The organism is Caulobacter sp. LjRoot300 (assembly GCF_964253875.1).
In the GTDB taxonomy this organism is placed as follows: domain Bacteria; phylum Pseudomonadota; class Alphaproteobacteria; order Caulobacterales; family Caulobacteraceae; genus Caulobacter.
Genome location: NZ_CAXUSA020000009.1, coordinates 1 through 54,623, shown reverse-complemented (window position 1 = coordinate 54,623; position 54,623 = coordinate 1). Strand labels below are relative to the sequence as shown.

Below are 54,623 nucleotides of genomic sequence, written 5' to 3'. Positions count from 1 at the left end.
GGTGATGCGGTCGGTCATGCTTCAACTCCACTCCCTTCCCCCTTGATGGGGGAAGGGCCGGGGATGGGGGTGAACGCGAAGCGTTCAGCCATCGAAGAAACGCGTACAGGGCGGGACGGTGGAGACGCTGAGGTCACCCCCATCCCAACCCTTCCCCCATCAAGGGGGAAGGGCTTTCAGATCAACTCCACGTCCACGTGGTGCTTGGCCTTGACCAGGTCGTACCGCGCCGGAACCGCCGGCGGCGGCAGGTCGATCATCCGCTGGACGGCCAGCTTGGCGCGGACCTGGACGCCGGGGTCGACCGTCACCTCGTACTGGTCGTGGACCAGGGCGTCGTAGATGTTCCGCAGGGTGATCCGCTTCATGTGCGGGCACAGGTTGCAGGGGCCGATGAACTGGGTGCCCGGGCTTTCGGCCTGGACGTTGGAGGCCATCGAGCACTCGGTGATCAGCACCACCTGCTTGGGCTTGCGCAGCGCCACGTAGTCGTTCATCGCCGCGGTCGAGCCGGCGAAGTCGGCGGCCTCCAGGATCTCGGCCGGGCACTCGGGATGGGCCAGGATGTCGGCGCCCGGATAGGCCGCGCGCATGTCGGCGATGTCCTGGGCGGTGAAGCGCTCGTGCACCTCGCAGCGGCCGGCCCAGGCGATGATCTTGACCTCGGTCTGGCGGGCGACGTTGCGGGCCAGGAACTCGTCGGGGATCAGGATCACCTTGTCGACGCCCCATTCGCGGGCCGCCCACTCCACCACCTGCACGGCGTTGGCGCTGGTGCAGCAGATGTCGGTCTCGGCCTTCACGTCGGCGGTGGTGTTGACATAGGTGACCACCGGCAGCCCCGGGTGGCGCTGCTTGATCAGCCGCACGTCGGCGCCGGTGATCGAGGAGGCCAGGCTGCAGCCGGCCCGCAGGTCGGGGATCAGCACGCGCTTCTCCGGGGCCAGCACCTTGCTGGTCTCGGCCATGAAGTGCACGCCGGCCTGGACGATCACCGCCGCGTCGCACTTGGCCGCCTCGCGAGCCAGGGCCAGGCTGTCGCCGACGAAATCGCCCACGCCGTGGAAGATCTCGGGCGTCATGTAGTTGTGGGCCAGGATGACGGCGTTCTTCTCGCGCTTCAGCCGGTTGATCTCGGCGATCAGCGGCGCGTGGATCCGCCATTCCAGCGGGGTCACATGGTGCTTGACCTTGTCCCACATCGACGCGGTCGCGGCTTCGACGTCGGGGGTGAAGGCGAGGGGCGCGAAACCGTCCGCCACGAAACCATCAGCCATGTGAACCTCACTTATGCTCAATCTGAGCATTTCAAGGGCCTCAAAAAACGCCGGAAACGGAGCGCTTCCCCGCCTCGGCGTCGCCCTTATGCTTAAATTGAGCAAAAGGGATGGATCACATATAGACCTTCCGACGCGGCTTGCAAAGGGCGCGCGTGAAAATCCGTGTTCGGCGCGATGGGGCGGGTCCGTTCGAGCCTTGTCGGAAGCGGGCGAGGAGCCGCCGCCCGCCTACCCCTTCGCCTTGCCGCCCTTCTTCACGGCCTTGGTGGGCGCGTGCCGGTCCCAGGCGTCCGCCATGGCCTGGGCCAGGGCATCCAGGGCGTACGGCTTGCGCAGCAGGGGCCATGGCGTCTCGTGGGCGCGGACCAGTTCCTGGCCGGTGTAGCCGGAGCTGAGCAGGATCGGCAGCTCGGGCCGCTCGTGCGACAGGGTCACCGCCAGGTCGACCCCGCTCTTGCCGCCCGGCATGATCACGTCGGTGATCACCAGGGCCAGGGTCGGGTCGGTGCGGGCGATGGTCAGGGCCTCGTCGGCGCTGGCGGCGCGGCTGACCATGTGGCCCAGCTCGTCGATCATCGCGGCGATCAGGTCGCCCACCTCGGCGTCATCCTCGACCAGCAGCACGTGCGAGGTGGCGCGGGTGGCGGGCGGCTGGACGGTTCGCACTTCCACCGGCGAGAAGGCTTCGCGCACCGGCAGCATCATGGCCACCGTCGTGCCGACGCCCAGCTCGGACTCGATGCTGACCTCGCCGTCGCTCTGGCGCACGAAGCCGTAGACCTGCGACAGGCCCAGGCCCGTGCCCTTGCCGACCGGCTTGGTAGTGTAGAAGGGCTCGAAGGCCCGCTCCAGGGTCTGGGCGTCCATGCCCGCGCCGGTGTCGCGCACGGCCACGCGCAGATAGCGGCCGGCCGGCAGCTCGCCCCGGGGTTCGGCCAGATCGACGCCTTGCGAGGTGATGGTGATCCGCCCGCCGGGCGGGGTGGCGTCGCGGGCGTTGACCACCAGGTTCAGCAGGGCGGCCTCGAACTGGCCGGAGTCGGTCAGGGTGGTGCGGCCGCCGGCCTTGAGGTCCAGGGCCAGGTCGACGCCTTCCCCGACCGCCCGGCGCAGCAGGCTCTCGCTGTCGGTGATCATCGCGTCGATCCGGCAGATCTCGGGGTTCAGCGGCTGGCGGCGAGCGAAGGCCAGCAGGTGCTGGGTCAGCTTCTCGCCGCGGCGGGCCGCCGACTGGGCGGCCTCCAGCATGCGCTCGCGTCGCTTGTCGTCCACGGGGTTGCGCTGCAGTACGTCCAGGGCGCCGATGATCACGGTCAGCAGGTTGTTGAAGTCGTGGGCCACCCCGCCGGTCAGCTGGCCGATCGCCTCCAGCTTCTGGGACTGGGTCAGGGCGGCCTGGGCGGCGTCGCGCTCGGCCAGGGCCTCCTGCACGCGGTCGGCCAGCAGTTCGTTCAGGCCCGTCAGCTTGGCCTCGGCCTCCTTGGCCTCGGTGACGTCGAAGGCGATGCCGATGAAGCCGATGAACTCGCCGCCGGGCCCCAGGCGCGGCTGCGAGAACGACTTGAGCCAGCGGATCTGGCCGTCGGCCCGGCGGTAGCGGCCCTGCAGGCTGAACGGCTTGCGCGAGGCCTCGCCGGCGATCTGGGCCTTGAGGATGGCCGGCAGGTCGTCGGCGTGCAGGCGCGAGCGCCAGTCCAGCACCAGGGCCTCGGCGTAGGTCACGCCGGCGAACTGGACATAGGCGGCGTTGACGAACACGCGCAGGCCGTCGTCGCCGCTGATCCACATCAGGGCCGGGGCGCTGTCGGCCAGGGCGCGGAAACGGGCCTCGCTCTCGCGCAGGCTCTCCTCGGCGCGGCGGCGCTCGGTGACCTCGAAATTGACGCCGAGGACGCGCAGGGCGCGGCCGGCCTCGTCGCGGAGCACCTCGCCGCGGCCGTGGATCCAGCGCTCGCCGTCGGGATGGTCGGCCAGCCGGTATTCGACCTCGTAATGGCCGCCCTTCAAGGCCTCGCGCAGCTTGTCCCGGACCAGGGCGCGATCGTCTGGGTGGACGACCTCGATCAGGCCGTCCAGCTCGACCGGGCCTTCGAGCGGCAGGCCCAGGTTGCGGCGGGCGGTGGGCGACAGGTCCAGGACGTTGTTCTGGACGTCCCATTCCCACGGGCCGACCCCGGCGGAGGTCTGGGTGACCTGCAGCCGGGCCTCGGCCTCGGACTGCCGGCGGCGGGCCTCGGCCAGCTTGACCATGCTGGAGCGCAGGCCGGCGGCCACGGCGGTGGTGATCAGCGACGAGACCGCGAACAGCACCAGGGTGGCGACCTGGCTGCGGGTCATGGCCTCGCCCCGGAAGGCGCCGAGCAGCCAGCCGGCGAAGACCAGGCCCGCCGCGATCGGGGCCAGACCCCACCGCCAGCCGGCGTAGAGGGTGACCAGGATCATGGCGGGAAAGAAGGTCTGGGTCGCGCCGACGCCCGCGGTCAAGCCCAGCAGGGCGATTCTCAGCCCCATCGCCGCCAGGATCGCCGCCGCCGTCACCAGGGTCGCACGCCAGGCCGGCGGCGGGATCCCCGGGATGAGCCACGCGCTTATCGTGTCAGGCCAAGCGCGCCCACCAACTTTTGCGTGGGGATCTTCAATCTTCATGGGAGTCCAGGCGGATAACGGCTTGCCTGGAGCATGGACACGCTTACCTAGGACGCGCAACACGGGAGATCATGATGGCAGCGAACCTGAACACCGGCTTCACCGCGAAACAACGCGCCGACATCGTGGCCGGCCTGAACAAGGTTCTGGCGGACAGCTATGCGCTGTATCTGAAGACCCACGGCTATCACTGGAACGTGCGCGGCCCCAACTTCCAGGCCCTGCACGTGCTGCTGGAAGGCCAATACACCGAGCAGTGGACGGCGCTGGACGCCATCGCCGAGCGCATCCGCGCCCTGGGCGAACTGGCGCCGATGGGCTACAGCGCCTTCGGCAACCTCTCCAGCGTCAAGGACGGCGACGCCGAGAAGGAATGGGAAGGCATGTTCCAGGAGCTGCTGGCCGACAACGAGACGGTGATCGCCACCCTGCGCGGCGCCTTCACGGCCGCTGACGAAGCCGGCGACGAGGCCACCGCCGACCTCTACACCCAGCGCCTGGCCGCCCACGAGAAGCACGCCTGGATGATCCGCTCCACGCTCGGCGGAAAGTGATCGCCCTGGAGCCTTCGTGCCCGAACTAGATCGACAGTCGGTGATCAAGGCCGTCGGGGCGCTCGTCGTCCTCGGCGGCCTTTCCGCGTGCTCGACCTATTACATGCCGGCCGGGGCCGGCCGGGCGGCGGGCGTGGCCCGTCTCGCCGGCAGTCTGTCGGACGCCGGCCTGGCGCGCTACACGGCCGACATGGACCAGGCCATGCTGGCCCTGGCCCGTCGGCACGATCCCCGACCGCACAAGGACTACTGGGGCCGGGTGCGGGGCTGGGAGAAGCTGGATCTGCACGTGATCCCGCGCCTGGGCGACCGCGATGCGGACTTCGACGAGGCGCGGATCATCAACGGCTTCAAGCCCGCCTCGCCCCTGGCCGTGGAGCCTTCGCGGCCCTTCATGCTGACCGGCGCCGCCACCGAGCGCGACAAGGCCCTGCGCTGCCTGACCCAGGCGGTCTATTTCGAGGCCGGCTTCGAGCCGATCGAGGGCCAGCGGGCGGTGGCCCAGACCGTGATCAACCGGGTGCGCCACCCCGGCTATCCCAAGTCGATCTGCGGGGTCGTCTACGAGGGCGCGGCGCGGGGAACGGGCTGCCAGTTCAGCTTCACCTGCGACGGCTCGCTGCTGCGGACGATCAGCCCGGTGGTCTGGACCAACGCCGAGATCATCGCCAAGCAGGCCCTGGCCGGCTACGTGATGAAGGACGTGGGAACCGCGACCCACTACCACGCCAGCTACGTCTATCCGTACTGGGCGCCGACCCTGGTCAAGCTGCGGACCGTGGGCAGGCACGTCTTCTATCGCTGGACCGGGCCGTCGGGCACGCAGGCGGCCTTCCGCGGCCGCTATTCGGGCGACGAGACGGTCTCGGCCGACATCCTGATGGGCGCCGACCCGCGCACCCTGGAGGCCGCCCCGCCAGGCTCGCTGGCCGCCGTGGCGGCGGGCGTCGAGAGCCTGGTCCCCGTGGCCACCGGCGAGGCGGCCAAGATCGTCAGCCCCGAGGGCGTGGTCGAGATCCTGCCGCCGATGACCGGCGACCCGGCCGCGGCCATGCGCGGCGGCCGTCGCCTGCCGACACCGGAAGAGATCGACAAGATCAACAAGGCCCTGGGCGTGCTGGAAGCGCCGCCGGTCGACACCACGGTCAAGCCCGTCGAGGCCGCCCCGCCGCCTCCGCCGGAACCGCCCAAGCCCAAGCCGCGGCCGCCGAGTCTGGTCAATCGGCTGAACTGACGGGATACGGCCGGGGACAGGCGCATGCGCCTGTCCCCAGTCTCGCGACCGGGGCGGGGTTAGACCCCGAACGCCTTGGCGTAGGTCACCGTCACCGGCGTATCCAGGGCTCCGCGAACCAACGCCAACCCCATGAACGACGGTCCCGAGAACGGCGCCGTCACCGTTCGCGCGGCCTCCGCCGAATAGCCGACGCGCGGATAGTAGTCGGGATGGCCCAGCACGATCACGGCCTCGATCCCGGCCTTGCGGCACAGCTCATGGCCGACCTGCATCAGCGCCGCGCCCACCCCGTCTCCCTGATGAGGGGGCGGCACCGACAGCGGGGCCAGGGCGGCGAAGCGTCGGCCGGTGTCGGTGATCAGCGGGCTGAACAGCAGGTGGCCGACGATGAAGCCGTCCTCCTCGGCGACCAGTTCCACCAGGGCGTCGCCGTCGGCGCGCAGGGCGTCGACGAGGTCGGCTTCGTCAGACTGGCCGAAGGCCGCGGCGACCACGGCGTGGATCTCGGCGCGATCCTCGCTCGTGGCTTCCCTGATCAACATGGGCGGATCAGCATCACCAGACCCCGATCTTCTCGGCCTCGTGGTGGCTGATCGGGTGGTGGGCCTTCTTGTGGTCTTCCTCGGCCAGGAAGCGCACGGCCTCCAGGGCGGCCATGCAGCCCATGCCGGCCGCGGTGACGGCCTGGCGGTAGACGTCGTCGGTGACGTCGCCGGCCGCGTAGACGCCGGCCACGGCGGTCGAGGTCGTGCCCGGCTTGACGCTCAGATAGCCGCCGGCGTGGGTTTCCAGCTGGTCCTTGAACAGCTCGGACGACGGGGCATGGCCGATGGCGATGAACACGCCGTCGCAGTTCACGACCTGCGTCTGGCCGGTCTTGACGTTCTTCAGCCGCACGCCGGTGACCCCCCCAGGGGCGCCATTTTGGGGATTGCTGTCGCCCAGCACCTCGTCGATGGCGCTGTCCCAGATCACCTCGATCTTGGGATGGGCCTGCAGGCGCTCCTGCAGGATCATCTCGGCCCGCAGCTCGTCCTTGCGGTGCACCAGGGTCACCTTGCTGGCGAAGCTGGTCAGGAACAGGGCTTCTTCCACGGCGGTGTTGCCCCCGCCGACCACCACGACGTCCTTGTTGCGGTAGAAGAAGCCGTCGCAGGTGGCGCAGGCGCTGACGCCGAAGCCCTGGAACTTGGCTTCGCTCTCCAGGCCCAGCCACTTGGCCTGGGCGCCGGTGGCGATGATCAGGGTCTCGGCGAACCAGTCCTGGCCGCTGTCGGTCTTGAGGTGGAACGGGCGCTTGGAGAGGTCGGCCGACAGCACGATGTCGCTGACGAATTCGGTGCCCACATGCTCGGCCTGGGCCTTCATCTGGTCCATCAGCCACGGGCCCTGGATCACGTCGGCGAAGCCGGGATAGTTCTCGACGTCGGTGGTGATCGTCAGCTGGCCGCCCGGCTGGATGCCGGCGATCAGCACGGGCTTGAGCAGCGCGCGGGCGGCGTAGATGGCGGCGGTGTAGCCGGCGGGACCCGATCCGATGATCAGGCAGCGGGTGTGGCGGGGTTCGGGAGTCGACATGGGCGCAGATATAGGGCCGATTCCGGTTTGGCGCGACTCCGTGCGGGTATGATGATCCTCCCCCTGTGGGGGAGGTGGCCCGAAGGGCCGGAGGGGGGATTGGCGGGGTGTCGGCCGCCCTGAAACTCCCCCCACCGATCGCTGCGCGATCGCCTCCCCCATAGGGGGAGGACCAAGGTCCACGCGATCAACGCCTCGTCCACGATTTCAAGGTTAATGTGGCGGCAACACCCATAGAGCCCCCGCCCATGACCGCCCCCTTCATCGAGATCGCCGGCCGCAAGATCGGCGCCGACTTCGAGCCCTATCTGATCTGCGAACTGTCGGGCAACCACAACGGCAGCCTGGACCGGGCCCTGGAGATGGTCGACGCCGCCGCCGACACCGGCTGCGACGCCATCAAGCTGCAGACCTACACCGCCGACACCATCACGCTGGACGTCGATCGGCCCGAGTTCAAGATCCACGGCGGCCTGTGGGACGGGCGCAGCCTGCACGAGCTCTACCAGGAGGCCCAGACCCCCTACGAATGGCACGGGCCGATCTTCGAGCGGGCGACCAAGCGCGGCGTGACGATCTTCTCCAGCCCGTTCGACGAGACCGCCGTCGACCTGCTGGCGGGCCTGGGCGCCCCCGCCTACAAGATCGCCTCGTTCGAGGCCGTCGACCTGCCGCTGATCCGCTATGCCGCCCGCCAGGGCAGGCCGCTGATCATCTCGACCGGCATGGCCAACCTGGCCGAGATGCAGACCGCCCTCGACACCGCTCTGGAAGCCGGGGCGGCGGGGGTGCTGCTGCTGCACTGCGTATCCAGCTACCCGGCCAGCTTCGAGGACGCCAATGTCCGCACCGTGGTCGACATGGCCGCGCGGTTCGGCTGCCCGATCGGCCTGTCGGACCACACGCCGGGGACGGCGGCCTCTGTCGCGGCGGTGTCGCTGGGCGCCTGCGCGGTGGAGAAGCACTTCACCCTGGCGCGCGCCGACGGCGGCCCGGACGCCGCCTTCAGCCTGGAGCCGGCCGAGTTCCGCGCCCTGTGCGACGACATCCGCAACGCCTGGAAGGCCCTGGGCCGGGTGAACTATGACCTGCTGGGCAGCGAACGCGGCAATCGCCAGTTCCGCCGCTCGCTCTACGTCACCGCCGACGTCGCGGCCGGCGAGGTCCTGACCAAGGCCAATGTCCGCTCGGTCCGTCCTGGCAATGGCCTGCCGCCGGCCGACTACGAGGCCGTGCTGGGCCGCCCGGCCGCCCGCGCCCTGAAGCGCGGCGAACCCCTGGCCTGGGACATGGTGGGTTAGAGGGGCAAGCCGAAGACGCCGTTCGCCCCGTCTGCATCCGAAACCCCAAGGCCGACGTTGCTTCCTTGGGCTGGCGCCCAGTTTGCGTGGAGACGCGCATCTGTGGCGTAGAGGAGGCATGGACATGCCCCGCTTTCATTTCGAGGTCCGGGGCGCCGAGCGCTTTCCGGATCCCGAGGGCGTGATGCTGAGAGACCGGGCGTCGGCCCGCAAGGAAGCCGCGCGACTGTCGGCCGCCCTGGTGCGCGACTATCCTGAGGTGTTCGCCGAAGGACGCTCATGGAGCCTGTGCATCCTCGACGAGGAAGGACGGACGCTGGAGACTCTGCCGATCGACCCACCGCCGTAGGCCGGTAGGCGGCAGAATCCAAAAGGACGCGGCTATTTCCCCAGAGCCGTTCGCTTGGCCGGCGGCGAGAGCCGGGCCAGCAGCCTTTCGAGGTCGTCGACCAGCCGGTCCAGCGTGGCCGGGTCGAAGATCTCAAGCCATTGATCTTCCAGGGCGCCGAGCTGCGCCATGACATCGTCCGCCAAGCGGCGACCGGCGGGCGAGGCCTCGACCAGCACGGTACGGCGGTCCCTGGGCGGGGTGGAGCGGTCCACCAGGCCGCGCGCCACCAGGCTGTCGATCGTCCGGGTCAGCGAGGTGCGGTCCATCGCGCAGGCCAGGGCCAGTTCGGTCATGGTGGACGCGCCCGCCTTGGCCAGGGCGTTCAGGGCGATCCATTGGGTCAGGTTCAGGTCGCGCGGCAGCAGCGCGTCCGACACGAGGGCCCGTCGCTGCTGCTCCACCCGATAGAGCACCTCGGTGAGACTGGCGCGCGAGAGGCTCACGATGGGATCGATGTCCTTCGGGGCGATGGCTCGGCCAAGGTTGCGGCGTTCGTGACCGGTAACGCGGAGGGGATGGCCCCGTTCCGTAAACGTCGAGGTTGCGGTTCGGATTCAGCTTGAGCGTGTCGATTTCGCTCACCGAGCGACCTGGGGCGGAGGCTTGAGCGTGCGGGATCGGCACGCTGACGCTTTGGCCTGCCGCGTCGAGGGGACCGGCAAGCTCCACACTCAAGGCTTGGACGCCCTTGGCATGTCCATCCGGCCTCGCCCGTCCATCCGCGCCACCACCTCGGCCGCCGCCCGGCCGGTCTCGTCGACCGGCGCGTAGGTCCAGCCGTGGAAGGCCCCGCCATAGGGCCGGGCCGCGCCCATGCCCTCCAGCTCCTGGTGGAACAGGCGAAACTTCAGGCTCGTCCCGTCCATCTTCAGGATGAACACCGGCTTGCCCGTCGAGGCCGCCTCGGTGGCCATGTTGGTGGAGTCCTCGGTGACCAGGATGTAGTCGGCCGCGGCCAGGAAGGCGAAATAGGGGTTGGGGCCGGTCCCGTCCCAGATGATCCCTGGCAGGTGGCGCAGGCGGGCGGCCAGCAGGGCCTTGGCCGGCTCGGGCGTGCGCCGCGAGAAGGTCATCAGCAGGCTGCCGCCCTCCTGCTCCAGCGGCAGCTGGATCTGGTGGGCCATCTCGGCGGCGCGCACGGCCGACAGGTCGAAGGCCCGGGACTTGCCGCCCAGCAGCACCGCCACGCGCGGCCGGGGCAGGGCGTCGATCAGGTCCCTGAACGCCTCGTATTCGCTCTCGAGCCGCGCGGCCGTCACCCGGTGCGGCGATCCGGTGATCGGCAGGACGTTGTCGCCGGACAGCCGGTCGTGCTTGGGCGGGATCACCAGGTCGAACATGTGGGCCGGGACGCGCGGGTCCTGGATCTGCACGACATAGGTCTTGCCGCCAGACCAGCGCCTGGCGCGGATCGACAGGGGCAGGGTGGCGCGGCCGGCGGCGATCCACAGGTCGGGCCAGGGGGGCTGGATCTGGCTCTCGGGCGTCAGCCAGCGGCGCGGCAGCCAGTTGGCCCACCAGGGCAGGCGGCCGGTCCGGCCGCTCCAGCCCACGCGCTTGACCACGATCGTCGCCGGGACCTGGCGGGCCACGGCCTCGGCCAGGCCCACGGCCTGGGCCTCGATGCCGGCCCGGCCGTCCGAGATCGCCCAGATGACGATGGGGTCTCGGGCGGGAAGCTCGGGGACGGGGGGAGGCGTCGGCTCGGGCGCGGGCGTATCGACGGCCCCGGGGCGCGACTTGGGACGGGCCGCGACGCGCGGCCCGGGCTTGGCGGCCTTCGGCGCGGCGGCCGCCTTGGCCGGGGCCTTGCGCGCCTTGGCGACCTTGGGCTCCGTCGCCGCCGATGTCTTCTTTTCAACCACGTCGGTGATCCCGGCCATAGCAAGACGACGCGCCGGCAAGCTGGAGCGGCCGGCGCGTCGTCTGCAATGTCCCTGGAATGGGGCTTAAGCTAGACCCATTCGACCTTGAGGATCTCGTAGGCCTTCACGCCGCCGGGCGTATAGACCTCGACCACCTCGCCGACTTCCTTGCCGATCATGGCGCGCGACAGCGGCGAGCTCAGCGAGATGCGGCCCGACTTCACGTCGGCCTCGTGGTCGCCGACGATCTGGTAGCGAGCCTCTTCCTCGGTGTCCTCGTCGACGACGCTGACCGTCGCGCCGAACTTCACCTGGGTGCCCGACAGTTTCGAGACGTCGATGACCTGGGCGCGGGCGATCTTGTCCTCGATCTCGGCGATGCGGCCTTCGATCCAGCCCTGGCGTTCCTTGGCCGCATGGTACTCGGCGTTTTCCGACAGGTCGCCATGCTGGCGCGCCTCGGAAATCGCGGCGATCACCGCCGGCCGTTCGATGGTCTTCAAACGCTTCAGTTCTTCGTCGAGGGTCTGGTAACCCCCGGCGGTCATCGGCACTTTTTCCATTGCGGATTTTAGCTCGGTTCGCCCAAAGGGAGGAAGACTCCCGGACGTTGGCGCGACGACCGGGGGCTGAGAGGATAGGCGCCGCGTTAGCGATAAGCAAGTACCCGCCCGTAAAGTGAAGCTTGACCGGGACGGCGGCCTGGATCAAGCGCGCTCGCGGGGTTCTTGTTCCTTTTGCGTTGTCTGATGCGGTTGGAGGCATCCAGATGGGCATGTCCCCCATGGCCGGCAAGGCCCGTCAGCGCGCGTAATCGTAGGGTCCTCCGCGTTCCAGCGCCTGGCGGTAGGCCGGGCGGGCGTGGATGCGGTCCAGGAACGCCTTCACGTGCGGCCGCGAGGCCGCCCCGGCCCGGGCGGCGCCGGCCTCGAGCGGGAAGCTCATCATGATGTCGGCGGCGGTGAAGTCCGGCCCGGCGAACCATTCGGTCTTGGCCAGCTCGGCCTCCCAATAGTCGATATGGCTCTTCAGCTGCAGGTCGATGAAGCCGCTCTGGGCCTTGGCGGCGATGGTCCTGACCAGGCCTTTCAGCAGGCCCGGCGCGCGGTCGGGCAGGGCGGTGAACACCAGCTTCAGCAGCAGGGGCGACATGGCCGAGCCCTCGGCATAGTGCAACCAGTAGGTCCAGCGCAGCCGCTCGGGCGTCCCGGCGGCCGGGACCAGCCGGCCCTGGCCATAGGTCTCGACCAGGTATTCGACGATCGCCCCGGTCTCGGCGAGGGTCTTGTCGCCGTCGGTGACCCCATCATCTGTAATAATTGGCGACTTGCCCAGCGGATGGACGGCCAGCAGTTCGGGCGGCGCCAGCATGGTCTTGGGATCGCGTTCGTAGCGCCTGACCTCGTAGGGGGCGCCCAGCTCCTCCAGCAGCCACAGCACCCGCTGGCTGCGCGAGTTGTTCAGGTGGTGGACGACGATCATGGCGGCTCCCCGAGGCAGGGGCGCAGGGGGCACGGCGAAGGCCGCATCCGTCAAGGGCCATATCCGTCAGGGAAAAGCCGTCACCGCAGCAGGTTGACCTTGGCCAGGTCGATCAGCTCGCCCGCCCGGCCGTCCAGCACCGCCTTCAGCGCGAAGACGCCGAAGTTGCCGGCCTCGCGGGCGGCGATCCGGGGCGGCATGACCAGTTCCTGGCGGGCGCTGACCACATCGACCAGGGCCGGCCCGGGATGGGCGAAGGCCGCGGCGACGGCGGCCTCCAGGGCCTGCGGGCGCTCCACGCGGAAGGCCTTCACGCCCATGGCCTGGGCCATGGCGGCGAAGTCGGGATTGACCAGGTCGACGGCGGTGTCCAGGAAGCCGCCGGCCTTCATCTCCATCTCCACGAAGCCCAGCGTACCGTTGTTGAGCACGATCACCTTCACCGGCAGGCCCAACTGCGACAGGCTGATGAAGTCGCCCATCATCATCGAGAAGCCGCCGTCGCCGGACATCGACACCACCTGCCGGTCCGGAAAGGCCGCCTGGGCCCCGATCGCCTGCAGCATCGCATTGGCCATCGAGCCGTGGTTGAACGAGCCCAGCAGCCGCCGGCGGCCGTTCAGTTTCAGGTAGCGCGCGGCCCAGACGGTGGGCGTGCCGACGTCGCAGGTGAAGATCGCGTCCTGGGCCGCCAGGTCGCTGACCATCCGCGACACCTGCTGGGGATGGATCTGGGTGGCGCCCGGCGTGATCGCGGCCAGGGCGTCCAGCCCCTCGCGGGCCTTGGCGTAGTGCGCGAGGGCCTTGTCCAGGAAGCGGCGGTCGGTCTTGACGGCCAGCCGGGGCAGCAGGGCGTCCAGCGTCTCGCCCACGTCGCCCAGCACGCCCAGATCGATGCGGCAACGGTTGCCCAGGGCCTCGGGACTGACGTCGACCTGCGCCACCCGGGCCTTGTCCGGATAGAACTGGCGGTAGGGAAAGCCCGAGCCCAGGATCATCAGGGTGTCGCACGCCTTCATGGCCGCATAGCCCGACGAGAAGCCGATGAAGCCGGTCATGCCCACGTCATAGGGATTGTCGTGCTCGATGGACTCCTTGCCGCGCAGGGCGTGGACGATCGGGGCCTTCAGGGCCTCGGCCAGGGCCAGCACCTGCTCGCGGGCGCCGGCGCAGCCAATGCCGCACAGCAGGGTGATGCGCTGGGACCCGTTGAGGATGTCGGCCAGGGCGGCGACGTCGCGCTCGGGCGGGACCAGCCGGGGCGGGGACGGGGCGATCCAGGTCGGCGGCGTCGCGTCCAGCGGCCGCAGCGCCACGTCGCCCGAGATCACCACCACCGCCACGCCCTTGCGGGCGATGGCCACGCGCAGGGCCCGCTCCAGCACCTGCGGCAGGTTCTCCGGCTGGGAGACCAGCTCGACATAGTGGCTGCAGTCCTTGAACAGGCTCTCGGGATGGGTGGCCTGGAAGTAGTCGATGCCGATCTCGGTGCTGGGGATATGGGCGGCGATCGCCAGCACGGGGGCGCCGCTACGCTGGGCGTCGAACAGGCCGTTGATCAGGTGCAGGTTGCCGGGACCGCAGCTGCCGGCGCAGACGGCGACCTGGCCGGTCAGCTGGGCCTCGGCCCCGGCGGCGAAGGCCGCCGCCTCCTCGTGCCGCACATGGACCCAGTCGATCTTTCCACGCGCCCTCAGGGCGTCTGTGAAGCCGTTGAGCGAGTCGCCGGCCACGCCGTAGACGCGCTTGACGCCGGCCGCTTCCAGGGTCTCGGCGATGAGGTGGGCGGCCGTTCGCGTCATCGCCGATCCTTGGTGCTCGGGGTTTGCAACCTTGAACACCTTGGACGGCGATGGGTTCGATGGTCTTGTCCTTATCGGCTGTGGCGGCGCGCCCACCAGAGCGCCAGGCCGGCGACGATCGCCACGACCTGCACGAACACGATCAGCGTCAGCCAGCCGCCGAACGGCTGCTTGCGGGTCTTGTGGCGGAACACCGGCCGGGCGACCAGGGCGCCGACGCTGCCGCCCAGGGCGGCCAGGACCAGCAGCAGGCGCTCGGGAATCCGCGACCGGCCCTGGACGGCGGCCAGCTTGTCCCAGCCGAAGACCAGGAAGGTCGCCAGGTTCAGGACGCCCAGGACCAGCGCCGCCAGGGCCGTCACGCCGAGGCGTCCACCCGGTGGAGCGGCGGCGCCTCCAGCGGCTTCAGGTCCGGCTCGACCCAGCCGCGCCGGGCCGCGACGCTGAACAGCCGCTCGCGCGACCAGAAGCTCAGCGGCCAGGCCTTGTCGCCCGTCGGCGTGGCCAGCAGCCGCGCGGCGGCCTCGCTGTCGGAGGTTCCCCCAGGCAGGGCGGCGACGAAGGCGCGGATGGCGGCCAGATAGGCCTGGGTGATGGTCTCGTGATAGCCGTTATGGTCATCGTTCACCCCGCCGACCGCCACGTTGTAGGTCTGGATGATACGCGGCATGTCGCGCTCCAGGCCTTCGTTCCGCGTACGGACCAGGCGCAGGGTGGCGACCATGTGCGCGGCGTGCGTCCACTGGGCCTTGGGCAGGCTGTGGTCGAGCAGGCGGGCGGCGAGGTCGGCGATTTCGGCGTCGGTATAGAGAGGGGCGGTCATGGGGCAAGGCTTAGTCCTTGCCGGGACGGGGCTCAATCGGGGCTGAGGTGGTGGTTCCGTTTTCGACCCCGTTGCGGAGCGCCATGCGTCCTTCGAGGCGCGCTCAGGAGCGCGCACCTCAGGATGAGGAATTCAGCACAAAGGTCCTCATCCTGAGGCGCCCGCGCAGCGGGCCTCGAAGGACGCACGGCGTGTCCGACAACCACTTCCCAGACTCTCGAACGTCCGCCTTCTGAAAGCTCCCATCCGCTGGCGAAGGACGCCAGCGGCGACGCCGAAAGGTGGGAGGATGGTCCTCACAACCGTCCGCGTCGGCCGCCCTTCAGTTTGTCCAGCGCGCGGCGGGTATGTTCGGCCTGAGCGGACACTGGGGCCGCCGGGTCGGCCGCCGGCCGCGAGGCCATGATCATCGCGCTGACGTTCGCCACGCCTTGGGCTGCGTGCAGGCCCGCGGCGGCCGTTTCGGCCAGCGGTGGCTTGCCGCGCGGCGTCGGCACGATCAGGGCGACCTTGCGGGCCATGGCGACCAGTTCGCCGACGGCTTTCACCTTGTCGCGGGCCTGGCGGATGACGGCGGGATCGGTGGCGGCCTCGATGGTCTTCCAGGCCGCGTCGAGGGCGGCCATCAGCTTGAGCTGGAAGGCGGCGCACCAGGTGGGGATGTCTTGAGCTTGGGTCATGCCGCTAGTGTGCGGCCGTCCTGGAGGGTGGGGATCGGAAACGTACGTTTTTGTGTAGGGCGTTGGATTCGTTGAGGTCGTGATTGGCGGGAGCGGGGATAGACGCCGGCTGACCCAGCCGGGGACATGCACTTGTGCGTGTCCCCATCGGGGCGCGGCGGGCTTCGCCTTGCGACTTGCGGGGTGAATTTGGCGGATGAGTTTGGGGACACGCACAAGTGCATGTCCCCGCACGCGGTTCGGCGGGAGCGGGGATAGACGACCTTCAGCCCACCTCGCCACCGTCATCCCGGGCCTCGTGCCCGGGACCCCTCAGTCCGCCGCAGGTGCGGATGAGTGGCGCGCCGGCGCGCCAAGGCGCTTCACGTGCGAGCTGAACCAGGGGTCCCGGGCACGAGGCCCGGGATGACGAGCTACAAGAGAGCAGCCCTGTGGATAACTTCTACTGGTAGCTCTGCAGCGGCCGCACTTCCAGCGCCTCGGCGGGGGCCGAGGAGATGGCCTGGGCGGCGGCCAGGGCGCCGGCGCTGGTGGTGTAGTAGGGCACCTTCATCATCAGCGCCGTGCGGCGGATCTCGAAGCTGTCCTCCAGCGCCTGCTTGCCCTCGGTGGTGTTGAACACCAACTGCACGCCGCCGTTCTTCATCACGTCGACGATGTGCGGCCGGCCTTCCAGCACCTTCTTGACCAGCTCGACCTCGACGCCCTGCTCGGCCAGGTAGCCGCGCGTGCCGACGGTCGACAGCACCTTGAAGCCCGCCGCCTGCAGCAGCTTCACCGGCTCGACGATCCACGGGCGGTCGCTTTCCTTGACCGAGACGAACGCGGTCCCCGAGGTCGGCAGGTTGACCCCGCCGCCCAGCTGGCTCTTGGCGAAGGCGCGGGCGAAGGCCGGGCCAAGGCCCTGTTCGCCCTCGCGGATCCAGTCCAGGCCCATGACCTCGCCGGTCGAGCGCATCTCCGGACCCAGCACCGTGTCGACGCCGGCGAAGCGGGCGAACGGGAAGACCGCTTCCTTGACCGCGATGTGGTCGTAGGGGACGTCCTTCAGGCCGAAGCTGGCCAGGGTCTCGCCGGCCATGATCTTGGCGGCGATCGCCGCGACGGGCTGCCCAATCGTCTTGGCCACGAACGGCACGGTGCGCGAGGCGCGGGGATTGACCTCCAGCACGTAGATGCGCGGGTTTTCCGAGTGCGGCTCCTCGATGGCGAACTGCACGTTCATCAGGCCGCGGACGTTCAGGGCCAGGGCCATCTTCACGGTCTGGCGCTTCAGCTCCTCCACCGTGGCGGCGCTGAGCGAGAAGGGCGGCATCGAGCAGGCGCTGTCGCCCGAGTGCACGCCGGCTTCCTCGATGTGCTCCAGCACCCCGGCCACGAACACGTCGGTGCCGTCGCACAGGGCGTCGACGTCCACCTCGGTGGCGCGGCTCAGATAGTGGTCCAGCAGGATCGGGTGCTCGAACGAGATCTCGCCGGTGTTGGCGATGTAACGCTCCAGGTGCTCGTGGTCGCGGATGATCTCCATGCCGCGGCCGCCCAGCACGTAGGACGGACGCATCACGAACGGGAAGCCGATCTTGTCGCCTTCGGCCCGGGCCTCGTCCCAGGTGCGGGCGATGGCGTTCTCGGGCTGGGCGATGTCCAGGCCGTTCAGCAGCTGCTGGAAGCGCTCGCGGTCCTCGGCCAGGTCGATGGCGTCGGGGCTGGTGCCCAGGATCGGGATGCCCGCGTCCTGCAGCGCCTGGGCCAGCTTCAGCGGCGTCTGGCCGCCGAACTGGACGATGACCCCGGCCAGTTCGCCCCTGGACTGTTCGACCGCCAGCAGCTCCAGCACGTCCTCGGCCGTCAGCGGCTCGAAGTACAGGCGGTCGGAGGTGTCGTAGTCGGTGGAGACGGTCTCGGGGTTGCAGTTGACCATGATCGACTCGACGCCGATCTGGTCCAGGGCGAAGGCGGCGTGGCAGCAGCAGTAGTCGAACTCGATGCCCTGGCCGATCCGGTTGGGGCCGCCGCCCAGGATCACCGCCTTCTTGCGGTCGGACGGCAGGCTTTCGCACTCCGGAACCTGGCCCAGGGCGCCGGTCTCGTAGGTGGAGTACATGTAGGGCGTGGTGGCCGCGAACTCGCCGGCGCAGCTGTCGATGCGCTTGAACACCGGGCGGACGCCCAGGGCCTGGCGGGCCTTGCGGACATCGCCCTCGGCGCCGCCGGTCAGCTTGGCCAGGCGGGCGTCGGAGAAGCCCTGGGCCTTCAGGGCGCGGAACCCTTGCGCGTCGGTCGGCAGGCCGCCGGCCCGGACCCAGCCCTCCTGGCGCACCAGCTCGGCGATCTGGCGCAGGAACCACGGCTCGTAGCTGCAGGCGGCGTTGACCTCCTCGACCGTCAGGCCGTGGCGGAAGGCCTGGGCGATGACGCGCAGGCGGTCCGGGGTCGGGGTGCCCAGGGCGCGGATCACCGCCGCGCGGCCGGTGTCCGGGTCATCGGCGCCGTGGATCTCGACCTCGTCGAAGCCGTTGAGGCCGGTCTCCAGGCCGCGCAGGGCCTTCTGGACGCTTTCCTTGAACGTGCGGCCGATGGCCATCACCTCGCCGACCGACTTCATGGCCGTGGTCAGCAGCGGCTCGCTGCCCGGATACTTCTCGAAGGCGAAGCGCGGGATCTTGGTGACCACATAGTCGATGCTGGGCTCGAACGAGGCCGGGGTCGCGCCGCCGGTGATGTCGTTCTTCAGCTCATCGAGCGTGTAGCCGACGGCCAGGCGGGCGGCGACCTTGGCGATCGGAAAGCCGGTGGCCTTCGACGCCAGGGCCGACGAGCGCGACACCCGCGGGTTCATCTCGATCACCACCATCCGGCCGTCCGCCGGGTTGACCGCGAACTGGACGTTCGACCCGCCGGTCTCGACGCCGATCTCGCGCAGCACGGCGATCGAGGCCGCGCGCATCCACTGGTATTCCTTGTCGGTCAGGGTCAGGGCCGGGGCGACGGTGATCGAGTCGCCGGTGTGGACCCCCATCGGGTCGATGTTCTCGATCGAGCAGACGATGATGCAGTTGTCCGCCGTGTCGCGGACCACCTCCATCTCGTATTCCTTCCAGCCCAGGACGCTTTCCTCGATCAGGACTTCGGTCGTGGGGGAGAGATCCAGGCCCCGGGCGACGATCTCCTCGAATTCCTCGACATTGTAGGCGATGCCGCCGCCGGTGCCGGCCAGGGTGAAGGACGGGCGGATGATGGCCGGCAGGCCGACGAACTCCAGGCCGTCGCGGGCCTCTTCCAGCGTGTGGGCGGCCTTGGACTTGGGGCTTTCCAGGCCCAGCTTGTCCATGGCGTCGCGGAACTTCTGGCGGTCCTCGGCCTTGTCGATGACCTCGGCCTTGGCGCCGATCATCTCGACGCCGTACTTGGCCAGGGTGCCGTTGGCCTCGAGCGCCAGGGCGGTGTTCAGCGCCGTCTGGCCGCCCATGGTCGGCAGCAGGGCGTCGGGCCGCTCCTTGGCGATGATCTTGGCGACCATGTCCGGGGTGATCGGCTCGATATAGGTCGCGTCGGCCACGTCCGGGTCGGTCATGATCGTGGCGGGGTTCGAGTTGACCAGGATGATCCGGTAGCCCTCGGCCCGCAGCGCCTTGCAGGCCTGGACGCCCGAATAGTCGAACTCGCACGCCTGGCCGATGACGATCGGACCCGCGCCGATGATCAGGATCGAGGAGATGTCTGTTCTTTTGGGCATCAGAAAACTCGCGCGCAGAGACACGGTCGCGCACATCCGCGCGCCCGCTGCCGACCATCTTGCAGGTTAAGCCGCCCGTTTAGAGAGGGAGTCGGGTTGGCGCAACCCTGGAGTCGGGCCGCGTCCGGGGACAGGCGCATGCGCCTGTCCCCGGCCAGGTTCAGCGACCGCTGATCGACGGCGGGGCGGGGATGACCGGCGGCACGTCGCGCGGGGGTTCGAGAGGTCCGTTCGGATCGTCCGGCAAGGCCCAGGCCCAGCCGGCCTCGGCCCGCTCGCGGCCCAGCCGGAACAGGGCCTCGCGGTTCTTGGCGTCGAAATCCAGGCCCGAGGTGTCGGCGTCGGCGCTGTCGGGGATGGCGCTGTAGAACAGCTGGCCGCCGTTGCGCCGGGCGAAGCCGTAGCTGGCCGCCAGGTGGGTGCGCATCAGGGCCTTGCTCATGGCGTCCCACGAGCGGCCGACGATCGACAGGGCCCCGCCCTTGGTGAAGCCGAAACTGCCGTCGACCTTGCCGTTGACGATCACGTACATCCGTCCCGGCCGCACCGAGTTCCTGGCGGCGGTCCACAGCAGCAGCGACTCGGGGGCCACGAAGAACGGGATGGTGACCCCGCCGTCGACATGCATCTCCGACAGCGCGCGGCCCTTGCCCTCGATCTCGATCAGAGCGGGGGGGAAGACGCCGGGGATGCTGGCCGAGGCGACCAGCACCCGCTTGAACAGCTCCCTGGAGGCTTCGTCGCCGCGGCTGGCGATCGCCCCCATGTCCCAGATCACCGTCTCCTCGGTGTCCAGGTTGGTGGTGGCGATCAGCAGGCGCCGTCCGCGCCGGTGTTCGGCGACGATGGCCTGCAGCATGTCGTCGGTGACATAGCCGTCGACCAGCTGGCGCAGGGCCGCGCTGCTGTAGAAGCTGGGGTGGAACAGCACGCCCAGGCCGCGCGGCTTGAGGATCCGGCCGGCCGCCTTGCCGGTATAGGCCTCCGTCAGGCGATCGTCCCAACTGGAGCCGAGGAAGGCGAACGGGGCCGTCAGGGCGCCGGTCGAGACGCCGGTGACGATGTCGAACTCGGGCCGCTCGCCGCGCTTGGTCCAGCCGACCAGCACCCCGGCCCCATAGGCCCCGTTCGAGCCGCCGCCCGACAGGGCCAGCACGTCGAAGGTGTGCTGGGCCAGGGCGCGCTTGCGGGCCGGATCGCCGAACCGGACGGCGGCGTCCTTGTCGCTGGCGTTGAAGCGGATGTCGGCCAGGCCCTTGGGCGGCGGTCCGGCCAGATCGCTGGCCTGGAAGGCCGGGCGCGACAGCGACCCGCAGGCGCACAGGCTCAGGGCGGCCAGGACGAGGGCGAAGAGGCGGGCTGGACGCATGGCGCTGACGGGGCTCGCTGCCGAAACCTGCGGACCCTGTTACGCGCCCCAGGGGAGCGCGCAAGAAAAATGGGCCGGCGCCAGGCGCCGACCCATTCCAAATCTCGTGAGCGTGAGGCGATTAAGCCTGCAGTTGGCCCGCCGACATCTTGCCCGAGCGGTTGTCGCGCTCGAGTTCGTAGGTGATCTTCTGACCTTCGTCCAGGCCGCGCAGACCGGCGCGTTCAACGGCCGAGATGTGCACGAACACGTCAGCGCCGCCGTCGTCAGGTTGGATGAAGCCGAAGCCCTTGGTGCCGTTGAACCATTTCACGGTGCCGGTAGCCATAGTGGTAGTCCTTGTAGTCAATATTCGTCGGCGGAGTCGTTCCGCGCGACGATCAAATTTCGTTGGGGGTCGGTGGGCGCGTCCGGCGCTCTCGTTAAGGAGAGCATGGAAAAGCAGGCCGAACGTCAGCGAATTTCGATAATCCACCATGACCCGCATGGAGGCTCTCGGCAAGTGAATTCGTGAATCGACTTAAAACGCAAATAGTTTTGGACCCTAGGCGGCGCCTTGAACGTTAAGCTAATTCTCGCGCTACCGCGGGAGTTTTTGTTTTCCGAGGAGTGCACCATGACCCTGATCGAGCGGATTCCTCTGCTGAACGACCAGGAGCTGGTCACGCTTCTGGCCAACGCCCGTCGCCTGGACATCGTGGGCACGCCCGCCCAGCGCCTGGCCGCGACGGAGGTCCTGCCCGTTCTGGAACTGGAAGCCTCCAAGCGTCGACAGGTCACCCTGGAGGCGGCGACCAAGAAGCGCGGCGCCACCGCCGCCAAGCGCAAGGCCGCCGCGGTCGAAGCGGCCTGAAGCCACGAACGCCGCAAAGACGCCTTGCGTCCGTCGTTGTTGATAGTCATTCTCAACAACGACGGAGCGCTTCGGAGGCGATCATGGTGTTTCTGACGGCGGGCAGCGGCTGGCTGGCCCTGATGATGCGGGCGGAACGCACCCGGGCGGGGCGCGAGGCGCCCGACGCCGAATGGCTTCTGCGCGACCCCGAAACGATCGAGGACGACGAGCCGCAGGCGTCCCTGCTGGCGGCGGAATGACGGCTCCCTAGATCCTCCCCCTGTGGGGGAGGTGTCGGCGAAGCCGACGGAGGGGGGAGTGATCGGCAGGTGGCCGCACCCCGGGCTCTCCATCCTGAAACTCCCCCCACCGGCCTTCGGCCGCCTCCCCCACGGGGGGAGGGGGTTTTCCGAAACCCCTAAACCAGCGCCTTCCGCGCCGCTTCCCAATACTGCGCGCCGGTGATCAGCGTCACGGCGGCGGCCGCCCACAGCAGGGCGTGGATGGCGACGGTGGCGGGACCGACCACCGTCGGGTCGGTCGGCAGATGGAAGGCCGACCACGAGGCCAGGACCATTTCGGCCCCGATCGCCACCAGCTGCAGGGCGGTCTTCCACTTGGCCAGCAGGGTGACGGGCAGCTTGACGCCCTTGCCGGCGCCGACCTCGCGCAGGGCGCTGACGGCGAACTCGCGGAACAGGATCAGGCCGGCCGGCAGGATCACCATCGGGTTGGGGCCCAGGGCCATCAGGCCCAGCAGGGCGCCGCAGACCAGGATCTTGTCGCCGATCGGGTCGAGGATCGCGCCCCAGATGCTGACCGCGTCCAGCTTGCGGGCCAGCCAGCCGTCGAAGAAGTCGGTCACCGCCGCCACCACGAACGCCCAGAACGCCCAGCGCTGCAGCGACATCTGCTGGTCCACGCCCAGCTGGTCGCTCAGCCACGGCACCCCGCCGGCCGCCGCGGCCAGGGCCACGAACATGAACAGGGCGATGACCAGGCGGGCGGAGGTCAGGATGTTGGGCAGGGCTTTCATGGCGGAGGTTCTAACGCATGAAAGCGACGAAGGGCTATGGGGCGATTGCTGGGCGAGCTATCAAGTGATATCATCGCTGCATGGCCCAGCTCCTCGTCCGTGACGTTCCGCGTGACGTCGTCGAAGCGCTCAAGCGCCGGGCGGCCGCCCATGGCCGCAGCGCCGAGGCGGAGCACCGCCTGATCCTGGAAGCCGCCCTCAAGGCGGGACGCGCCGCCTTTCGCGAGCGCGCCGCGTCTCTGCGGGAACAGACCCAAGGCCGGATCGTCGGGGAGTCGGCCGATCTGATCCGACTGGATCGCGACGCCCGGTGACGCTGGTCATCGACGCCTCGGTGGCGTTGAAATGGGTGTTGGCCGAGCCCGGCCAGGACGCCGCCGACGCCTTGCTCGACGAGGACCTGATCGCGCCGTCCCTGTGGCTGCTGGAGGCGGCCAACGCCCTGTGGCGGCGCAATCTGCGCGGCGAACTCAGCGCCGGCGAGGCCGAGGAGCGGCTCTCCGAACTGTTCAACGCGCCGGTGACCTCGATCCCGATCGAGGACGACCTGTCCATGGCCGCGGCCCTGGCCCAGCGGCTGGGTCATCCGGTCTATGATTGCCTCTATCTCGCCCTGGCGGTGCGCGAGCAAACCCAGGTGGTGACCGCCGATCGGCGCTTCTGGACGATCGCGCAGACGGCGCCGGACCTGGCGGGCCGGGTGCGTTTGCTGGAAGGGTGAGATGTCTGTCCGGCGCAATATCCTGTCCGCAGACATCGATCCGCAGAACGAAATCGCTCGCCGGCGGCGGGCGACCTCGCTGAGCGGGGTCGTTTTTCTCTCTACCGGTTGACGAGACGCTTTCCGCCCGCCAAGCCATGGCCAAGTTCTTCGAGGGCGTCATGGCCAATACCGACCAACCGACCGCGACCAATTCCAACCGCCGCGTGCTGGCCGCCAGCCTGGTGGGCACGGCGGTGGAGTTCTACGACTTCTACATCTACGCCACCGCCGCCTCGCTGGTGTTCGGCCAGCTGTTCTTCCCGTCCAAGTCGGCCAGCCTGCAGCAGATGGCCGCCTTCGCCAGCCTGGGCGTGGCGTTCCTGGCCCGTCCTCTTGGCGCCGTGGCCTTCGGCCACTTCGGGGACCGGATCGGACGCAAGTCGACCCTGGTGGCCTCGCTGCTGCTGATGGGCGGCTCGACCCTGGCGATCGCCTTCCTGCCCACCTACGCCACGGCCGGCTGGCTGGCGCCGGCCCTGCTGTGCCTGCTGCGGTTCGGCCAGGGCTTCGGCCTGGGCGGCGAGTGGGGCGGGGCGGCCTTGCTGGCCGTCGAGAACGCGCCCCCCGGCTGGCGCGCGCGGTTCGGCATGTTCCCGCAGCTGGGCGCGCCGGTCGGCTTCATCGCGGCCAACGGCCTGTTCCTGATCCTGGGCCTGGTCCTGACGCCGGACCAGTTCCAGGCCTGGGGCTGGCGCCTGCCGTTCCTGGGCAGCGCGGCCCTGGTCGGGGTGGGGCTGTGGGTTCGGCTGAAGCTGACCGAGACCCCCGACTTCGCCGCCGCCATCGCCCACGAGGCCCCGCCGGCCGTGCCGCTGGGCGAGCTGCTGCGCGACCACTGGAAGGCCACCCTCTGCGGGACGCTGGCGGCCGTCTGCTGCTTCGCCGTCTATTACCTGATGACCGCTTTCGCGCTGGGCTACGGCGCCAAGGACCTGGGCTATGGCCGCACGGCCATGCTGAGCGCCCAGCTGATCGGCATCCTGTTCATGGCCGGCGGCATCGTCGTGGCCGGCTACTGGGCCGACGCCGCCAGCCCGCGCCGGGTGCTGATGGCCGGCTGCGCCATGACCGTCGGGGTCGGAATCCTGCTGCCGCTGATGATGGTGGCCGGCTCGCTGCCGACCATCGGCGCCTTCCTGGCGATCGGCCTGCTGGTCATGGGCTTTGTCTACGGGCCGCTGGGCGCCTTCCTGCCCGACCTGTTCCCGGCCCGGGTGCGCTACACCGGCGCCTCGGCGGCCTTCAACCTCGGCGGCATCCTGGGCGGCGGCCTGGCCCCAACCATCGCCCAGGCCCTGGCCAACCGGGGCGGCCTGGTCCCGGTGGGGCTCTATCTGGCGGTGGCGGCGGGGCTGAGCTTCGTGGGGCTGCTGGCGCTGAAGCCGAAGGCGGGGGCTAACCTATAAGGTTGTCATCCCGGAAAGCGCGCAGCGCTTGTCCGGGACCCAGGGCAACTGCTCCGCTTTGGCCCAGTCCCCTGGGTCCCGGACAGCCTCTGCGAGGCTTCCGGGATGACAACGGTTTTGAGAGTGGTCTCCGTGCGCTGACGTCAAACAGCCGTTTGCCTCGACCGCCCATCCGCGCCACTCTGCCTCCAACGATAAGATCTCGGGAGGCTCATCCATGAACCCCACAACCAAGTCCGGGGCGGAATTCGACGTCATCGTCCACGGCGCGACCGGCTTCACCGGTCGGCTGGTGGCCGAGCATTTCGCCAGGCATCATCCTGAAGCCAAGTGGGCGATGTCCGGCCGCGGCGCCGACAAGCTGGCCGCCGTGCGTGACGAGATCGGCGCGGCCTCCGACACGCCGCTGATCGTCGCCGACGCCGACGACCCGGCCTCGCTGCGGGCCATGGTGGCGCGGACCAAGGCGGTGCTGACCACCGTCGGCCCCTACCAGCTCTACGGCTCCGACCTGGTGGCCGCTTGCGCCGAGGCCGGGACCGACTATCTGGACCTGTGCGGCGAGCCGGCCTGGATGCGCCAGATGATCGACGCCCACGAGGCGGCGGCCAAGGCCAGCGGGGCGCGGATCGTGTTCTCCTGCGGCTTCGACTCCATCCCGTTCGAACTGGGCGTCTGGTTCGCGCAGCAGGAGGCGGCCCGGCGGTTCGGCGCGCCCGTCGCCCGGGTCAAGGGCCGGGTGCGGGCCATGCGCGGCGGCTTCTCGGGCGGCACCGCCGCCAGCCTGAAGGCCACGATGGCCGCGGCGGCCCGAGATCCGCGGGTGTTGGAGCGCCTGAAGGACCCCTTCGCCTTGACCCCCGACTTCGCCGGCCCCAAGCAGCCGCACGGCGCGGCCGTGGCCCATGACGACGACCTGGACGCCTGGACCGCCCCGTTCGTGATGGCGGCCATCAACACCCGCAATGTTCACCGCTCCAACTGGCTGATGGGCCAGCCCTATGGCGCGGACTTCGTCTATGACGAGATGGTGCTGACGGGCTCCGGCGAGGCGGGCGAGTCCGCGGCCAGGATCGTCGCCGCCGCCAACGCCGCGATGGGCGCCGAGGGCGGTCCCAAGCCCGGCGAGGGCCCCAGCAAGGCCGAGCGCGAGGCCGGCTTCTACGACCTGCTGTTCGTCGCCATCGCCGAAGACGGCCGCCAGGTCCGCGCCAGCGTCAAGGGCGACAAGGACCCGGGCTACGGCTCGACCAGCAAGATGATCGCCGAGACGGCGCGGTGCCTGGTTGACACGCCGGAGGTGGCGGGCGGGATCTGGACGCCCGGCGCGGCGCTGCGGGGCAAGCTGGTGGAGCGGCTGCAGGCGGCGGCGGGGCTGAAGTTCGCGGTGGAGTAGGGGCGCCAGGCGACCTTCTCGGCGTCGATTCATGGGCCGCCCCGCGGCCGCTTCCGACCCCGTTCCAGAACTTCGCCAGGTCTGCTCTAGGCGTCGGCCGCCCCCTACCAGCGCTGCCCGTTGCACACGATCGTCCCCGTGGCCTGGATGCGGTTCTTTTTCAGGCGGGCCATGCGGTCGGGGGTCATCTGGGTCTTCAGCCAAGCGTCGTAGGCATCGACGTCGAGCCACGGCAGGCAACTGCGCAGCAGCGGCGCCTCGGCCAGGTAGTACAGAGGGTCCGGATCGGGCCAGCGGAAGGCGCCGTCCAAACCGTCGATGCGGCGCGGCGCCTCGGCGGTACGGTAGAGCAGCCAACCGGGCGGGATCTGGCGTGCCCGGGCGAAGGCTGTCTGCCGCTCGGCCAGCGCTTGGACCGCCGCGCGTTCGTCGGGCGTCGCCTTGGCGACGAAGGCGCCGTCAAAGCCGCCGTGCAGCATGATGATCGCCTGCCGGCCCACCGCCAGCCGCCGTCCCAGCGGCAGGACATAGTTGGCGCAGGAAGAAGAGCACTGGCCGTCGATCCGGATCGTGAGATCGCGCAAGGTCGAGAGCTTCTCGGCGATGTCGAGGGCGGCGTCGACCGGTCCTCCCTGACTGTCGACCACGAGTTCGGTGGTGGTTGGCCTCAGCCTGGCGGCCACGCAGTCGGCCATGGCCCGGTCGGTCGCGCCCCGGATGAGGAACACCGTTGGCGAGCGCTGCTCGCACGCGGCGGCGCGCGCGGTGGAGCCCAGCGACAGCAAGGCCAGCGCCGCCAGCGCTGACAGGATGATCCGCGACCCACGCATCGACGCCCCCAGGGAAGGCCAACGTTACCGAAGCGGGCGAAAATCGTCCAGAGGTTGATCAAGGACTGCCTGGTGGAGAAGGGCTATGCGCCGTTCGCGCTCAGCCGCGACCAGACGAAACAATTGTACAAGTACGACAAGGGTTCGCCGGCCCGCTTGCATTACCTTCATCAGATCTCCAGCGATCCTAAGATATTGAACGAGTAGAAGCTGGATATTGCCGAGGAATAAGGGCCGCCCCCGCCCCGGCTTCGCCCGTCAAGCGCGGAAAGACTCCGGCGGGGAACGGCGCGCTTAGCGTTTGCCAAGTCGCGCGCCAGCGGCGACCCTACCCCCATGCTGATCTTCGAGTGGATCCTGGCCCTGCTGCTGGGCGCGGTGCTGCTGTCAGGTCTGGCCCGGCGGATCGGGGTTCCGTATCCGGCCCTGCTGGCCCTGGGCGGGGCGGCGGTGGCCCTGGTTCCCGGCGCGCCCCGGTTGGACCTGGAGCCGGAACTGATCCTGGCCCTGTTCATCGCCCCGGTCCTGCTCGACGCGGCCTACGACTCCTCGCTGCGCGACCTGAAGGACAACTGGCGGCCAGTCTCGTCGCTGGTGCTGGTTGCCGTGGGCTTGACCACCCTGGGCGTGGCCTGGGTGGCGCGGCTGCTGTTTCCGGACATGCCCTGGCCGGCGGCCATCGCCCTGGGGGCCATCGTCGCGCCGCCGGACGCCGTGGCGGCCCTGGCCGTGCTGCGCCAGGTCCAGCCGCCGCACCGGATCCTCAAGATCCTGGAAGGCGAGAGCCTGCTGAACGACGCCTCGGCCCTGCTGATCTACCGCCTGGCGGTGGGGGCGGTCGGCGGCGGTTTCAGCCTGGCCCACGCGGCCCCGACCCTGGCCCTGGTGGCGGTGGGCAGCGTGGTGGCCGGCTATGGCCTGGCGCGGCTGACCGGCCTGTTCTTCCACCGCATCACCGACGTGCCCAGTTCGGTGATCGTCCAGTTCGTCACGACCTTCGGGGTGTGGATCCTGGCCGAGCGGCTGGGGCTGTCGGGGGTGGTGACCATCGTCGTCTACGGCGTGACCATCGCCTGGCGCCCGGGCGCGCAGCTGTCGGCGCGGTTGCGCATCCCGTCCTTCGCGGTCTGGGAGTCGGTGACGGTGGTGCTGAACGTCCTGGCCTTCACCCTGATCGGTCTACAGCTTCGCCCCATCCTGGAGGGCCTGTCGCATCAGGAGCGGGTCGACTACGCGCGCGCCGCGCTGGTGATCCTGGCCGCGGTGATCGCCGTGCGGATCGCCTGGGTGATGAGCTACAACGGCGCGGTGCGGCTGAAGAACCGGCTGTTCGGCGTCCATGTCGCCCGCTCCAGCATGGCCCCGCCCACGGCGCGCGGCGGGTTGGCGATCGCGTGGTGCGGGATGCGCGGCATGGTCACCCTGGCCGCCGCCCTGGCCCTGCCCGAGGGCTTTCCCTATCGCGACTTCATCCTGCTGGCCGCCTTCGCGGTGGTGCTGGGCACGCTGGTCGTCCAGGGCCTGACCCTGAAGCCGCTGCTGCGCGTCCTGCGCCTGCCCGACGACGATCCCGTGCGCAAGGAGCTGAAACTGGCCCGCGCCAAGGCGCTGAAGGCCGCCCTGGCCGAGCTGGACGGCGACGAGTCCGACGCCGCGGAGGCGCTGCGGCGGGAACTGGGCGATGCGCTGGACCAGACCCGCAAGGGCGCCGACGCTCGCGACTCCGCCGAGAACGCCTTGCGCCGCCGGGTGGTGGCGGTGTCGCGCACGGCCATCGCCGACCTGCGCCGGCGCGGCGAGATCGGCGACGACGCCTATCGGGCGCTGGAGGAGGAGTTCGACTGGCTGGAGCTGGCGGCGCGGGAGTAGGGGTCTTCAGCGACTGCGATTGGGGACAGGCACATGTGCCGGGCGGGCGCGGACTGAGGGGACGCAACAATCATGACGCACTCGGCAAGCCTGGGCGGAAAACAACGCCGTCCCAGGATTGCACTGTTGTCGTCACACGCCTGGGAAGTAAATGGCGTCGCCGTGTTTTCTCAACTCTTGCGGAAAAAGGCATGGATCCGCTCGGCCAGCGGCTGACTGACGCCGTCGACCTTCATCAGGTCCTCGACCCCGGCCCGCGCCACGCCCTTGGCCGAGCCGAAGGCGTGCAGCAGGGCCTTCTTGCGACCGGGGCCGACGCCCTCGATCTCGTCGAGCGGGTTCTTCTTCAGGTCCATCGAGCGGCGGGTGCGGTGGGCGCCGATCGCGAAGCGGTGGGCCTCGTCGCGCAGGCGCTGCAGATAGTAGAGCACCGGCGACTTGGGCTCGAGCATGAACGGCGTCTTGTCCGGCATGAAGAACCGCTCCAGCCCCGCGTCGCGGTCCGGGCCCTTGGCCACGCCGACCACGGCGATGTCGTCGACGCCGAGGTCGGCCATGACCTCCAGCGCCGCGTCCAACTGGCCCTTGCCGCCGTCGACCAGCACCAGGTCGGGACGGGCCGAGCTGTCGCCCTCCTCCTCTTCCTTGACCAGGCGGGCGAAGCGGCGGCGCAGGACCTCCTTCATCATCCCGTAGTCGTCGCCCGGCGTCAGCTCGGTCGAGCGGATGTTGAACTTGCGGTACTGGCCCTTCATGAAGCCCTCGGGCCCGGCCACGACCATGCCGCCGACGGCGTTGGTGCCCTGGATGTGGCTGTTGTCATAGACCTCGATCCGCTCGGGCGGGGCCTCCAGGCCGAACGCCTCGCAGACGCCGGCCAGCAGCTTGGTCTGGGCCGAGCCCTCGGCCATCTTGCGGCCCAGGGCTTCCTTGGCGTTGGTCAGGGCGTGACCGACCAAGTCTGCCTTCTCGCCCCGCTTGGGTGTGCTGATCTCGACCTTGCGGCCGCTCTTCAGGCAGAAGGCCTCGGCCAGCAGCTCGCGGTCGGCCGGTTCCAGATTGGTCAGGATCAGCCGCGGGATCGGCTTGTCGTCGTAGAATTGGCCGAGGAACGCGGTGAGGATCCGCTGCTCCTCGGTGGCGGTCTCGTCCTCCTCCTCGGCGTTGCCGGTGACGCGCGGGAAGTAGGCGCGGTTGCCCCAGTTCTGGCCGGCCCGGAAGAAGAACACCTGCACGCAGGCCTGGCCCCCTTCGACATGCAGGGCGACGACGTCGGCCTCCTCCACCGTCTCGGGATTGATCTGGCTCTCCTGGGCCACCGAGGCCAGGGCGCGGATGCGGTCGCGCAGGCGGGCGGCGCGTTCGAACTCCAGGTCCTCGGCGGCGGCTTCCATCTGCTGGGCGATCAGGGCCATCACAGCGCGGGACTTCCCCCTCAAGAAAGCCTCGGCCTGGTCGACCAGGGCCTGGTAGTCGTCCTTGCCGATCAGGCCGGTGCAGGGGGCGGCGCAGCGCTTGATCTGGTGCAACATGCAGGGCCGCGAGCGGGTCTCGTAGACGCTGTCGCTGCACGAGCGCAGCAGGAAGGCCTTCTGCAGGGTGTTGAGCGTGCGGTTGACCGCCCCGGCGCTGGCGAACGGCCCGAAATAGTCGCCCTTGATCGTGTGGGCCCCGCGATGCTTGCGCAGCTGCGGCGCGTCGTGGTCGCGGCGGATCATGATCTCGGGAAAGCTCTTGTCGTCGCGCAGCAGCACGTTGAAGCGCGGCTTCAGCGACTTGATCAGGTTGATCTCGAGCAGCAGGGCGTCGGCTTCGGTGCGGGTGGTGACGAACTCCATCGACCGCGTGGCGTCGACCATGTGGGCGATGCGGTTGGTGTGGAAGCGGCCCTGGGCGTACTGGACGACCCGTTTTTTCAGGCTCTTGGCCTTGCCGACATAGAGGACTTCGTCGTTGTCGCCGATCATCCGGTAGACGCCGGGCGCGTCGGGCAGGCGCGAAACCTCGTCCTTGATCAGGGCGGCGCCCTTGAGGGCGTTGGCGGGGGGGATGTCGGCGGTCGTATCGGTCACGTCCGACATATAGGCGAGTCTGGTCGGTTCAGCGATCTTCGAGGCTGTGGAAGATGCGACCGATGATCACGGTGTCGTCCTCGACCTGATAACGAATAACGTAAGTGTTCGAGTGGAAGGTCGCGAAGATTTCGCGGTAATCGCCATCCTCGCCCTTCACGCCCCGCTCAGGAAACGATGACAGGCCGCGTGTGGCGTCGAGTAGAGTTGGGCCAAGTCCATCGGCGAACGCGAAGTCCCGCTCCCACAACCAACGCTCCAGCCGATCCACGTCGGCCATGGCCCGACGCGAGACGATAATTCTCATCCGGCGGGCGAGCGCCGGGTGCTGAGCAGGCGAGCTTCAAACTCTTCCCAAGGGACGCCGCCGTCACGCAGAGTTTCCGCACAGATGCGGTCCATTTCCTCAGCCTGAGGACCTTTTTGCGCGACGGCGTCCAGCGCTCGGCGCGCGTATTCCTCGACGCTCTGGCCCACCGCATCGGCGCGCGCCTTCAAGCGCTGGGCCAGCGCTTCATCGATCGTCAGGGTCAGTCCGCCGTCGGCCATGACCCGATCATCCGCCCGTCGGCGTTTGTCGTCAACGCGGCGGGGCGGTATGACCCCCGCCATGACCCTGCGCCCGCTCTTCGTCACCCACCTCTATGAGGGCAGCCTCGCCGCCGACAAGGGCTTCGAGGCCTTCAACGCCCAATTGGAGGACGCCTGTCGCGCCATCGCCGCCGAGGACCGGGCGGGCAAGGCCTGGGCCAGGGAGAAGGGCTACAGCGGCTACACCTCCTACGCCTCGCTCGACGACCTGCCGCAGCGCGACAGCCTGTTCGCCGACCTCAAGAAGAAGCTCGACAAGCACGCCGCCGCCTTCGCCAAGGACCTGAACCTGGAACTGGCCGGCGGGCGGCTGGTGATGGACAGCCTGTGGATCAACATCCTCAAGCCCGGCGGCGCCCACAGCGGCCACATCCATCCCCACAGCGTGCTGTCGGGCACGGTCTATGTCGCCACCCCGCCGGGCGCCTCGGCCCTGAAGCTGGAGGACCCGCGCCTGCCGCTGATGATGGCCGCCCCGACCCGCCAGGCCGACGCGCCGGAGGACCGCCAGACCTTCGTCTATGTCCAGCCCCAGCCGGGCGCGGTGCTGATGTGGGAAAGCTGGCTGCGCCACGAGGTGCCGGCCAACGCCGCCAAGGCCGAGCGGATCAGCCTCAGCTTCAACTACGCCTGGCGATAGGCGATAGGCGATCCAGCGGTGAGGCGCTGTCCAGGTCCCGCCAGACCTGGGCCGTGAACCTTGCGGACGGCGGGCGGGTTTAGCTCCCACAGCCAGGAGTCGTCCCATGCCTCAAACCCATGCCCCCGACCATTCCGGCGCGGCGATCACCATGCAGAAGGTCCAGCCGTTCGGTGAGAGCAGCCTGATCCTGACCACCCCCGCGACCGACCCCAACGGCCGCTTGGCCGACCGCCACAGCGCCTATCACGACAACCTCTCGCCGCCCCTGATCTGGACCTCGGTCGCCGGGGCGGGGGCCTATGCGATCATCGTCGAGGATCCGGACGCGCCCCGCGAGCGGCCGTTCGTGCACTGGCTGATCTGGAACATTCCCGGCGAGGCGACCAGCCTGCCCGAAGGCCTGCCGAACGAGGCCAGCCTGGGCCTGATCGGCGGCGCGACCCAGGGCGTCAACGACAATGGCGCGGTCGGCTGGTTCGGTCCGCGCCCGCCGGTCGGGCACGGCGTGCACCACTATCATTTCCAGATCTTCGCCCTGGTCGAGCGCCTGCCGTTCGACGAGAAGACGCCGCTGGCCGACCTGGTCAACGCGCTGAAGGGCGACGCCCTGGCCTCCGACGACCTGATCGTCACCTACGAGGCGGCGGGGGCGTAGTCGGGTTCGGCGGTCGGTTCGCCGTCGATCGGAGCGGCCGGCAGGTCGCGGGCCCGCCAGTGGCGGTCCAGGCAGAAGGCGGCGATCGCCAGCCATAGCAGGCCCAGGAAGGCATGGCCGCGCTGCCAGAAGCCGACGTCGTTGCCTGTCCGCACGTTCCACACGCCCGTCAGCAGGGCCAGGACCAGCAGCAGGAAGAAGAACCAGCCCAGCGAGAAGCGCGCCAGCCGTCGGTGCGCCGGCCTGCCCCACAGGGCCCAGGCGGTGAACAGCGGGGCGAACTGGATGGCCAGGCCCACGCCGCAGGCGCGGTGCATCGGGTCGGGCCAGTGGAACAGGCCGGCGAACAGCGCCCCCAGGCCGGTCATCGCCACCCACAGTCCCGCGAAGGCCGAGACCTGGCGGCGTCCGCCGGCATGCTCCAGGGCCTGGGTGAAGCCGGCCCCGGCCGCGATCCCAGCCAGGCCGGCCAGGATCATGCCGATATTGAAGATCGCCGGATTGGGCGCGGCCGGGCCGCCGAGCTCGCTGATGAACTGGGCGCCGGGCCTGAAGCCGGGGAACAGGTGCTGGGCCAGCAGGACGTCGGCCACCATGACCGCCGGAACGACCAGGCCGATCCTCAGCAGGTTTCCCACGCTTATCACTCGTCCCGTCTCCGGCTGATTGGGCCCGTCTAGATCGCGCCGGGCGGGCGCGGGGTCAAGGCGGGACGGCGCGGCTGACGGGGACAGGCGCATGCGCCTGTCCCCAACCCCTACTACTTCCCGAACAGGGTCCCGAAGAAATCGCCCTTGTTCCAGGACGGCCGGGCCGGGGCGTCGGCCAGTTCGCGGGCGATCTCGTAGTTGACCAGGGCGAAGCGGGCCCCCGCCTGGTAGTCGATCGGCTGGTTCAGGTCGTCATTGGGCTTGTGGTAGTGGGTGGCCAGGAAGTCCTTGAAGCCCTTCTCGCCGCCGTTCTTGAAGCCGGTCATCAGGAACACCGACGGCACGCCCTGCTCGACGAAGCGATAGTGGTCCGAGCGGGTGAACAGCCCCTCCTCCGGCAGCGGATCGGGCGACAGGCCGATGCCGACGCGGCCGGCGGCGCGAGCCACCGCCGGGCCGATCGACGAGCGGTCGGCGCCGAAGGCCACCACGTCCTGGAAGTCGTACAGCAGGATCGGCATGTCCAGATTGACGTCGGCGGCGATGCCGGCCATCGGCACGGTCGGGTTGTGGGCGAAATATTCCGAGCCGATCAGGCCCTTCTCCTCGGCCGTGACCACCAGCAGCACGATCGAGCGCCTGGGCTTGGTCCGGGCTTCCTTGAAGCCGCGCGCCACCTCCAGCAGGGTGGCCACGCCCGAGGCGTTGTCCAGGGCGCCGTTGTTGATCTTGTCGGCGTCCTTGCCGTGGATCCCCAGGTGGTCCAGGTGGGCCGACAGGATGACGGTCTGGGCCTTCAGCGTCGGGTCCGAGCCCTCGATCAGCCCGACCACGTTGCTGCTCTGGCGCTTCTCGATCTCGCTCTTCAACTGGACGGTGACGTTGGCGGGCAGGGCGAAACCCTTGACCAGTCCGTCCGGAGTCTCGGCCACGGCCAGCACCTCGTCCAGGCTGGTCGGCGCGCCGGCGAACAGCTTGGCGCCGCCCTTCAGGCTCAGGCTGGCCAGGCCCGGCGCCTCGGCCCCGCGCACATAGGCTGCGCCCTGGGCGTCGTTCCAGGTCATCTTCCATTCCTGGTAGCTGCCGACGTTGCGCGCGAACGGGCGGCGCTTTTCGTAGCTGGTGGTCGGCAGGGTCAGCACCCCGACCGCGCCGCGCCGGGCGGCCTCGGCCCGCTTGACGTTGGTGTTGCTGTAGTGGGCGCGGATCTCGGTCTGCAGGCCCGAGGGGGCGCCGCTGAGGACGACGACGATCTTGCCCTTCACGTCCAGGCCCGCATAGTCGTCGCGGCCGCGTTCCGGGGCGACGATTCCGTAGCCCACGAAGACCAGCGGGGCGGTGATCCTGGTCTCGGCCTGGCGGGCCTGGGCCGACGGCAGGTAGTCCTCGCCGAACACCAGGGCGCCCGACTTGCCGCCGGCCCCGGTGTAGGACACCCCGCCCTCGTTGGCGGCCCGGTACGCCGTCAGGGGCACCTGCTGCAGGTAGGAACCGTCGTCGCCGGCCGGCTTGACGTGCATCAGCGCATATTGCGAGGCCACGTAGCGGGCGGCGATGTCGTAGCCGCGCGTGCCGGCCTCGCGGCCCTCCAGCAGATCGTCGGCCAGGAAGCCCATGTGCGCCTTGATGGCGTCGGCCGAGGGCGTGAAGCCAGGGCCCTTTGTGGAGGCCTTCGCGGCGGCGGGCTTGGCCTTGGCGGCGGGCGCGGCGAGGGCGGGCTGGACGGCCAGCAGCAGGGCGACGCCGGCGAGGGCGGCGCGACGGGAAAACGGCATCAAGGCAGGCTCCAGGGACGGGCGAGCCCGCGAAAGCGCGAACCTTGGCCAGACCAAGGCGGCTTGTCGAGATTTCGCGACCTGAACGTTTTGTAATCTTCACGGAAAAGCCGAGCCGGAAGAACGTGTTATCCGACCGCCGGCCCGCGTTTACGGTCTTTGGTCAGCCGGACTTAAGGGTTCGGGACGAGGCTGGCGGCGACCTCGAAGGAAGACCCCGTGCAGATCGCCGCCCGTCCCGCCGCCAGCCCCCCGCAGCCGACCCGCCCAGGGACGGCCCAGGCCCAGGGCGCGCCGCCGGCCGACCTCACGGCGCTGGCGGTGGCCCAGACCAACGCCCAGATGACGGCCTCGGCCGGCGCGGCCCTGGCCCAGGTCACCGGCGAACTGACGGGCATGTTGGTCAATATCAGCGTCTAGACACGGTCCAGCGCGTCCGAGGGGCGGCGGTCGGCGTTCGTCGTCCCGAAGGCCGTTAACCGCATAACTTGACCATCTTTGCTCAGGGCCGATTAACCGGCGCGCCCGACATTGACCCGGCAACCAGGGAGACGTCGTGCAGGTTCTCGACACCGCCGCCGCCGGCATGTTCGCCGCCGCCGATCGACTCAGCGCCAGCGCCCAGCGCACCGCCGCCTGGGGCCTGGAGCAGAGCCAGGCCGAGCAGAAGGTCGACCTGGCCCACGAGGCCGTCGAACAGGTCTCGGCCAAGACCGACTTCAAGGCCAACGCCGCCGTCGCCAAGACCGCCGACGAGATGATGGGCGCCCTCCTGGACATGAAGGTCTAGGGCGCGAACGCTCGTCCCGTCGGCGCGAGTCGGTCCGGGCCCACCCCGCATTCCCCCCTGCGCGGGCCCGGACCCGCCGCCCTCCGGTCCTACCGGGGGGCGGCTCCTCCCTTTACGGCGTCAACCGGCTTCCATCGCGCGGCCCGGGCCTTGGCCTCGCCGGCCGCGTCAAGCGGCGGACCGGCGATCATCGCGTCGACCGCGGCCAGGATGGCGGCCGGCGTTTCCGAGCCGGCCATGCGGTAGTCGCCGGCCGGGCCGGGGCCGGCCGGGCTGACAGCCCGCACGCGCCAGGTGTCCGGGTCGCGGCAGGCCACGCCGGCGATGGGCGCGCGGCCCGCGGCCTGGAACGTCCGGCAGTAGGTTCCCGACGCGGTCTTGAACGACAGGTTGACGCGCACCGGGCCGGCGGCCTGACCCGAGGTCTGGGTGTTGAGGGCCTGGGCCAGCGGGCCGGCGGCGATCGGGGCCGGGTCGTTCGCCCCGCTCAGGGTCGCGGGCGGCGGCGCGGCCATGCGGCCGATCACCAGGCCGGCGACCAGGCAGGCGGCCAGGCCGATCCAGGCGGGAAAGCCCCGTCCGGCCGCGCCGGGCGGCTTCGGCAGCCTGGGCTCGCGCGCCTTGGCCTTGTCCTTGCTCCTGGCCTTGCCCTTGGCCTGGACGCCGGGGAAGGCGATGACCTCGGCGGGCCGGGTCGCGGGGGCCGGCTTGGCGGCGACCGCGGCGCTCAGGGCCTGCGGGGGCGTCTCGCGCATGACCCCGGCGTGGGCGCCCGACAGCAGCCGGCGCAGCGCCCGCTGGGTCTCGACCCGCAAGGCCAGCTGCGGATCGGTCGCCATGGCCGCCTCGATCCGGGCCATGTCCTCGGCGGGAAGCTCGCCGTCGACAAAGGCGAACACCTCTTCGTCCGGAACGGTCATGGCTGGGCTCCTTGGTCGATCAACGCAGTCTGCAACGTGGCGCGGCCGCGGGCCAGACGGCTGGTCAGGGTGCCCATTGGCACCTCCAGGCTGTCGGCGGCCTCCTGGTAGGATAGTCCCTCGATCAGCACCAGGGCGACCGCGACGCGCTGGTCCTCGGGCAGGGCCTCCAGCGCGCGCTCCACCGCCGAGGCCTGCAGCCGCGCCTCCAGCGACGGCGCGCTGGGGTCGGCGGCCAGGGCGCCCGCCTCGGGCGGGGCCAGGACGCGGCCGCGGCGCTGGCGGGCGCGGGCTTCGTCGATCCAGGCGTTGCGCATGATCCGGAACATCCAGCTGTCCAATCGCGTACCGGGACGCCACTGGTCGCGGCGCAGCAAGGCGCGCTCGACGGTCAGCTGCGTCAGGTCGTCGGCGTCCGCCGGTTCCCAGGCCAGCACCCGCGCCATTCGGCGCAAGCGCGGCAGCAGGGCCAGCATCTCCGTCTGGAAGGAATCCAAGGTTCGCCTTCGTCCTGTGGAAGAAACGTTTGGCCGGGGACGTTCAATCCCTGAGCCTAAACTTATTTCACGCGCGTCGCGATGCGGCCATTGTCACGTCTCGTCCGTCTGGGAAACCCTGGATCGCCATGAGCCTTCGCGTCCCCCTGATCACGATCCTGGCCGGCCTGGCGGTTCTGGGCGCCGCGCCGGCCGGCGCCCAGCTGCTGCCCTCGCCGTCATCGGTGGTCGAGCGGACGGGGCTGCCGCTGCCGCGACTGCCCTTGGCCGACCGTCTGGCCAGCGACGTCGACGGCTTGGCCGACCGCCTGACGCCGGACGCCCTGGCCGCCGCGCGGCTGGACCGCCTGACCGCCCTGGTCCGGGCCCATCCCCGGGCGCTGGAACGGGACGACCAGGGCCAGCCGGTGGTGCGGGGCGAGGTGCTGGCCGTCTCGCCCACGCCGGAGGCCCTGGCGAAGGTTGTGGCGGCCGGCTTCGTCGTCGCCCGCCAGACGCGGTCCGACGACCTGGGCCTTTCCCTGGTGACCTTGACCCCGCCCAAGGGCCTGAGCGCCCGGGCGGCGATCAAGCGGCTGCGCGACCTGGACCCGGGCGGCGACTACGACTTCAACCACGTCTATGCCGACGCCGGGCTGGAGACGGTGGTCGCGGCCTCCGCCGTCGCGCCGGCCGCCGCCCAGGACGGTGGAGGACGGGCGGGCCTGCTGGACGGCGGCGTCGCGGCCGACCAGCCGGTGTTCACCCATGTCCGGCTGGAGCAGCGCGGCTTCGCCGACGGCGGCGCGCGGCCCAGCGCCCACGGCACGGCCACCGCCTCGCTGCTGGCCGCGGCGGGCGCCGACCAGATCCTGGTCGCCGACGTCTATGGCAAGGGGCCGGCCGGCGGTTCGGCCTCGGCGATCGTCGGGGCCCTGGCCTGGATGGCCCAGGCCCGCGCGCCGGTGGTCAATATCAGCCTGGTGGGGCCGCCGAACGGCGCGCTGGGGGCGGCGGTCAAGGCGCTGCTCGCCCGGGGCTGCCTGATCGTGGCGGCGGTGGGCAACGACGGCCCGGCCGCCCCGGCCCTCTATCCGGCCTCCTATCCGGGGGTGATCGCCGTGACGGGCGTCGACCGCCGGCGGCGGTTGCTGCCCGAGGCCGGCCGCGCGGCCCATGTCGACTTCGCGGCCTATGGGGCCGAGGTCAAGGTCGCCGCCCCCGGCGGGCGTCCGGCCAGCGTGCGGGGCACCTCCTACGCCGCGCCGGTGGTGGCCGGCCGGCTGGCGCGGCTGCTCGACGCCCCTGACCCGGCGGCGGCGCAGCGCGCGGTGGCCCGCCTCGCGGCCGAGGCCGTGGACCTGGGCGCGCCGGGCGTCGATCCGGTGTTCGGCAACGGTTTGGTCGAGGCCGCGGCGAAATAGGTCGTCTCGCGAAAAAATGTCGCGGGGGGCGGAAGAAAGCGCGCGGCCGGGTCGTTGGACGGTTCGGAAGGCGGACGAAGCGCCGCCTCGAGCCATTCTTCAGGAGAAGACCATGCGCAAGATCTCGTTCTTCATGACCGCCACGGCCGCCGCCCTGCTGATGACCGCGCCGATGGCCCAGGCCCAGATCCTCGGTGGAGGCGGCGGCGGGCTCGGCGGAGGCCTCGGCGGCGGTTTGGGCGGCGGGCTTGGTGGCGGTCTGGGCGGCGGCCTCGGCGGCTTGACCGGCCAGGGCGCCGGCGGGCTGACCGGCTCAGGCCAGTTCGGGACCCCTGACATCGGCGGCGTCGCCTCTCGCGCCACCGAGGCGACCGGCCGGGTGCGGGACCGCGCCACCGACGCCACGGGCCGGGTCCGCCACCACGCTGATCGCGCGACCCGGCGGGCCCGCGACACCGCCGGCGGCGTCCAAGGCCTGGCGCAGGGCGCCACGAGCAACGCCGCCGCCAGCGGTTCGGCCGCGGGTTCCGGCTCCGCCTCGGCGACCGGCCGGTCCCTGACCGGCGCCCTTTCGGGCAACGGCTCGGCCAATGGCTCTGGAGGCGGTTCGCTGACGGCGCCGGACACCAGCGGCCTGACCTCGCGAGCGGTGGGGACCGGCCGTGACGCGGCCGGCGCGGCGCGCGACCGGGCCACCTCGGTCGCCTCGCGCGGAACCGGCGCGGCCCGCAACGCCATCGGTTCGGCCCGTGACACGGCGGGTTCGGCCAGCGCCGGCGGTTCGGGCGGCGCTGACGCGGCCGGCGGCCTGACCGGCGACGGCGCTTCCGGCTCGCTGACCGGTTCGGGCTCGAGCAACGCCTCGACCAACCGCGGCTCGACCGGCAACAGCGGTTCGCTGGGCCTGTCCGGCTCGGCCTCGCGCAGCGGCGCCAACGCCTCGGCCAACGGCGCGGGCTCGGGCGACCTCAAGGTCGGCAACTAGCCCGGACCGTCCCCGATCGATCGGAAAGGGCGTCGCCGTCGGGCGGCGTCCCTTTTCGCATATCGATGTTTGGCGTCGTGCTAAGGTCTGGCGCCGGTTCGAGCCGGCTCACCAGGGGGACGACCAGATGCCTAGCCACGCCGCGATCCGACCGCCGAGCCTGACCCTCGTCGCCTTGACCCTCGCCGTCTGGGCGGCGTCGACGCCGGCGGCCTGGGCCCAGCGGCCCCCGATCATCCGCATGCCCGTGCAACCGGCCCCGGCCCAGCAACCGGCGACCAATCCGCAGCTGCAGATGCCGAAGGGGCCGATCTTCAGCGCCGCCGATCCGCTGGAGCTGCTCAAGCAGGTCAACATCCTACGCGGCCAGGTCGCGACGCTACAGCAGCAGACGGCGACCTTGCAGGGCCAGGTCAGCGACCAGGCTCACATGATCGACAGCCTGAAGAACGGGCTGGCGACCGTTTCGCTGAAGGGGATCGCCAACACCAACGACCTGGTGACCGTCAACGGCGGCCTGACCAGCCTGCAGGGCGAGTTGGCGAACGTGAAGGGCCAATTGGGGACCGTGAAGAGCGACGCGGCGACCCTGAAGTCGAACTTCGACTCTCATGGGCACTATCACAAGTTTGCCTACGACCTTAATGGCCAGCAGAAGATCGACGCCATGTTGACTTCGGGACCGTCGGTCTATTGCAAGAAGACAAAAGACGGCAACAGCTGGGTCTGCGATCAGCCGCAATAGAGGTCCCGGAGCCGAGGGGCGTTGCTTGACGCCCGACCCCCGATCGGGGACAGGCCCATGGGCCTGTCCCCAGCCCGTTCCGCACGAACGAAAAAGCCCGCCCCGATCGTCCGGGGCGGGCTCTTCCGTTCAGTCCTGGCGATCTGGAGCGCTTACGAGTCCAGGAAGCTGCGCAGCTTGCGCGACCGCGAGGGGTGCTTGAGCTTGCGCAGGGCCTTGGCCTCGATCTGGCGGATGCGTTCGCGGGTGACCGAGAACTGCTGGCCGACCTCTTCCAGGGTGTGGTCGGTGTTCATGCCGATGCCGAAGCGCATCCGCAGAACACGTTCCTCCCGCGGGGTCAGCGACGCGAGCACTCGCGTCGTCGTTTCGCGAAGATTGCTCTGGATGGCGGCATCGATCGGCAGGATGGCGTTCTTGTCCTCGATGAAGTCGCCCAGGTGGCTGTCTTCCTCGTCGCCGATCGGGGTCTCGAGGCTGATCGGCTCCTTGGCGATCTTCAGGACCTTGCGCACCTTCTCCAGCGGCATGGCCAGCTTTTCGGCCAGCTCTTCCGGGGTCGGCTCGCGGCCGATCTCGTGCAGCATCTGGCGGCTGGTGCGGACGATCTTGTTGATCGTCTCGATCATGTGCACCGGGATGCGGATGGTCCGCGCCTGGTCGGCGATCGAGCGGGTGATCGCCTGGCGGATCCACCAGGTGGCGTAGGTCGAGAACTTGTAGCCGCGGCGGTATTCGAACTTGTCGACCGCCTTCATCAGACCGATGTTGCCTTCCTGGATCAGATCCAGGAACTGCAGGCCGCGGTTGGTGTACTTCTTGGCGATCGAGATCACCAGGCGGAGGTTGGCTTCCACCATCTCCTTCTTGGCCTGACGGGCCTCGCGCTCGCCCTTCTGCACGGTCTGGACGATGCGACGATAGTCGTCGATCGGCACGCCGGTCTCGGTGGCCAGGGCCGCGATCTCCTGGCGGATGTCGGCGACCGAGTTGACGTCGTTCTCGACGAACTTGGTCCAGCGCACGCCCATGGCCTTGACCTGGTCGATCCAGTTCGGGTTCAGCTCCGAACCGAAATAGGCCTTGAGGAACTCGGTGCGGCTGATGCCGTAGCTGTCGGCCAGGCGCAGCAGCCGGCCTTCCAGCCCGATCAGGCGCTTGTTGATCGCATACAGCTGCTCGACCAGCGCCTCGATGCGGTTGTTGTTCAGCTTCAGCGTCTTGAGGTGCTGGATGATGGTGTTCGACAGGCCCTCATAGGCCTTGCGGTCGGCATCCGAGAGGTCGGCGCCCTTCAGGCGGCTGCCGACCAGCTTGTCCTGCAGCTTGCGGAAGGTCTCGAACTCGCCGGCGATCGCGTCGAGGATGGCCATCACGCCTTCGCGCAGCTCGCCTTCCATGGCGCTGACCGTCGGGCCCGCGCCGTCGTCGAAATCGTCGTCGTCCTCGCCTTCGCCCTCGGCCTTGGCCTCGCCGCCGGCTTCCTCGTCGACCGGCTCGGCCGGCTCCTCGTCGGCGGCCGGGGCGGCGGCCACGCCGTTGATCGCGGCGTAGGTGCCTTCCAGGTCGATCACTTCGCGCAGCAGGATGCGGCCGGTGCCCAGCTCCTCGCGCCAGACCATGATCGCCTCGAAGGTCAGGGCGCTTTCGCACAGGCCCCGGATCATGGTGTCGCGGCCGGCCTCGATGCGCTTGGCGATGGCGATTTCGCCCTCACGCGACAGCAGCTCGACGCTGCCCATCTCGCGCAGGTACATGCGCACGGGGTCGTCGGTGCGGTCATAGGCCGCAGGCTTCTCGCTGGTGATGACCTGCTGGTTGTCCTCGCGGGCGACGACCTCGCCGCCCTCCGAACCTTCGGCGTCCTCTTCGGCCTCGACCACGTTGACGCCCATCTCGCTCAGCATGGCGAGGGTGTCTTCGATGGCCTCGGAGGTCACTTCTTCCGACGGCAGCACCTTGTTCAGCTCGTCCATGGTGACGTAGCCGCGGGCCTTGGCCTGCTTGATGAACTTCTTGACGCCGGCGTCGGTCAGGTCGAGCAGGGGGCCGTCGCCGCCGGTGGCTTCGGGCGCTTCCGTCTCGGCCGAGGAATTGGTGCTCATTCAGGTCTCCGAAACGACGCGGCGCCGAAACCTGGCGCGCGTCGACAATGTGTACGTGATGGGTCGCCTGCGCATCGCGCCCTGTCGTCCGTGCAAGCTGTCCAGTGAACCGCTGAAAAAATTCTCAAGATAAACGCCTGACACGCGCCGAAGAGCCATAGGCTAACGCTCCGCGAGCAGGGCTCTTTGCGGAGGCGTTGTCTTCGCGCGCGATCAGCGTCGACCCTGAGGGGTTTTCGGCAGCCACTGGGACCTGGCGGCGGCGAGGGTGACATCCTGTTTCAAGGAGGGCGCGCGCATGAAAATGGCGGCCCGAGCGATGTCAATCAGCAGCGTGGCAAATCCTTGAGTCGCCAGATGGCGTTGCATGACGCGCGAGTCAAGATGGGAAGGGACGCAAGGCCGTCTTAATGCGCTCGGACTATGGCGGAAAGCGCGCGGTGAAGCTCTGGTCGCCGTCGAACGGGGTCGCGTACCAGCTGGCGCGGTCGCCGTCGTCGCCGGGCCGCCCAAAGCGCACATGGCAATGGCTGTAGGGGGTTTGCCGCCGCACGGGCCGGGTCGGCGCCAGCAGGGCCTCCACGCGCGGATGGGCCAGGCCCAGGCGGACGCGCGCCGCGCCCAGCGGCCGGGCCAGGCCGATCAGCGCCGTGACCAGGGCGGGCAGGGCGGCGGCCTCGACCTGGGGTAGGGCGATCAGGTCGATGATTTCCAGGGCCGGCGCCTCGATCTCGGAACCCTTGGCCAGGATGGCCAGCAGGTAGCCCGCCAGGCGACCGTCGGCCTCGTAGGCCAGCAGGATCGGCTGCCGCGTGGACATCGGGTCGGCGACCCGCCAGCGCAGGGCGGCGGCGTCGCGACACGCCAGGCTGGCGCCGGTCGCCGCGAGGTCTCGCCACAGGTCGTCGAAACGTGCGTCGATGTCGGTCGCCGGATCGAGGGCCCGGACCGCGGGGATCTTGCGCGGCGTCGCGAGGACGGCGGCGGAGGCGGGCCGCGGGGCCAGCCACTCGCGGCCGCCCTGGACGCCGGCGAACCCGCGGGCCTGCGACCAGCGCCGCAGCAGGCGCTCCACGCCCAGGGTCACGGGCGCGACCGGCCAGACCAGCTTGATGTCGGCCCCGGCCTCGGGCCAGGTCTCGAAGCCGAAATGCTTGAAGAAGCCGGCCGAGCGGCCGTTGGCGTTGAAGGTATAGGTGGCGGCGACCTCGCCCTGGTCCAGGATGCGGCGCATCAGCATCCGCGCCTTGCCCATGGCCTTGGGGTGGACCAGGAAGGTGTGGCCGCAGACGGCGGCGGCGGCGGCGGCGGCGGCGGCGGTGTCGGCGCCGCGTCGCCGCTCCTGGACGAAATTGCCCATGAAGCCGACGACCTCGTCGTCGGCGGCGCACACCCAGCCCAGTGGCCGTCCCGCCATGCCCGGCGCCTGGGCCAGCCAGCTCCAGCCGGCCAGGTCGCGCACCGGCCACCAGGCCCAGCGGCACAGGGCGGCGACGCCGTCCAGGTCGCGGGCGGGGACGAACTCACGAACGGTGGTGGTCATCAGCTCCGCCTCTGACCCTGGCGCGCGATAGGCGCAGCATCGCTCCCGCCCCGCGCGACAGGCCGCTGGCGTAGTCGCCGCAAGCCTCGATGACGGCCCAGCGCCGCCGCAGCTTGCCGCCGACCCTGTCGCCCGCCATCAGCCGCGAGGCGGCGACGTCCGAGCGGTAGGCGAAGCCGGTGAGCACCGGCCGGGCGGCGTTGCCGAAATAGGCCTTGTAGCGCTCGGGACCCGAACCGAGGTCGAACAGGACCGCGCCCTGGGCCCGCCGCGTCTGCAGGGTGTCGAGGCTGAGCAGCATGCCTGGCGAATGGGCGGCGAAGCGAAGCTCGTAGGCGGGGACCCAGAAGTGCTGCATGGCGTCGGACACCAGGGACAGCTCGTACGCCGCCGCCTCGCCGTCCAGCCGCAGGGTGGCGATGCGGGCGTGCAGGCCCGAGCGCGGCCGCGCCAGCAGGGCGGCCAGGATGTCTCGTGTCCAGCCGCAGCGGAAGATATCGTGCTGTCCCGTGCGGTGCAGCTGCCCCCGCTTGAGGCGGACCAGCTCGGCCAGGCAGGCGCCGTCGCGGTCGTCGTCGGTCACGGCGTAGCGCGCGAACGTCGCGCCGATACGGCGGCGCACGCGGCCCTTGTCGCGGAAGAACTTCGGATGGGCCAGGGACTGCCCGGCCAGATAGTGGTCCCAACCCGCCGACAGATCCACGAGGGCGGCCGAGGCCGGGCTAAGGCCGGTGACCGAACCCGCCGGACCGATCCAGCCGGTCACCCACGCGCCGCTGGCGCCGAGCCGCCGCAGCAGGACGTCCAGTCCCGGCCGGCGGTCGGGCAGGGCGACGACGCCCTGGTAGTCGTTCAGGGGCGCGGCCAGCGGCTGCAGGGTGGCGCCGCGGCGCTGAAAGGGCAGGAAGCCCTGGATCTCGCCGCGACGGTGCAGCACGGCCACCCGGGTGTTGGGCGCGATCTGGCCGGCGATCTGGGTGAATTCGGGGTCGAGGAACGGCGAACCCAGGTCAGGGGCGGCGGCCAGAAAGCCACGCCAGCGGGCCAGGTCCGACGCGGTCAGGGCCTCGGGTCGGATTTCCTCCAGCTGCAGGGCGCCGGGCCCGACCGAGGATTTCGCGACCGATGACGACATGGCTCAGGTTCGCTCCACTCGACGCGACGTGTTCGGGTCCGCTCTTCGACGATCGCAGGTCCGAAACAGCAAAAGGTAAACACCACGTCAGATTGAGGAGGCGAATTCGGGAAAGGGGCTCGGCGCCTGGGTCCGCCTCAGGAAATGGCCGGGACCGTGTTGGAGGTGTCCCAGAATTCCAGCCCGCTGATCTGGCGCTCCAGCACCGCGATCCGGGCGCGCAGGTCGCGGGTGGCGGCCAGGGCGCCGGCGGTGACCGCCTCGCGGCGCAGGGCTTCCAGCGCGCGGTGCGCGTCGGCGATCTCGACCAGGGCCTCGTAGCAGGCGGACCACAGGGCTCGGGCCTGGTGGACGTCCATCTTCGGGTCGAGGAACGGCGCGCTGATCGCCGCGGCCACGCGCTCGGCCTCGGTCAGCTGCGGGCCCAGGCCCTTGCGCTGGAGGATGTCGCGGAACGGCACGTCGTCGCTGATCTCGTCGGCCAGGGCCTCGAACAGCTCGACCGCCAGCGGGGCCAGGCGCGGGTCGCCGAAGCCGATGCGCTCGATCGCCTCGTCATGGGGGCGGGCCCAGGCGGGATGGCGCAGGGCGGCGACGGCCACGGCGGCGTGGAACGGGTTCAGTCGCGTGGTGATCTGCGCCCTGGCCACGCCGCGGATGCCGGGATCGGGCGGACCGCGATCGCGGCCGCCCTTCCATTGGCCGCGCGGAACGAAGGGCCGGCCGCCGCCGTCGCCAAACCCGCCGGATCCTCCGAACGCGGGCTTGGGAAACAGCGCGTCCAGCCGGGCGTAGAGGTCGTCGCGATAAGCGGTGGCCAGGTCCTTGTCGGCGATGGCCCCGGCGGCGGCGCGCAGGCGCTGCTTGAAGCCGGCCTTGCGCTCGGGGGTGTCCAGCGGCTCCAGGTCGCGCTCGCGGGCGAACAGCGCCTCGACGAACGCGGTGGTCTGGGTCAGCTGGCTTCTCAGCGCCGCCGCGCCCTGCTCGCGCAGCACGTCGTCGGGGTCCTTGCCGCCGACCACGATCGAGAACTTGAACGAGCGGCCGGGCTTGAGCAGCGGCAGGGCGCGGTCGATGGCCCGGCTGGCGGCGCGCTGGCCGGCCTTGTCGCCGTCAAAGCTGAGCGTCGGTTCGGGATGCAGGCGCCACAGCACCTCCATCTGCTCCTCGGTCATCGCCGTGCCCATCGGCGCCACGGCCGGCAGGCCCGCCCGCTGGCAGGCGACGACGTCCATATAGCCTTCCACGACCAGCATCGGCGTCTGTTCGGTGGGCGCGGCCGCCTGGGCGGCGTGCAGCAGCTTGCGGGCTTCGTACAGCCCATACAGCAGTCGGCCCTTGTGGAAGAGCGTGGTCTCCGGTCCGTTCAGGTACTTGGCGCGGGCCTGCGGATCCATGGCCCGGCCGCCGAACGACACCACCCGGCCCCGGGTATCGGTGATCGGGAAGATGATGCGGTCGCGGAAGCGGTCATAGGGTTGGCCGCCGTCCTCCGGCGCGATCAGCAGGCCCGCCTCGACCAGCTCGACCGGCTTGGCGCCCTTGGCGACCAGATAGTCCTTCAGCGCCGTGCGGCCGTTCGGCGAGAAGCCGATACGAAACCGGCTCCACTGGTCCTCGGGCAGGGCCCGGCGGGCCAGGTAGTCGCGAGCCGCCTGGCCGACCGGGCGGCGCAGCTCGCTCTCGAACCAGGCGGCGGCCAGCTCCATCCAGTCGGTCAGGGTAGCGCGCTTCTTGTCGTCCTGGGCGGCGCGGGCGTCCGGCTCGGGCAGGGCCATGCCCGCTTCGGCCGCCAGCCGCTCGACCGCCTCGGTGAAGGTCAGCCGCTCGGTCTCCTGCAGGAAGCTGATGATGTCGCCGTGCTTGCCGCTGGAGAAGCAGTGGTAGAAGCCCTTGTCGTCATTGACGAAGAACGACGGGCTCTTTTCCTTGGTGAACGGCGACAGCCCCGCATATTCGCGCCCCTGCCGCCGCAGCTTCACCGACTTCCCGATCACGTCGGAAGGGCGAAGACGGGTCTTCAGTTCGTCAAGGAAGTGGTCGTCGAAACGCATGGCTGGCGGCTAGGGCTCTACAGGCGGCACCATGGAGACACGTCGGGTTCGAGCCCAGACCCCTTGGCGGAGGCGTTAACGGGTTTCCGACTTTCGTCCACAGCTGCGGAGGTGGGGCGAGCGGTCCGCCTCCGCAACGATCATCCGCCGATTCCAGGGTTTCGGGGGAAGGTTCAGGCCGGGGACATGCACTTGTGCGTGTCCCCAAGGCTGCTCCCTCTGATGGGGACACGCCCAAGGGCATGTCCCCGGCCTCAGACCGGCGCCAGAAACCGCATCCGAACCTTCGGCCACAGCATGTTGACCGCCAGGCCCGCCAACACCAGCGCCGCCGCCAGCAGCTTCCAGCCCGGCAGGCTCTCGTGCAGCAGGATCGCCGAGGCGCCCATGCCGAACACTGGCACCAGCAGGGCCATGGGCGTCACCGTCGCGGCGGGGTGGCGGGCCAGCAGCCAGCCCCACGCCGCGTAGCCGAACATGGTGTTGCCCACCGCCTGCCAGGCCACCGCGCCCCAGGTCAGGGCGTCGGCGTGGGTGACGCCCGCGACGATGGCCGGCCAGCCTTCCAGCCACAGCGACATCAAAAACAGCGGCGGGATCGAGAACAGGCTGGCCCAGACCACATAGGCCAGCATGTTCACCGTGCCGGCCTGGCGGGCGACGATGTTGCCGCCGGCCCAGCTGGCGGCGGCCAGCAGGATCAGCAGCACGCCCAGCGGCGTCGCCGCCCCGCCGCCGTGGGCGGCGATCAGCACGATGCCCGAGCCGGCCAGCAGCAGGGCCGCGACCTGGAACGGCCGTACCTTCTCGCCGCTGATCTTCATGGCCATGCCGATGGTGAAGAACACCTGGGTCTGGACGACCAGCGAGGCCAGGCCCGGCGAGATGTGGCCCTTCATGGCCACGAACAGCAGGCCGAACTGCCCGGCTCCGATCAGCACGCCATAGGCCGCCAGGTTGGCCCAGGACACCTTCGGGCGCTTGACCAGGAACGCCATCGGCAACAGCACCAGGGTGAAGCGCAGGGTGGCGAACAGCAGCGGCGGCAGGTGGTCCAGCGCCACGCGGATGACCACGAAGTTGGTGCCCCACACCGCCACCACGGCCAGGGCCAGCAGGAAGTGGCGCAAGGGCAGGGGCGTGTTGGTCATGGCGGGGTCCCGGGCGCGAGGAGAGGCAAGACTGGGCTGGCCCCGACTTGGACCGCTTCGCCCCCGCGCCGCAAGCCTTGGGCTGCGGCGGATAGTGCTTCAAACAAACGTTTGACGTTCTGTCATGGGGCGGCGCTAAGTTGGCCGCCAGCAGAGGAGCAACGACGATGGCGGACTGGGATTTCTTGGTCGACAAGACCGACCTGCGCCAGGCCAAGGTCTTGAGCCTGGATCCGGTCCCGCTGGCTGACGGCCAGGCGCGGCTGGCGGTCGAGCGCTTCGCCCTGACGGCCAACAATGTCACCTACGCGGTGTTCGGCGACCAGATGCGCTACTGGGACTTCTTTCCCGGGCCGGAGGGCTGGGGGCGGATCCCGGTCTGGGGCCATGCCCGGGTCGAGGCCTCGACCCATCCGGACCTGACCGTCGGCCAGCGGTTCTACGGCTACTATCCGATGTCGACCCACCTGACGGTGACGCCGCGCAAGACCCGGACGGGCTTCGCCGACGTCGCCCCGCATCGCGCCGACCTGCCGCCGGTCTACAACCAGTACCAGGCGGTGGGCGCGGCCAGCCCGGCCGAGGACTACCAGGCCCTGCTGCGGCCGCTGTTCGTCACCGGCTTCCTGATCGAGGATTTCCTGGACGAGAACGACCTGTTCGGCGCGCGGTCAGTGCTGCTGACCAGCGCCTCCAGCAAGACGGCGATCAGCCTGGCCTTCCAGCTCAGGCAGCGGGGCAAGGCGCGCGTGGTCGGCCTGACCTCGGCGCGCAACAAGGCCTTCGTCGAGGGGCTGGGCTGCTACGATCAGGTCGTGACCTACGACGCGGTTATCGACGCGCCGATCGAGGAACCGGCGCTCCTGGTCGACTTCGCGGGAGACGCGCCGTTGCGGCGGGCCGTTCACGAGCGATTTGGCGACGCCCTGGCCTATTCCTGCGTGGTCGGCGGCGCCCATTGGGAGGCCGGACCCAGCGGCGGTCCCTTGCCGGGCCCCAAGCCGGTGTTCTTCTTCGCCCCGGACCGCATCCGCAAGCGCGCCGCCGACTGGGGGCCGGGCGGTCTGGACCAGCGCCACGACGCCGCCTGGGCCCCCTTCGCCGCCGACGCGCCGCGCTGGCTGCGGGTGATCGAGGGCGTGGGACCCGAGGCGATGGCCAAGGCCTATGCGGCCGTGGTCGCCGGCGAGGCGGGACCGGACGAGGGGCACGTGCTGGCGCCCCGGGACTAGCCGGCCTACTTCGCCAGATCCGCCGGCGTGGTCGGCTGCGAGATCACCGCCTCCATCCGCGCCCAGCGGGCGTCCTGCGACGCTCCCGCCCGTTCGACGTGGGCGCGGACCATGTCCTGGCCGAGGTTGTAGTTGATCACGTAGCTCCGGTAGGTCTCGATGAAGCTCAGCGACTTCTCGGCCTTGGCGCGCGAGGTCAGGGCGTACTTGGCCAGGGCGGCGACGGCGGCCTCCTTGTCCATCTTTCCCGACAGATAGAGGTCGGCGATGGTGTTCTGGACGCTGGCCAGGTCGGCGGTGGCGGTGGTCAGGGCGTCGTAGGTCGCGGCCGTGGCGGGATCCAGGCCCGCCGGCGGGTAGAGGGTGCGGCGCTCGAAGGCCAGCTTCTCGGTTCCGGGGAAGGCCAGGCGGATGCCGTAGTTGGCCGAGCCCTCGGCGATCAGCGACTGCGGCGAGAACAACGGATAGACGCTGAACTCGACCCAGCCCTTGGCCTTGGTCAGCTTTTCTTCCAGCAGGGCGTTGAGCACATGGTGGCCGGGATAGCCCTCGTGGCAGCCCAGGTCGACGGCGCGGCTGATCGGGGTGGGCAGGTCGGTGTTGACCTCGATCAGGCTGTGAGCCCCGCCCTTGTACCAGTTGTAGCCGCTCCAGGGCTTCCTGGTGACGAAGGCCAGGTCGAAGCGCTCGCCCTTGGGCAGGGCGATGTGGGCCTCCGTCCGCGCCTTGCACTCGGCGATCGCCGTCTTCATCACCGGCTCCAGCCGGTCGGTCGGGATCGTGTAGCGGGCCTGGAAGGCCGAGACGCGGGTCGCCAGGTCGCCCTCGCCGGGGACCAGCTTGTCGATCCTGGCCAGGATCGGGTCGTAGGCGGCCAGCGGCTTGATCGGCGGCCGCACCCCGAACAGGCCCTCGGCCTCGTCCTGGAAGCTGAACTTGACGCCGGCCAGCATGGCCAGGCGGGTCTGGGCGGCCTTGACCTGACCGGCCAGGAAGGCCTTGCGGCGGAGCTCGTCGGGGCCCAGGGCCTTGCCGTCGACCGCCTTGAGCGCGGCGGCCAGGCGGTCGGCCTCGGCGCGCAGGGCGGGCACCTCGCGCGGCTTGGCCTTGGCCGCGGTCGCCCATTCGGCGGGCCCGTAATAGGCGTCGACATAGCCCGGCTCGCGCTCGCCGGCTTCCAGCGTCAGCCGCACGAAGTCCTTGGCGATGACGTCCAGCTTGGCGCCTTCGGGAGCGGCCAACGCCGGAGCGGCGAACAAGACGAAGGCGGCGGTCGCGGCGGCGAGGCGAAGGATCATAGAAGGCGCGTCCAGTCGAAACGGGCGTGCACGCTGCCTTGCGCCGCTGATCGCCGCAAGAGCGCGCCTAGCCCCGCGCCGCGACCGCCATGCCCGGGAAGTCGCTGAACAGGCCGTCGACGCCGGCCGCGTACAGGGCCTTGAACACCGCGGCGACCTCGCCCGGCTGGGCCAGGTAGTCGGCGGCGGCGGCGTCGCCGCGGCGCAGGGACGAGGGCAGGAAGTAGTTCTCGGCGCGCACGGTCCAGGGGTGGACGACCAGGCCGGCGGCGTGGGCGTCCTTCACCAGGGCGGTGGCCGGCAGCAGGCTGGTCGCGTCCTGCGGCACGATCTGGGTCTTCTCCGGCCCCAGGCCGTCGGCGTAGAGCGCCACGTCCCTCAGGCCCGAGGGGCTGGTCAGCTGGGCGTAGGTCACGTTCGGCAGGTCGGCCGGGCCGCCCTCGCTGGCGGTCAGCAGCACCAGCCGCGCCTTGGTCCGGGCGCGGATGGTCTTCAGCGGCGTGACCTCGAAGCACTGGACGAAGACCGGGGCGGTCGCGGAGTCCAGGTCGTTCTTCTTCAGCAGGGCGACCAATCTGTCTTCGACGGGCAGGCCGATGCTGGCGAAGTAGCTAGGGTGCTTCATCTCGGGATAGACGCCGATCGTCCGGCCGGTGCGCCGGCTGCCCGCCTTGGCGATGGCCACCACCTCGTCGAAGGTCAGCAGCTGGGCCTGGCCGTCGTATTTCGTATTGCTGGGACGCAGCTGCGGCAGCCGCTCGCGAGCCCGCAGGGTCTTGATCTCGGCCAGGGTGAAGTCCTCGGTGAACCAGCCGGTGATCGATTGGCCGTCGATGGTCTTGGTCGCTTTGCGGTCGGCGAATTCGGGACGCGAGCCGACGTCGGTCGTGCCGCCGATCTCGTTCTCGTGGCGGGCGACCAGATGGCCGTCCTTGGTCGGGACCAGGTCCGGCTCGATGAAGTCGCAGCCCTGGTCGATGGCCAGGTCGTAGGCCAGCTGGGTGTGCTCCGGCCGTAGGCCCGAGGCGCCGCGGTGGGCGATGACGATCGGCCGTCTCGGGGCGGCCGCGAAGCTCAGGCCGGAGGTCAAAGTGCCCGCCAAGGCGGCGGTGGCCATGGTGTGAGTGGCGAGGGCGCGTCGGGTCAGCAGGGTCATGGCGGCCATCTAGCGCGCCGATGTGACGGTTTGACCAGCCTCGCCGGACCCGCCCCGCCGCTTCGCCTAGTCCTTGCCCGAACGGCTGAGGATGGCCAGCAGGCTCTGCGACTTCTGCGGCAGGTCGGTGGCCAGGCGCGAGGCCATTTCGCGCACCCCGACGGCATAGGCGTCGCCGCCGTCGGCGATCTCCCGGGCCCGCTGACCCAGGCCCTCCAGGTCGCGGCCCAGGGCCTCGATCTGCTCGCGGGCCAGCAGCCGCGCCTCGCGTTGCAGGCGCCGGATGCGCTGGGTGGCGGTCTCGGGGCCGCGGCCGAGATCGTAGACCTCGACGGCGTCGGCCAGTTGGGGGGCCTGTTCGGGGACGAGGGTCAGTAGCGGACCGGTCATGGCGTCGTCACTCCTCGGGCGGGCTCCGGACGCGGCGCCGGCCCTCCCAACTAGAAGGCGGGGCCGCGGCCGACTGTTCCCCCGGGTCGGGTCGTTTCGTGCGATCGTCGGCCGCCGTGGCCGCCATGCCACAGCTTCGCGCTGAGGTGGTTTCGCCCCTTATGAAGCGGGGGGTTTCGCCGCGTCCCGGCCGGCGATCGGGGCGCCCGGTTCGCAGGGGCCCTGATAGGTGCTGACCGCCTTCATGCGCAGGGTCTGCTTGCGCCCGAAGGCCGAGACGACCAGCTCCAGGTCGGTGGTGGCGGTGGTCACGAAGTCGCCGCTGACCCGGCCGGTCAGGGCGTAGTCGATGTGGTCCTTCTGGCAGGCGTGGTCCAGGCGGAAGCCGTCGGCCGTGCGGGTAACCGTGGGACGACCGCAAGGCGAGACCTTGCGGGCCGCCTCGGCCCCGGGATCGAAGCCCTGGCCCACGCACTGGGTTGAGTCCTCGGGACCGGACGGGGTCTGGGTGACCGTCTTCCACAGGCCGGGCTTGAGGGTGGTGGGACCGCCGGCGGCCGGGGCGGCGTCCTGCTGGGCGATCGGCGTCTGGCTGTCGCCGGCCGCCGGGTCGTGGGCCCGGTCGTCGGTGCGGGAGCAGGCGGCCAAGCTCAATAAGGGGGCGCCCAGCAGGGGGGCGATCAGCAGGATCGGGACCAGGCGGCGGGAGCTCGGGACCAGGTGACGCATTCGGCGACCCTAGCGCGTTCCGCGGCCGCCCGAAAAGGCTCCACGCCCATGGCGCGTCCTGCCCGGAATGACAATCCATCCGGTCAGGGGCGGCCGCGCCAAGGGAGGAGCCCCCACGGACCCCGACTCGCGCCATGCTCGCGCTCAAGCGGAGTTCCCCATGGCCGAAACCCTCGAACAGCTGATCGACCGACTGCGCGCCGTGGAGGCGGAGATCGAGGCCGCCTTCGCCGCCCGCGACGCCGAGCGGGCCGCCGCCGCCGGCCTGGTGATCGAGGCCGGCAAGCCGTGCTTCAAGGCCGACGCCCTGCGCCGCCAGAAGGCCCACCGCAAGGGCCTGCACCTGGCCCGCACCCCGTGGCCCACCCTGCTGACCATGCCGCTGATCTACGGCATGGCCCTGCCGCTGATGGTTCTGGACCTCAGCGTCAGTCTCTACCAGCTGGGCTGCTTCACCGCCTGGCGCATCCAGCGGGTGCGCAGACGAGACTATGTTGTCATCGACCGCCACCGGCTGGGCTATCTGAACCTGGTGCAGAAGCTGAACTGCGTGTTCTGCGGCTACGGCAACGGCGTCATCGCCTACGCCCGCGAGATCACCGCCCGCACCGAGCAGTACTGGTGCCCGATCAAACATGCCTTGGCGGTCAAGGGCGGGCACGACCGCTACCGCGACTTCCAGGCCTATGGCGACGCCGAGGGCTATGTGGCGAGCTCGGGGGCGTATCGCGAGCGGTTGCGGCGAGGAGGGTAGGGGCGCCCCGGTTCTTCTGGCCCCGCCCCCGCCAGTAGAAGGCCCACATGTCCGGCTCGGGCGGCTCGACGCCGTCCAGCGCCATCTGGCGCACCCAGCGGGGCAGCCAGAGGACGGCCTGATGGGCGTCACGGGGGTGGTCGCGCTGGACCTGGGCCATCTTGGCGATCGCCGCCCGGATGAAGCCGACCTTGAACCGCGCGCGGATATAGGCGCGCCTCGCGCGCTGGAGCCGCGCCGGGCGGGTACGTTTGGAGCGGGGCTGGACCATGGGAGTTTCCTTTTCCAAGATCCTCCCCCCGTGGGGGAGGCGGCCGAAGGCCGGTGGGGGGAATTTTGGGGTCGAAGATCCAGGTTGCGGTCATCTGCCGATCACTCCCCCCTCCGTCGGCTGCGCCGACACCTCCCCCACAGGGGGAGGATCTGACTGGCGCGGCTTGGCCGCCTCACGCGGCTGGCCGCTGAAGGTAT

At 70.2% G+C, this 54,623-nt stretch carries 54 protein-coding genes (1 of these 54 running past the window's edge); 20 read left to right on the top strand and 34 right to left on the bottom strand.

Annotated elements, in window-relative coordinates; genetic code table 11:
- The 3 genes from ACSQ2G_RS22170 to ACSQ2G_RS22160 all read right to left on the bottom strand — a co-directional run.
- Positions 1-18, bottom strand: partial view of an L-aspartate oxidase gene (locus ACSQ2G_RS22170; RefSeq protein ID WP_436034546.1) — the 5' end (the start) only. It extends 1,500 nt beyond the left edge of the window; the window shows 18 of its 1,518 coding nt (coding positions 1-18); it begins with the start codon at positions 16-18; the stop codon falls past the left edge of the window.
- 158 nt (positions 19-176) lie between these two features.
- Entirely contained in the window at positions 177-1,262 is a 1,086-nt protein-coding gene (gene nadA / locus ACSQ2G_RS22165; protein WP_436034588.1) for a quinolinate synthase NadA, read from the bottom strand.
- A 246-nt stretch (positions 1,263-1,508) separates the two neighbouring features.
- Entirely contained in the window at positions 1,509-3,818 is a 2,310-nt protein-coding gene (locus tag ACSQ2G_RS22160) for a PAS domain-containing protein (protein ID WP_436034545.1), read from the bottom strand.
- A 182-nt stretch (positions 3,819-4,000) separates the two neighbouring features.
- Here ACSQ2G_RS22160 and ACSQ2G_RS22155 point away from each other — a divergent pair, with 182 nt between their 5' ends.
- On the top strand, positions 4,001-4,480 hold the full coding sequence (locus ACSQ2G_RS22155; protein ID WP_436034544.1) for a Dps family protein: 480 nt from the start codon (positions 4,001-4,003) through the stop codon (positions 4,478-4,480).
- 16 nt (positions 4,481-4,496) lie between these two features.
- Positions 4,497-5,714 (top strand): cell wall hydrolase, encoded by a 1,218-nt coding sequence (locus ACSQ2G_RS22150; protein ID WP_436034543.1) that lies wholly within the window; start codon positions 4,497-4,499, stop codon positions 5,712-5,714.
- A gap of 59 nt (positions 5,715-5,773) precedes the next feature.
- Here the strand turns inward: ACSQ2G_RS22150 and ACSQ2G_RS22145 are convergent, their stop codons facing one another.
- Together ACSQ2G_RS22145 and trxB are read right to left on the bottom strand one after the other, a co-directional pair.
- Positions 5,774-6,259 carry a GNAT family N-acetyltransferase gene (locus ACSQ2G_RS22145; RefSeq protein WP_436034542.1) on the bottom strand — a complete coding sequence of 162 codons (486 nt, stop codon included), beginning with the start codon at positions 6,257-6,259 and terminating at the stop codon, positions 5,774-5,776.
- 13 nt (positions 6,260-6,272) lie between these two features.
- Positions 6,273-7,295, bottom strand: coding sequence for a thioredoxin-disulfide reductase (gene trxB / locus ACSQ2G_RS22140; protein WP_436034541.1), 1,023 nt, complete (start codon positions 7,293-7,295; stop codon positions 6,273-6,275).
- A gap of 248 nt (positions 7,296-7,543) precedes the next feature.
- Here trxB and pseI point away from each other — a divergent pair, with 248 nt between their 5' ends.
- Both pseI and ACSQ2G_RS22130 read left to right on the top strand, forming a co-directional pair.
- Positions 7,544-8,596: a pseudaminic acid synthase gene (gene pseI, locus ACSQ2G_RS22135; RefSeq protein WP_436034540.1), complete on the top strand. Its 1,053-nt coding sequence runs from the start codon at positions 7,544-7,546 to the stop codon at positions 8,594-8,596.
- Positions 8,597-8,720: 124 nt separating this feature from the next.
- Positions 8,721-8,945, top strand: coding sequence for a DUF6894 family protein (locus tag ACSQ2G_RS22130; protein ID WP_436034539.1), 225 nt, complete (start codon positions 8,721-8,723; stop codon positions 8,943-8,945).
- A gap of 32 nt (positions 8,946-8,977) precedes the next feature.
- Here ACSQ2G_RS22130 and ACSQ2G_RS22125 read toward each other — a convergent pair whose 3' ends face one another.
- The 11 genes from ACSQ2G_RS22125 to ACSQ2G_RS22075 form a co-directional block, all read right to left on the bottom strand.
- Positions 8,978-9,430, bottom strand: a complete 453-nt coding sequence (locus ACSQ2G_RS22125) for a MarR family winged helix-turn-helix transcriptional regulator (RefSeq protein ID WP_436034538.1) — start codon at positions 9,428-9,430, stop codon at positions 8,978-8,980.
- Between the two features lie 228 nt (positions 9,431-9,658).
- Positions 9,659-10,870 carry a mitochondrial fission ELM1 family protein gene (locus tag ACSQ2G_RS22120; protein ID WP_436034537.1) on the bottom strand — a complete coding sequence of 404 codons (1,212 nt, stop codon included), beginning with the start codon at positions 10,868-10,870 and terminating at the stop codon, positions 9,659-9,661.
- A 71-nt stretch (positions 10,871-10,941) separates the two neighbouring features.
- Positions 10,942-11,415, bottom strand: a complete 474-nt coding sequence (greA, locus tag ACSQ2G_RS22115; RefSeq protein ID WP_028037562.1) for a transcription elongation factor GreA — start codon at positions 11,413-11,415, stop codon at positions 10,942-10,944.
- Positions 11,416-11,653: 238 nt separating this feature from the next.
- A complete protein-coding gene (locus tag ACSQ2G_RS22110) occupies positions 11,654-12,334 on the bottom strand; it encodes a glutathione S-transferase family protein (RefSeq protein WP_436034536.1) in 681 nt (226 codons plus the stop codon).
- Positions 12,335-12,414: 80 nt separating this feature from the next.
- Positions 12,415-14,136, bottom strand: coding sequence for a ubiquinone-dependent pyruvate dehydrogenase (poxB, locus tag ACSQ2G_RS22105; RefSeq protein WP_436034535.1), 1,722 nt, complete (start codon positions 14,134-14,136; stop codon positions 12,415-12,417).
- Between the two features lie 71 nt (positions 14,137-14,207).
- Positions 14,208-14,498: a DUF1294 domain-containing protein gene (locus ACSQ2G_RS22100; RefSeq protein WP_436034534.1), complete on the bottom strand. Its 291-nt coding sequence runs from the start codon at positions 14,496-14,498 to the stop codon at positions 14,208-14,210.
- Entirely contained in the window at positions 14,495-14,959 is a 465-nt protein-coding gene (locus ACSQ2G_RS22095) for a hypothetical protein (RefSeq protein WP_436034533.1), read from the bottom strand. Before ACSQ2G_RS22095 ends, ACSQ2G_RS22100 begins: the two co-directional genes overlap by 4 nt.
- Positions 14,960-15,255: 296 nt before the next feature.
- Positions 15,256-15,639 carry a hypothetical protein gene (locus tag ACSQ2G_RS22090; RefSeq protein WP_436034532.1) on the bottom strand — a complete coding sequence of 128 codons (384 nt, stop codon included), beginning with the start codon at positions 15,637-15,639 and terminating at the stop codon, positions 15,256-15,258.
- A 442-nt stretch (positions 15,640-16,081) separates the two neighbouring features.
- Positions 16,082-19,375: a carbamoyl-phosphate synthase large subunit gene (carB, locus tag ACSQ2G_RS22085; protein WP_436034531.1), complete on the bottom strand. Its 3,294-nt coding sequence runs from the start codon at positions 19,373-19,375 to the stop codon at positions 16,082-16,084.
- A gap of 160 nt (positions 19,376-19,535) precedes the next feature.
- Positions 19,536-20,744, bottom strand: coding sequence for a patatin-like phospholipase family protein (locus ACSQ2G_RS22080; protein WP_436034530.1), 1,209 nt, complete (start codon positions 20,742-20,744; stop codon positions 19,536-19,538).
- Positions 20,745-20,865: 121 nt separating this feature from the next.
- Positions 20,866-21,072, bottom strand: coding sequence for a cold-shock protein (locus ACSQ2G_RS22075; protein ID WP_007666377.1), 207 nt, complete (start codon positions 21,070-21,072; stop codon positions 20,866-20,868).
- A 288-nt stretch (positions 21,073-21,360) separates the two neighbouring features.
- On the opposite strand from ACSQ2G_RS22075, the gene ACSQ2G_RS22070 reads away from it, so the two are divergent.
- Positions 21,361-21,597: a hypothetical protein gene (locus tag ACSQ2G_RS22070; RefSeq protein ID WP_436034529.1), complete on the top strand. Its 237-nt coding sequence runs from the start codon at positions 21,361-21,363 to the stop codon at positions 21,595-21,597.
- Between the two features lie 83 nt (positions 21,598-21,680).
- Positions 21,681-21,839 (top strand): hypothetical protein, encoded by a 159-nt coding sequence (locus tag ACSQ2G_RS22065; RefSeq protein WP_436034528.1) that lies wholly within the window; start codon positions 21,681-21,683, stop codon positions 21,837-21,839.
- A 158-nt stretch (positions 21,840-21,997) separates the two neighbouring features.
- On the opposite strand, the gene pgsA is transcribed toward ACSQ2G_RS22065, so the two are convergent.
- Positions 21,998-22,615, bottom strand: a complete 618-nt coding sequence (gene pgsA, locus ACSQ2G_RS22060) for a CDP-diacylglycerol--glycerol-3-phosphate 3-phosphatidyltransferase (protein WP_436034527.1) — start codon at positions 22,613-22,615, stop codon at positions 21,998-22,000.
- Positions 22,616-22,695: 80 nt separating this feature from the next.
- Here pgsA and ACSQ2G_RS22055 point away from each other — a divergent pair, with 80 nt between their 5' ends.
- From ACSQ2G_RS22055 to ACSQ2G_RS22040, 4 genes are all read left to right on the top strand, one after another.
- A complete protein-coding gene (locus ACSQ2G_RS22055) occupies positions 22,696-22,929 on the top strand; it encodes a FitA-like ribbon-helix-helix domain-containing protein (RefSeq protein WP_310085613.1) in 234 nt (77 codons plus the stop codon).
- Positions 22,926-23,336, top strand: coding sequence for a type II toxin-antitoxin system VapC family toxin (locus ACSQ2G_RS22050; RefSeq protein WP_436034526.1), 411 nt, complete (start codon positions 22,926-22,928; stop codon positions 23,334-23,336). Before ACSQ2G_RS22055 ends, ACSQ2G_RS22050 begins: the two co-directional genes overlap by 4 nt.
- Positions 23,337-23,497: 161 nt before the next feature.
- Positions 23,498-24,784 (top strand): MFS transporter, encoded by a 1,287-nt coding sequence (locus ACSQ2G_RS22045; RefSeq protein WP_436034587.1) that lies wholly within the window; start codon positions 23,498-23,500, stop codon positions 24,782-24,784.
- 217 nt (positions 24,785-25,001) lie between these two features.
- Positions 25,002-26,180 carry a saccharopine dehydrogenase family protein gene (locus ACSQ2G_RS22040; RefSeq protein WP_436034525.1) on the top strand — a complete coding sequence of 393 codons (1,179 nt, stop codon included), beginning with the start codon at positions 25,002-25,004 and terminating at the stop codon, positions 26,178-26,180.
- 104 nt (positions 26,181-26,284) lie between these two features.
- Here ACSQ2G_RS22040 and ACSQ2G_RS22035 read toward each other — a convergent pair whose 3' ends face one another.
- Entirely contained in the window at positions 26,285-27,010 is a 726-nt protein-coding gene (locus ACSQ2G_RS22035) for a hypothetical protein (RefSeq protein ID WP_436034524.1), read from the bottom strand.
- A 336-nt stretch (positions 27,011-27,346) separates the two neighbouring features.
- Between ACSQ2G_RS22035 and ACSQ2G_RS22030 the strand changes: the two genes are divergently transcribed.
- A complete protein-coding gene (locus ACSQ2G_RS22030; protein WP_436034523.1) occupies positions 27,347-28,879 on the top strand; it encodes a cation:proton antiporter in 1,533 nt (510 codons plus the stop codon).
- Positions 28,880-29,049: 170 nt separating this feature from the next.
- On the opposite strand, the gene uvrC is transcribed toward ACSQ2G_RS22030, so the two are convergent.
- Genes uvrC through ACSQ2G_RS22015 form a run of 3 tightly spaced genes read right to left on the bottom strand, consistent with a single transcriptional unit; the run spans position 29,050 to position 31,500 of the window.
- The gene (gene uvrC, locus ACSQ2G_RS22025; RefSeq protein WP_436034522.1) at positions 29,050-30,960 is read right to left on the bottom strand and encodes an excinuclease ABC subunit UvrC; all 1,911 of its coding nucleotides are present in this window, start codon (positions 30,958-30,960) and stop codon (positions 29,050-29,052) included.
- Positions 30,961-30,979: 19 nt separating this feature from the next.
- On the bottom strand, positions 30,980-31,258 hold the full coding sequence (locus ACSQ2G_RS22020; RefSeq protein WP_436034521.1) for a type II toxin-antitoxin system RelE/ParE family toxin: 279 nt from the start codon (positions 31,256-31,258) through the stop codon (positions 30,980-30,982).
- The gene (locus tag ACSQ2G_RS22015; RefSeq protein ID WP_436034520.1) at positions 31,255-31,500 is read right to left on the bottom strand and encodes a FitA-like ribbon-helix-helix domain-containing protein; all 246 of its coding nucleotides are present in this window, start codon (positions 31,498-31,500) and stop codon (positions 31,255-31,257) included. Before ACSQ2G_RS22015 ends, ACSQ2G_RS22020 begins: the two co-directional genes overlap by 4 nt.
- Before the next feature lie 61 nt (positions 31,501-31,561).
- On the opposite strand from ACSQ2G_RS22015, the gene ACSQ2G_RS22010 reads away from it, so the two are divergent.
- The gene (locus tag ACSQ2G_RS22010) at positions 31,562-32,182 is read left to right on the top strand and encodes a TIGR02466 family protein (protein WP_436034519.1); all 621 of its coding nucleotides are present in this window, start codon (positions 31,562-31,564) and stop codon (positions 32,180-32,182) included.
- A gap of 106 nt (positions 32,183-32,288) precedes the next feature.
- On the top strand, positions 32,289-32,840 hold the full coding sequence (locus ACSQ2G_RS22005) for a YbhB/YbcL family Raf kinase inhibitor-like protein (RefSeq protein WP_436034518.1): 552 nt from the start codon (positions 32,289-32,291) through the stop codon (positions 32,838-32,840).
- On the opposite strand, the gene ACSQ2G_RS22000 is transcribed toward ACSQ2G_RS22005, so the two are convergent.
- Positions 32,819-33,487, bottom strand: coding sequence for a DUF998 domain-containing protein (locus tag ACSQ2G_RS22000; RefSeq protein WP_436034517.1), 669 nt, complete (start codon positions 33,485-33,487; stop codon positions 32,819-32,821). The two genes, ACSQ2G_RS22005 and ACSQ2G_RS22000, sit on opposite strands and share 22 nt — an antisense overlap.
- Positions 33,488-33,600: 113 nt before the next feature.
- Positions 33,601-35,265: a M20/M25/M40 family metallo-hydrolase gene (locus ACSQ2G_RS21995; protein WP_436034516.1), complete on the bottom strand. Its 1,665-nt coding sequence runs from the start codon at positions 35,263-35,265 to the stop codon at positions 33,601-33,603.
- 219 nt (positions 35,266-35,484) lie between these two features.
- Here ACSQ2G_RS21995 and ACSQ2G_RS21990 point away from each other — a divergent pair, with 219 nt between their 5' ends.
- Both ACSQ2G_RS21990 and ACSQ2G_RS21985 read left to right on the top strand, forming a co-directional pair.
- The gene (locus ACSQ2G_RS21990) at positions 35,485-35,685 is read left to right on the top strand and encodes a hypothetical protein (protein WP_436034515.1); all 201 of its coding nucleotides are present in this window, start codon (positions 35,485-35,487) and stop codon (positions 35,683-35,685) included.
- Between the two features lie 136 nt (positions 35,686-35,821).
- Complete coding sequence (locus ACSQ2G_RS21985; RefSeq protein WP_436034514.1) at positions 35,822-36,055, top strand: flagellar basal body rod C-terminal domain-containing protein; 234 nt, start codon at positions 35,822-35,824, stop codon at positions 36,053-36,055.
- Between the two features lie 89 nt (positions 36,056-36,144).
- Here ACSQ2G_RS21985 and ACSQ2G_RS21980 read toward each other — a convergent pair whose 3' ends face one another.
- Positions 36,145-36,975, bottom strand: coding sequence for an anti-sigma factor family protein (locus ACSQ2G_RS21980; RefSeq protein ID WP_436034513.1), 831 nt, complete (start codon positions 36,973-36,975; stop codon positions 36,145-36,147).
- Entirely contained in the window at positions 36,972-37,472 is a 501-nt protein-coding gene (locus ACSQ2G_RS21975; RefSeq protein ID WP_436034512.1) for a sigma-70 family RNA polymerase sigma factor, read from the bottom strand. Before ACSQ2G_RS21975 ends, ACSQ2G_RS21980 begins: the two co-directional genes overlap by 4 nt.
- A 128-nt stretch (positions 37,473-37,600) precedes the next feature.
- On the opposite strand from ACSQ2G_RS21975, the gene ACSQ2G_RS21970 reads away from it, so the two are divergent.
- The 3 genes from ACSQ2G_RS21970 to ACSQ2G_RS21960 all read left to right on the top strand — a co-directional run bounded on the left by ACSQ2G_RS21970 (position 37,601) and on the right by ACSQ2G_RS21960 (position 40,605).
- Complete coding sequence (locus ACSQ2G_RS21970; RefSeq protein WP_436034511.1) at positions 37,601-38,875, top strand: S8 family serine peptidase; 1,275 nt, start codon at positions 37,601-37,603, stop codon at positions 38,873-38,875.
- 112 nt (positions 38,876-38,987) lie between these two features.
- Positions 38,988-39,860 (top strand): hypothetical protein, encoded by an 873-nt coding sequence (locus ACSQ2G_RS21965; protein ID WP_436034510.1) that lies wholly within the window; start codon positions 38,988-38,990, stop codon positions 39,858-39,860.
- 127 nt (positions 39,861-39,987) lie between these two features.
- Positions 39,988-40,605: a hypothetical protein gene (locus tag ACSQ2G_RS21960; protein WP_436034509.1), complete on the top strand. Its 618-nt coding sequence runs from the start codon at positions 39,988-39,990 to the stop codon at positions 40,603-40,605.
- Positions 40,606-40,757: 152 nt separating this feature from the next.
- On the opposite strand, the gene rpoD is transcribed toward ACSQ2G_RS21960, so the two are convergent.
- The 5 genes from rpoD to ACSQ2G_RS21935 form a co-directional block, all read right to left on the bottom strand.
- Positions 40,758-42,710, bottom strand: a complete 1,953-nt coding sequence (gene rpoD, locus ACSQ2G_RS21955) for an RNA polymerase sigma factor RpoD (RefSeq protein WP_310081066.1) — start codon at positions 42,708-42,710, stop codon at positions 40,758-40,760.
- Between the two features lie 421 nt (positions 42,711-43,131).
- Entirely contained in the window at positions 43,132-44,253 is a 1,122-nt protein-coding gene (locus ACSQ2G_RS21950; protein ID WP_436034508.1) for an N-acetyltransferase family protein, read from the bottom strand.
- Positions 44,234-45,388 carry a GNAT family N-acetyltransferase gene (locus tag ACSQ2G_RS21945; RefSeq protein ID WP_436034507.1) on the bottom strand — a complete coding sequence of 385 codons (1,155 nt, stop codon included), beginning with the start codon at positions 45,386-45,388 and terminating at the stop codon, positions 44,234-44,236. Before ACSQ2G_RS21945 ends, ACSQ2G_RS21950 begins: the two co-directional genes overlap by 20 nt.
- 137 nt (positions 45,389-45,525) lie before the next feature.
- Positions 45,526-47,442: a DNA primase gene (gene dnaG, locus ACSQ2G_RS21940; protein ID WP_436034506.1), complete on the bottom strand. Its 1,917-nt coding sequence runs from the start codon at positions 47,440-47,442 to the stop codon at positions 45,526-45,528.
- 254 nt (positions 47,443-47,696) lie between these two features.
- Complete coding sequence (locus ACSQ2G_RS21935; protein ID WP_436034505.1) at positions 47,697-48,593, bottom strand: EamA family transporter; 897 nt, start codon at positions 48,591-48,593, stop codon at positions 47,697-47,699.
- Positions 48,594-48,760: 167 nt separating this feature from the next.
- Here ACSQ2G_RS21935 and ACSQ2G_RS21930 point away from each other — a divergent pair, with 167 nt between their 5' ends.
- Positions 48,761-49,825, top strand: coding sequence for a DUF2855 family protein (locus ACSQ2G_RS21930; RefSeq protein WP_436034504.1), 1,065 nt, complete (start codon positions 48,761-48,763; stop codon positions 49,823-49,825).
- A 5-nt stretch (positions 49,826-49,830) separates the two neighbouring features.
- Here the strand turns inward: ACSQ2G_RS21930 and ACSQ2G_RS21925 are convergent, their stop codons facing one another.
- From ACSQ2G_RS21925 to ACSQ2G_RS21910, 4 genes are all read right to left on the bottom strand, one after another.
- On the bottom strand, positions 49,831-51,123 hold the full coding sequence (locus ACSQ2G_RS21925) for a hypothetical protein (RefSeq protein WP_436034503.1): 1,293 nt from the start codon (positions 51,121-51,123) through the stop codon (positions 49,831-49,833).
- Positions 51,124-51,190: 67 nt separating this feature from the next.
- The gene (locus ACSQ2G_RS21920; RefSeq protein WP_436034502.1) at positions 51,191-52,288 is read right to left on the bottom strand and encodes a glycerophosphodiester phosphodiesterase; all 1,098 of its coding nucleotides are present in this window, start codon (positions 52,286-52,288) and stop codon (positions 51,191-51,193) included.
- A gap of 57 nt (positions 52,289-52,345) precedes the next feature.
- On the bottom strand, positions 52,346-52,669 hold the full coding sequence (locus tag ACSQ2G_RS21915) for a hypothetical protein (RefSeq protein WP_436034501.1): 324 nt from the start codon (positions 52,667-52,669) through the stop codon (positions 52,346-52,348).
- Positions 52,670-52,828: 159 nt separating this feature from the next.
- Positions 52,829-53,398 carry a DUF3617 domain-containing protein gene (locus tag ACSQ2G_RS21910; RefSeq protein WP_436034500.1) on the bottom strand — a complete coding sequence of 190 codons (570 nt, stop codon included), beginning with the start codon at positions 53,396-53,398 and terminating at the stop codon, positions 52,829-52,831.
- A 160-nt stretch (positions 53,399-53,558) separates the two neighbouring features.
- On the opposite strand from ACSQ2G_RS21910, the gene ACSQ2G_RS21905 reads away from it, so the two are divergent.
- Positions 53,559-54,152 carry a hypothetical protein gene (locus tag ACSQ2G_RS21905; RefSeq protein WP_436034499.1) on the top strand — a complete coding sequence of 198 codons (594 nt, stop codon included), beginning with the start codon at positions 53,559-53,561 and terminating at the stop codon, positions 54,150-54,152.
- Positions 54,153-54,623: the final 471 nt, after the last annotated feature.

Excerpts from the sequence above, each read along its gene's own strand:
- ACSQ2G_RS22155 (WP_436034544.1), top strand. The coding sequence starts at position 4,001 with ATGGCAGCGAACCTGAACACCGGCTTCACCGCGAAACAACGCGCCGAC.
- ACSQ2G_RS22145 (WP_436034542.1), bottom strand. The coding sequence starts at position 6,259 with ATGTTGATCAGGGAAGCCACGAGCGAGGATCGCGCCGAGATCCACGCC.
- trxB (WP_436034541.1), bottom strand. The coding sequence starts at position 7,295 with ATGTCGACTCCCGAACCCCGCCACACCCGCTGCCTGATCATCGGATCG.
- pseI (WP_436034540.1), top strand. The coding sequence starts at position 7,544 with ATGACCGCCCCCTTCATCGAGATCGCCGGCCGCAAGATCGGCGCCGAC.
- ACSQ2G_RS22130 (WP_436034539.1), top strand. The coding sequence starts at position 8,721 with ATGCCCCGCTTTCATTTCGAGGTCCGGGGCGCCGAGCGCTTTCCGGAT.
- ACSQ2G_RS22120 (WP_436034537.1), bottom strand. The coding sequence starts at position 10,870 with ATGGCCGGGATCACCGACGTGGTTGAAAAGAAGACATCGGCGGCGACG.
- greA (WP_028037562.1), bottom strand. The coding sequence starts at position 11,415 with ATGGAAAAAGTGCCGATGACCGCCGGGGGTTACCAGACCCTCGACGAA.
- ACSQ2G_RS22110 (WP_436034536.1), bottom strand. The coding sequence starts at position 12,334 with ATGATCGTCGTCCACCACCTGAACAACTCGCGCAGCCAGCGGGTGCTG.
- poxB (WP_436034535.1), bottom strand. The coding sequence starts at position 14,136 with ATGACGCGAACGGCCGCCCACCTCATCGCCGAGACCCTGGAAGCGGCC.
- ACSQ2G_RS22095 (WP_436034533.1), bottom strand. The coding sequence starts at position 14,959 with ATGACCGCCCCTCTCTATACCGACGCCGAAATCGCCGACCTCGCCGCC.
- ACSQ2G_RS22090 (WP_436034532.1), bottom strand. The coding sequence starts at position 15,639 with ATGACCCAAGCTCAAGACATCCCCACCTGGTGCGCCGCCTTCCAGCTC.
- carB (WP_436034531.1), bottom strand. The coding sequence starts at position 19,375 with ATGCCCAAAAGAACAGACATCTCCTCGATCCTGATCATCGGCGCGGGT.
- ACSQ2G_RS22080 (WP_436034530.1), bottom strand. The coding sequence starts at position 20,744 with ATGCGTCCAGCCCGCCTCTTCGCCCTCGTCCTGGCCGCCCTGAGCCTG.
- ACSQ2G_RS22075 (WP_007666377.1), bottom strand. The coding sequence starts at position 21,072 with ATGGCTACCGGCACCGTGAAATGGTTCAACGGCACCAAGGGCTTCGGC.
- ACSQ2G_RS22070 (WP_436034529.1), top strand. The coding sequence starts at position 21,361 with ATGACCCTGATCGAGCGGATTCCTCTGCTGAACGACCAGGAGCTGGTC.
- ACSQ2G_RS22065 (WP_436034528.1), top strand. The coding sequence starts at position 21,681 with ATGGTGTTTCTGACGGCGGGCAGCGGCTGGCTGGCCCTGATGATGCGG.
- pgsA (WP_436034527.1), bottom strand. The coding sequence starts at position 22,615 with ATGAAAGCCCTGCCCAACATCCTGACCTCCGCCCGCCTGGTCATCGCC.
- ACSQ2G_RS22055 (WP_310085613.1), top strand. The coding sequence starts at position 22,696 with ATGGCCCAGCTCCTCGTCCGTGACGTTCCGCGTGACGTCGTCGAAGCG.
- ACSQ2G_RS22045 (WP_436034587.1), top strand. The coding sequence starts at position 23,498 with ATGGCCAATACCGACCAACCGACCGCGACCAATTCCAACCGCCGCGTG.
- ACSQ2G_RS22040 (WP_436034525.1), top strand. The coding sequence starts at position 25,002 with ATGAACCCCACAACCAAGTCCGGGGCGGAATTCGACGTCATCGTCCAC.
- ACSQ2G_RS22035 (WP_436034524.1), bottom strand. The coding sequence starts at position 27,010 with ATGCGTGGGTCGCGGATCATCCTGTCAGCGCTGGCGGCGCTGGCCTTG.
- ACSQ2G_RS22030 (WP_436034523.1), top strand. The coding sequence starts at position 27,347 with ATGCTGATCTTCGAGTGGATCCTGGCCCTGCTGCTGGGCGCGGTGCTG.
- uvrC (WP_436034522.1), bottom strand. The coding sequence starts at position 30,960 with ATGTCGGACGTGACCGATACGACCGCCGACATCCCCCCCGCCAACGCC.
- ACSQ2G_RS22020 (WP_436034521.1), bottom strand. The coding sequence starts at position 31,258 with ATGAGAATTATCGTCTCGCGTCGGGCCATGGCCGACGTGGATCGGCTG.
- ACSQ2G_RS22015 (WP_436034520.1), bottom strand. The coding sequence starts at position 31,500 with ATGGCCGACGGCGGACTGACCCTGACGATCGATGAAGCGCTGGCCCAG.
- ACSQ2G_RS22010 (WP_436034519.1), top strand. The coding sequence starts at position 31,562 with ATGACCCTGCGCCCGCTCTTCGTCACCCACCTCTATGAGGGCAGCCTC.
- ACSQ2G_RS22005 (WP_436034518.1), top strand. The coding sequence starts at position 32,289 with ATGCCTCAAACCCATGCCCCCGACCATTCCGGCGCGGCGATCACCATG.
- ACSQ2G_RS21995 (WP_436034516.1), bottom strand. The coding sequence starts at position 35,265 with ATGCCGTTTTCCCGTCGCGCCGCCCTCGCCGGCGTCGCCCTGCTGCTG.
- ACSQ2G_RS21980 (WP_436034513.1), bottom strand. The coding sequence starts at position 36,975 with ATGACCGTTCCGGACGAAGAGGTGTTCGCCTTTGTCGACGGCGAGCTT.
- ACSQ2G_RS21970 (WP_436034511.1), top strand. The coding sequence starts at position 37,601 with ATGAGCCTTCGCGTCCCCCTGATCACGATCCTGGCCGGCCTGGCGGTT.
- ACSQ2G_RS21965 (WP_436034510.1), top strand. The coding sequence starts at position 38,988 with ATGCGCAAGATCTCGTTCTTCATGACCGCCACGGCCGCCGCCCTGCTG.
- ACSQ2G_RS21960 (WP_436034509.1), top strand. The coding sequence starts at position 39,988 with ATGCCTAGCCACGCCGCGATCCGACCGCCGAGCCTGACCCTCGTCGCC.
- rpoD (WP_310081066.1), bottom strand. The coding sequence starts at position 42,710 with ATGAGCACCAATTCCTCGGCCGAGACGGAAGCGCCCGAAGCCACCGGC.
- ACSQ2G_RS21950 (WP_436034508.1), bottom strand. The coding sequence starts at position 44,253 with ATGACCACCACCGTTCGTGAGTTCGTCCCCGCCCGCGACCTGGACGGC.
- ACSQ2G_RS21945 (WP_436034507.1), bottom strand. The coding sequence starts at position 45,388 with ATGTCGTCATCGGTCGCGAAATCCTCGGTCGGGCCCGGCGCCCTGCAG.
- dnaG (WP_436034506.1), bottom strand. The coding sequence starts at position 47,442 with ATGCGTTTCGACGACCACTTCCTTGACGAACTGAAGACCCGTCTTCGC.
- ACSQ2G_RS21935 (WP_436034505.1), bottom strand. The coding sequence starts at position 48,593 with ATGACCAACACGCCCCTGCCCTTGCGCCACTTCCTGCTGGCCCTGGCC.
- ACSQ2G_RS21930 (WP_436034504.1), top strand. The coding sequence starts at position 48,761 with ATGGCGGACTGGGATTTCTTGGTCGACAAGACCGACCTGCGCCAGGCC.
- ACSQ2G_RS21925 (WP_436034503.1), bottom strand. The coding sequence starts at position 51,123 with ATGATCCTTCGCCTCGCCGCCGCGACCGCCGCCTTCGTCTTGTTCGCC.
- ACSQ2G_RS21920 (WP_436034502.1), bottom strand. The coding sequence starts at position 52,288 with ATGGCCGCCATGACCCTGCTGACCCGACGCGCCCTCGCCACTCACACC.
- ACSQ2G_RS21915 (WP_436034501.1), bottom strand. The coding sequence starts at position 52,669 with ATGACCGGTCCGCTACTGACCCTCGTCCCCGAACAGGCCCCCCAACTG.
- ACSQ2G_RS21910 (WP_436034500.1), bottom strand. The coding sequence starts at position 53,398 with ATGCGTCACCTGGTCCCGAGCTCCCGCCGCCTGGTCCCGATCCTGCTG.
- ACSQ2G_RS21905 (WP_436034499.1), top strand. The coding sequence starts at position 53,559 with ATGGCCGAAACCCTCGAACAGCTGATCGACCGACTGCGCGCCGTGGAG.